We start from the raw sequence: 57,671 nt of genomic DNA on the forward strand, positions 1-57,671 counted from the left end.
TAACAGTGTCACCGGGCACAATCAATGCCATATAAGCTGCAGCATTGGCCTGACTGCCGGAATGCGGCTGAACATTGGCAAATTTAGCACCAAAAAGTTTTTTAGCACGTTCGATAGCCAGACTTTCAACCATATCAACGCATTCTGTACCTCCGTAATAACGGCGGCCTGGGTAACCTTCAGCATATTTATTGGTTAAAATGGATCCTTGGGCTTTCATGACAGCCTGAGAAACCACATTTTCAGAAGCGATTAGTTCAATGTTATTTTGCTGTCGTTTTTCTTCTGCATGAATGGCTTCCCATACCTCTGCATCATACGTTTCATAATTATCTTTATCAAAAATCATTTTTTCTCCTTAAAATTTTATATCTTTCACACGCGCCTGAATAGCAGCTTGTGCAATCGTTCCTTGTCTCAAAATTTTTGCTTTCGGGCCTGAAATATCCAAAATAGTAGAGTCTTTTCCCTTGATAGCTTTATCATCTTGAACACCCAGTAATTGGTGGGAAAAAGCTGATTGAATTTCCTCATAAACTAAACCGCTGGCCTGACCGGAAAGATTGGCAGACGGACCAATCAAAGGCCCAGTTTTCTTAATATAGGCTAATGTTAGTGGGTGTCTGGGAACTCTAAAACCAACAGTCGGCAGACCAGAATTTACCCAGACCGGCACTCTTTCGTTAGCTTTTAGAATAATGGTCAGAGGTCCCGGCAAAAAGGCCTTGTAGAGCGCTTCCAGATAGGCAGGGGGCTCTTTAGAAAAAGCCAGAATCTCCTCTAAAGATGAGACATTTAAATTCATGGCCTTTTCCGGCGGACGTTTTTTGAGAGCATAGACATTTGAAACAGCCCTAGCATCCATAGCTCTGGCAAAAAGACCATAGACCGTTTCTGTGGGCAGAATAACAGCCTGTCCAGCCAGCAAAGCCTCTTCAATCTTATCCATCATCAATCACAACCATTCTATCCTTGCCAAAGCTATCCTGCAAAAGACGGATACGTTTATCAGAAAAATAATTTCGGAAAATCTCAGAAACAGAAGCCCCTTGTTTATAACCAATCTCCAAATAAATCCTGCCTCCAGCTGTCAAGTGTTCAGCAGCACCCTCAGCTATCTTTTGATAAACAGACAAGCCCTCATTATCAGCAAACAGTGCTAGGTGCGGCTCGTGCAGCAGCACATTTTGACCGACTTCATTTCTGTCCTCAAAGGCTATATAAGGAGGATTGGAAACAATAATATCATATTTATCTGAAATCTGGCTAAAAACATCTGAATGCAGAAAATTTACTGCTGTCTGATTAGCCCTAGCATTATCCTGAGCTAGCAGTAAGGCTTTCTTAGAAATATCGCTGGCGCTGATTTGCCAGTTTTTCCTAGTCTTAGCCAGTGCAATGGCAATGGCGCCACTTCCTGTCCCAATATCCAAAACGGTCAATGATTCGTCTGGATTTTCCTCTAAAATCAGATTCACCAACTCCTCAGTCTCAGGACGCGGGATAAGGACGCGCTCATCAACAGTCAAAGTCAAATCTGCAAAATAAGCCTTTTTAGTAATGTACTGAGCAGGTATATGCTGCTTTAACAGCTTCGTGATTCTGTCTAGTTGTCTAAGATCAGCTTCTGGTATTTCGTGGGACTGATGAAGGATAAAATCAAGCCTGCTCCAATCCTTCCAATCATTAAAGACATAGGTCAAGGCCGCTTTTTCCACACCATTGGCAGCCAAGACCGCTTCATACTGAGCAAAAGCTTGAGCGTAATTCATTATTTACCCAGCTTTTCTAGCTTTTGTGTTTGGTCATAAAGAACCAAAGCATCAATAACCTCATCTAATTTCCCCGCTAAAATAGTATCTAACTTTTGCAGAGTCAGTCCGATGCGATGGTCGGTTACACGATTTTGTGGGAAATTATAAGTCCTTATGCGCTCAGAGCGATCTCCTGTTCCAACCGTGGACTTACGTTCAGCATCCTGTTCATCCTGAGCAATTTGAGCAAAATGGTCTGCCACGCGAGCGCGGATAATTTTCATAGCCTTATCGCGGTTTTTTTGCTGCGTCCGTTCTTCCTGCATTTCTACCTTAATATTGGTTGGCAGGTGGATAATCCGAACAGCAGTTGCAACCTTATTGACATTTTGACCGCCGGCACCAGAAGCGTGGTAAATGTCCACACGCAAATCCTTGGGATCAATTTCGTATTCCACTTCTTCAACTTCAGGCATAACAAGCACTGTTGCTGTTGAGGTATGGACACGCCCTTGGCTTTCCGTAACAGGAACCCGCTGAACCCGGTGAGCACCAGATTCGTATTTAAGTTTAGAATAGACAGACTGGCCAGAAACCATGGCTACAACTTCTTTGATGCCGCCGACACCGTTCATTGAAGCCTCCATTATTTCAAATTTCCAGCCCTGGCTTTCTGCATATTTTTGATACATATTGAGCAGATCCCCCGCAAAAAGAGCAGCCTCATCACCGCCGGCAGCACCGCGTATTTCCAGAATAATGTTCTTGTCATCATTAGGATCTTTAGGCAAAAGGAGGATTTTAAGTTTTTCTTCATAGTCTTCTTTAGCGGCCTTAGACTCTTTCAGCTCCTCCTTAGCCATTTCTTCAAGTTCAGGATCGCCGCCAGCTTCTTTAATCATCTCTTCTGCATCAGCAATGTTTTGGATGATTTGCTTGTACTCGCGGTAGGCTGTTACCATTTCACGAGTAGATGCTTCTTCTCGCGAAAGCTCCATGAAGCGCTTGGTATCAGAAACCACATCTGGATCTGACAAAAGCTCTCCTAATTCTTCATAACGGTCTTCAACCGTTTGAAGTTGATCATAAATATTCATTTTACCATTTAACCTTTCTTTGAACTTATACATCAGCAAAGCATCCTTTAATCAAAAACGTTAGTCTTTGATTAAAGGATGAAAGTAATGCTTGCGGCAGACAGGGATATAAGTTTCATTGCCACCGATTTGAATCTGTTCACCCTCGTAAACAGGCTTCCCGTCCTGAGTTCTCAGCACCATAGTCGCCTTTTTGGAACAAAATTGACAGATTGTCTTAATTTCTTCGATCTTATCTGCCATAAGCAGCAGTTCGCGCGAACCTTCAAAGAGATGATTTTGGAAATCGTTTTTCAGGCCGAAAGCCATTACCGGAACACCCAACTCATCAACAATTCTAGCTAAATCATAGACGTTTTTCTTGCTCAGAAACTGGCACTCATCAATCAAGACACAGTAAGGCTTATCCTTAAAACTGTTAATATAAGCAAAAATATCCATATCATCTGTTATGGGAATTGCTTTGCGCCGCATACCGATTCTGCTTGAAATGACACCGAATTCATCCCGCGTATCAAGACTGCTAGTCATTATAACAACGGGTTTGCCCTGCTCCTCATAATTATGGGCAACTTTTAAAATTTCAATCGTTTTTCCTGAATTCATGGTCCCGTATTTATAATACAACTGCGCCAAGACTTTTAACCTCATCTCATACTAGTATCTCATCTATTTTATCATAAAAGCTAAAAAGTCGCACTGAGTTTTTACAATAAAAAGATAGTTTAAAAGGGGCATGTCCTTTGAAAATATGATAAAATAAAGATATTAACTGTAAATTGAACACGGCTACGACCCTGTGCAAAGATAGCTTCTCCTAGAGTCCTGAGCCTCTTGGTTTTAAATTCGTCGTAGACGTCTGAACTCTCTGCGCCTTGCAGGCATTGAGAGTTCTAGTCGTCCTGACGAGGGTGCGTCAACGAAATCTCAGATTTCTGACTTACCGCTTATTTTGCTTTGTGTCGCTTACGCCTTTGTATCTTAATAATTGAACACGGGCTAAAAGCGTCGAGAAAAAGATAGCCTGCCTTATGCGCCAGCGCACAACGTCAGTCTCCTATTTTCTTCTCGCTTTCTTCACGCCCTTTGTATCTTAAATAATTGAACACGGGCTAAAAGCGTCGAGAAAAAGATAGCCTGCCTTATGCGCCAGCGCACAGCGTCAGGCTCCTATTTTCTTCTCGCTTTCTTCACGCCCTTTGTATCTTAAATAAAGGAGAAAACTTATGCCATTTGTTAAAATTGATTTATTTGAAGGCCGGACGAAGGAACAAAAAATTGAACTTGCCCGCGAAGTAACTGAGGTCGTTTCCCGTGTTGCAAAAGCTCCCAAAGAAGCTATTCACGTCTTTATAAATGATATGCCAGAGGGAACCTATTACCCACACGGTGAGATGAAGAAAAAAGGTTAAGCCGATGCTTAACTCTTTCATTTTGACTTGATTTTATTTTCAGAAAGCGCTATCATATAGATGAGAAATTCTTCAAGGAGGTGAACAAATTGCAAGCACAGCAAACTTTGCACCTGATGGGAACAACAATTGATATTGCGGTTGAAGCCAGCTATGCCAAAGAACTTACTGAGAGTGCTTGCCAACTTTTAAATATCTATGAACATCGCTTCAGCGCTAACAGTGATGATTCAGAATTAATGGCTGTCAATCATCAGGCCGGACGAAGAGCTGTTGCTGTTCATCCTGATTTGTTTGAATTGATTCAGATTGGAAAAGAACACAGTATAGCGAATCCCAGCAACCTTAACATTGCAATCGGACCTCTGGTACAGACTTGGCGCATCGGCTTTGAGGATGCCCAACTGCCAAATCAGGCACAGATAGATGACAAATTAAAGCTCATCGATCCGCACAATATCATTTTGAATGCTCAAAAGCAGACGGTCTTCTTATCCCAAAAAGGAATGAAAATAGATCTTGGTGCTCTGGCTAAGGGTTATATTGCTGATAAAATTATTGCTTACTTAAAAAAGCAGGGTGCTACTTCTGCTATGATTAATCTGGGCGGCAATCTTTTGGCCTTTGGACCCAATCCAAAGCGGCCCGGCGGATTCTGGAACATTGGTATTCAAGACCCTAAAAGACCGAGAAATCAAAATGTCGGAATCGTTAAAATCTACAATCAGTCTGTTGTCACGTCTGGTATTTACGAACGCCATCTGCAAATCAACGGAAAAGACTATCACCATATTTTTGATAAAAATACAGGCTATCCGATTGAAACACAGATGGCAAGTCTCAGTATTATCTCAAATCTCTCGCTTGACGGCGAGATTTGGACAACACGTCTGTTTGGACTGCCGATTCCACTGGCTATGAAGACAATCAATCAGATGGAACATATCGAAGGTATTATCATTACCAGAGATAATCGCCTAGCCGTCTCAGACGGCTTAAAAAATACTTTTATTCCCCTTTACTAAATCTAAAGAAAGAGGTATTAACATGATGAAACTTATTGGATTAGTTGGTACAAATTCAAAAAAATCGACCAACCGCCAATTGCTGCAATACATGCAAAAACACTTTGCTGACAAGGCCGATATTGAATTAGTCGAGATTAAAGATCTTCCTATGTTCAATAAACCAGCTGACAAAAAACTTCCCGAACAAGTAACTGAAATTGCTGCTAAAATTGAAGCTGCCGACGGTGTTATCATCGGAACACCGGAATATGACCATTCTGTCCCTGCTGCTTTGATGAGTGCCTTAGCTTGGCTATCTTACGGTATTTATCCGCTTCTCAATAAGCCAGTCATGATTACAGGAGCTTCTTACGGAACACTGGGCTCATCGCGTGCTCAGCTGCAGTTGCGGCAAATCCTCAACGCTCCCGAAATCAAGGCCAATGTCCTGCCGGATGAATTTTTACTCTCTCACTCTCTGCAGGCATTTGACAATGAAGGCAATCTCGCTGATTTAGAGACTTGCCAAAAACTTGACGCTATTTTTGATGATTTCCGTATTTTCGTTAAAATCACTGAAAAACTATCAAGCGCTCAAGAACTTTTGCATAAAGAGGCTGAAAACTTTGACTGGGAAAGTTTATAAGACAAGAAGGAGAAATATAAGATGAAATTTGTAGGACTTGTAGGTTCTAATGCGGAGCAATCGTACAATCGCAAATTATTAGAATACATCAGAAAACAATTTAAATTAAAATTTGAATTGGAAGTATTAGAAATTGATGACGTTCCAATGTTCAATCAGGATCAAGACTGGAAAGAAAGCTTTCAGTTAAGACTTCTGTACAATAAAATCACACGTGCAGACGGTGTCATTATCGCAACTCCTGAACACAATCACACGATCACTGCTGCCTTAAAAAGCGTTTTAGAATGGCTGTCCTGTGAGGTTCATCCTTTCGAAAACAAGCCGGTTATGATTGTTGGAGCTTCCTATTACGATCAAGGAACCTCACGCGCCCAGGTTCATCTGAGAAAAATTCTGGATGCACCAGGGGTCAATGCCTATACTCTTCCGGGAAATGAGTTCCTGCTCGGCAAGGCCAAAGAAGCTTTTGACGATGATGGTAATATTATTAACAAAGGGACCGTTGAATTCTTGGGAACCTGTTTAGATAATTTTGTAAGTTATGTAGGAGTGGTATCAAAATTGCAAAAACCAAAACCAATTGAACCAGAAGATTTAGACTGCAATCATCCTATTGCAACATCTGTTAGAGAAGTTGACCCTGACGATCCCGAATGGGTTGAAAAAGTTGCTGAGGTTACAGGAGCTGTCTCAGGTGATACCTATGTTAAACTGGACCATGGCATTTTGACAGTCGATCAAATCAATATGTTCTTAAAAGCTATGCCGTTTGAACTAACCTATTCTGATGACAACAATCAGTTCTTATACTATAATAATGCTCATCAGGATCCGGATACTATGTTTGCTAAACGGGTGCCGTCCCAATCCGGCAGCCGTTTGTCAACGGTTCACAACAGTCTTCCGCCTGAACGGATGAAAAATGTTGAATGGGTAATCGGAACTTTGCGTAATGGCAATCAAGAGTATGTTCGCACACTGATTCCAAACCCAAATCCTGCTGTTCTCAACACACATAATTATCAAGCAATGTACTATGATGATGGCTCTTTTGCAGGTATTAACGAAATTGTCTTTAACTTCAAACCATGGTTAGACTGGTATCTGCAAACAACCGGTCAAAGATTGGTCGGCGGTGTCGGCAGCGACACAACCTCCGGAGCTTCTGACAGCAGCGCCGATGCCACTTCGGGTGCCTCTGACAGCGCTAGCGGTCACAGCGCAGGAGCTGCTGATGCTACTTCTGGCGCTTCTGAACACTGATTATGACTCTGAATAATCCCAGCCGGCTCTTTTTTCAAAGAGCTGGCTTTTTCCTTTAGTCCTAGACTGCATAAAATACAGATTAGGAAGCTCTTTAAGCTTCCTTTTAGCTTTCTTTCAGGCTTAATTAAGTAAGACATCATAAACTCATCTTATCACGATTGCGGAGGTAGTTTAATGAATTTTATAAAACGTGCTTGGTTGCTAACCAAGGCTAAAAAAGGCCGAACAGCTCTCTTAACTCTCGTTATCAGCAGTATTCTCATTTTTGTGTTGGCTGGTCTTACTATAAAATCAGCAGCAGATAAGGCTGTTGAGAATGCCAAGAAGGAAACTGGGGCAACAGTCAATCTTCAAATCAATCGGGATTACATAATGAAAAAAGCCCAGCAGGCATCATCTAGTAATACAAGCAGCAATCAGCCGCCAAAGTTTGAGATGACTCCGATTTCTCTATCAGTTGCCCAAACCATAGCTAAGATGACTGGAGTAAAATCATATCTCTATACGACAACAACAACCGCCACAGCTGGCAATATTACTCCTATATCAACTCAATCAAATTCATCAGATTCTTCTAGTTCTGACAATGCATTTGGTAGGGGAGAATCCAACGGACAAAATAATAAAATGACCTCTGGAGATTTTACTATTACTGGGGTTAATAGAACTGACAGTGTTTCAGAATTCTCTAGCAGCACAAATAAGATCATCAAAGGTAAAGGCATAACAAGTCAGACATCCAATAATGAAGCAGTTATTGAATCCGATTTAGCAAAAGCGAATAACCTATCGGTTGGTGATAATTTTACAGTAAAAGTAACCAACGACAGTGGCAGTGAAAAGACTTATACGCTTAAGGTGATTGGTATTTATAAATCAAAAACTAGTGTTACTTCTTCTCAGCTTCAAAACAATGCGTCCAATCCATCCAATAACCTTTATGTTAATTTACAAACGGCAAATACGATGAAAGGACAGACAAATACAGTGGACGCAGCTACCTATACCTTGTCAGATCCTGCCAGCGTGAAATCCTTTGTTAAGAAAGCTAAAAGTAAGATTGATACCGACAAATTTACGGTTGAAAGCAACGACAAACTTTATCAACAGATGCTGACACCTCTTAACAATGTTTCTAGTTTCTCCAAAAATATTGTTATCCTAGTTGCTGTAGCTGGTGCTGTTATCCTGACCCTTATTATCATTCTTAGCATTCGCGAGCGTCGATATGAAATCGGAGTTCTGATGAGCCTAGGAGAAAATCGCCTAAAAATAATCGGTCAGTTTTTCACAGAGCTTTTCTTAGTTACCTTAGTTTCTTTAGCCCTCGCAGCTATTGCTGGCAATTTCGTTGGCAATGCTGTCGGCAACCAGCTTCTTTCACAACAGACTTCTTCCAGTCAGCAAAATAGACAGATGGGAGCCGGCGGGCCAGAGAGAGATAGTTCCAGCACTGATTCTAAAAAAACTGGACAAAATCAAGCTCCTTTCGCTGGCGGTCCCGGTGCTGCGATGAACAGGACAACTATTAATCAAATTAATAAATTAAATGTCAAACAAACTCCCCAAAGTATCGCTAAGCTCGGTCTGATTGCTCTTCTTATCACTTTTATCTCAACTATTCTGGCAAGTATTGGACTTATTAGAATGAAGCCTAAAGACATCTTGTCTTCAAATTAGAAAGCAGGTTTTCAATGACATTAAAAACAAACAATCTTAGCTACTGGTACAGCAACAATCCAGATGACTATCTTTTCAGAAAAGTGAACCTTGAATTTGAAAAAGGTAAGGTTTATGCTATCCTCGGGCAATCAGGAAGCGGAAAGACCACCTTTCTATCTCTTTTAGCAGGACTTGATAGTCCTAAAGAAGGTGAAATTCTTCTTGATAACCAAAATATTAATCAATCTGGTTTAAATGATTATCGAAGAAATGCTGTCTCTACCATTTTTCAATCTTACAATTTATTGCCTTACATGACAGCCCGTCAAAATGTCGAAACAGCTCTTGATATTTCAGGTATTAAGCTGTCAGATGATGAAGTCACAAATCTTTTTAATAGCGTCGGAATCTCTGAAACTTTGATAGATAAGCCTGTCCTGCAACTTTCCGGCGGTCAGCAGCAAAGAGTGGCTATTGTCAGAGCACTTGCTGTTAAGCACGATATTATTATTGCTGATGAACCTACCGGTAATCTGGATGAGGAAACAACCAAGGATATTGTTGCTATCTTCAAAAATATTGCGCATGAACAAAATAAAATTGTTATTATCGTCACTCATGAACGTGAGGTTGCTACTAGTTCAGATATCATCTTTGAGTTAGCTCGAAAACAGTTTACTTTGAAGCAATAAAAAAAGCGATGGGAATTGGGTACTGCACCCTCACAAAAGTTAGATTTTTTCTGTCTAATTTCTGGGATGCAGTCCAATTGTCTCATCGCTTTTTTATTTCAATAAACCTGCTTTTTTCAGATAATTATGGGCCACTGTTTTTGCCGATTTTCCCTTTACTTTGACCTGATAATTCATATCACTCATTTGACTTTCGCTGATCTTTCCAGCCAGACGGTTTAAAATCCTTTTTAGCTCTGGATGTTTTTGCAATAATTTCTTTTTAAGCAAAGGTGCTCCCTGATAAGGCGGGAAAAGAGCCTTATCATCTTTGAGAGTAACGAGGTCATATTCTTTTATTTCTGAATCTGTGGAATAAGCATCTGTAATATCAATATCACCGCTCTTGATAGCTTGATAACGTAAGGCTGGTTCCATGGTGCTTACCTGTAAGTTCAGACCGTAAAGACTTTTCAAGCCTTTATTCCCGTCTTCTCGGTCATTAAATTCCAGAGTAAAGCCTGCCTTTGCTGTATTTTCGACCTTTTTCAAATCAGAAATAGTTTTTAAGCCATTTTCCTTGGCAAATGATTTCTTAGCGGCTACAGCATAGGTGTTTTGATATTTCATCGGTTTTAAATAGACGAGTTCGTCCTGCTTCAAAATACCGTCACGCGCTTCCTTGTAAACCTTTTGAGGGTTATTGGATGCTTTGGGCGGATTTTTTAATAAGCTGGCTGTAACTGTCCCAGTAAATTCGGGATAAATATCAATATCTCCTTTTTTAAGGGCTTCGTAAAGAAAAGTCGTTTTCCCAAAATTAGGTTTGACCTTCACCGACAGACTGCTGTCTCGCTCAATCAATTCTTTATACATATTAATCAGGATTTCAGGTTCGGGTCCCATTTTCCCAGCAATGACAATTTCCTCCTGATTCTGACTAGCTTTAATGATATTGGGAAGGTAGGAAACACCCAAACCTGCTAACATTGCCAAAAAAGCAAACATAATTTTTTTGAGCGAAGCTTTTTCCAAAAATTTAATAGCAAGATTAAAGACAATAGCCAAAAGAGCTGACGAAATGGCACCTATTAAAATCAAGGAACTGTTATTGCGGTCAATCCCAAGAAGAATGAAAGAACCAAGGCCGCCGGCACCTATCAGCGCAGCCAAAGTCGCAGTTCCGATAATCATTACGGCTGCTGTTCTGACGCCGGAAATCATAACCGGCATAGCCAAGGGCAGCTCAAATTTTTTCAGCCGCTCCCACTTGGTCATGCCAAAGGCCTGACCGGCCTCAACCAAACTGGGATCGATAGTTGTTAAGCCTGTGATCGTATTCTGCAAAATCGGGAAAAGCGCGTAAATGACCAGAGCAGCAACAGCCGGCACTGTTCCAATTCCCATAAAAGGAATGAATAAGCCTAAAAGAGCTAGAGAAGGAATGGTTTGAAAAATTCCTGAAATCTGCAAGATGATCTCTGATAGGCGTTTACGATGGCTAATGACAATGGCCAAAGGAAGCGCAAGGATAATGGCAAGTAAGAGCGACAACAGAGAAATTTGCAAATGTTCCAGCAAGGACTGCGTCCAATCTCCAAAGCGGTCTTGGAAGGTCGTGATTAAATCTGTCATTGTCTGTCACCTCCAAATAAATCTGCCACAAATGCATTGGCAGGAGACTCTTCAACTTCCTTGGGACTGGCCAGCTGCACAATTTTTCCCTTTTGAAAAACAGCTACCCGATCCGCTAACTTTTTAGCTTCATCAATGTCGTGGGTCACAAAAACGACCGTTATCCCCAGTTCTTTTTGAAGAGAAAGCGTCAGGTCCTGCAGCTGTTTCCGAGAAATAGGATCCAAAGCTGAAAAAGGCTCGTCCATCAAAAGAATGGATGGGTCAGCGATGATAGCCCGTAAAATCCCGACTCGCTGCTGCTCGCCGCCTGACAAGTCTCTAGGATAGCGCTCGAGATACTTATCCGCATCAAGCCCAACCTTGCCGAGCAAATCCTTGGTTTTTTTCAAACGCTTCGCCTTTGACCAACCTTTCATTTCAGGAATCAGTTCAATATTTTCCCTGACGGTTAGATTTGGAAAAAGTGCAATCTGCTGTAAAACATAGCCCGTTGACAAGCGCAGCTCCCGTAAGGAAAGATCTGTAATGGCCTGCTGATTCAAAAAGATTTTCCCTTGGCTAGGCTCAATTAAACGGTTAATCATCTTTAGTGTTGTTGTTTTACCGCTGCCGCTGGGGCCAATAAGAACAAAGAATTCCCCTTTAGCAACTTCAAAATCAAGGGCATCCAGCACCTTTTCCTGCCCATAAGACTTGCTGACATTTTTAAAACGAATCATAGTTTCTCCTTCCACCTAGGGCTAGCGGCTTCCAAATTTTGCATAACCTTAGTCAGCATTTTTTCAAACTGCTGAATTTCTTTTTGCGAAAAATCTTTATAAAAAATTTCTCCTAAAGCCTGGCTGACTTTCTCGCCGACAGCCTCCTGTGATTTTCCCAGCTCTGTTAAATAATAGCAGCGCTTGCGTTTGTCTTTAGGATGAGAGCTTGAAACAATTAATCCTTGAGTTTCCAGACGCTGCAACATTTTAGTCAGCGTATTATTAGCCAGTCCAGTCTTTATAGCTATATCTGTTGCTGTCAGGGGCTCTGCAATCCAAAGACAGCTCAGAATTTTACCCTGCTCTCCTGAATAGACAGCTCCTTCTTCCTCAGCCAGTAGCTTGTTGAACAGGCGCCCATTCAGGAGATTGATGTGACTAATTAAATAACCACCTCTTGCTAATTTAGTCATTTGATCTCCTTTTGTAATTATTTCTAAATAGAACTATTTTAATTATACAAGCCCAATGTTAAAAAGTCAATTATTTCTATATAGCAATAAGACAGAACCGAATTCATAAAGATTTTCCACTAAATTCATTGTTCCGTCTTCACTGTAATTTCTATAAGGATATAAACTATTCTAGCTAGTGTAAACCACTGCCATTACTCTTTGATTACTGCTTTCTTTCAATTGTCTTAAGAAACTCTATACTTTTTAATGGGCAAGCAGTCCTAATTTTTCAAAGGCATTAAAAAGCCCGTCCTCTTCAACATCGTCTGTTACCATATCAGCCATGGCTAAAATTTCAGGTCCGCCATTGCCCATGGAGACCCCTATTTCACAATATTCCAGCATCGGAATATCAACTTTGGCATCGCCAAAAGCAATAGTGTCTTTTCTATCGGCTTTTAAATGCTGTAAGAGAGCATCAATAGCATGAGCCTTGGTGATATTTTTGACTCCTAAATCACCAAATAAGGCTGCTTCGCCGCGGCCGCCCCAGGTTCCCACCTTTAAATCCGGAAAGGCCTTTTGCGCATCTAGGTAATCTTGATAAGAATCAAGCACGAAGCTGATTTTATTGAGATCATCGCGGTAAAGATTAGCACCGTAAACCAAACCGTGCATGACATCATCGACTTCCTGATCTTCAACTTCAGCTGAGGTTTTCCCTTTGCACATGGCATAAATCTTTAAAGTCTCACGCGCCCGCTCTCTGAAATGCTCACTAGCAAAGAGACCATTATTGCTTTCCAAATAGAATTCTAAGCCACGCTCATACAGCCAATCAACAGCCGCCTTTGCATCTTCTGGAGAAATCAGCTGATGCATAATTACTTGACCATCATGTTCGACATAAGAACCATTACCGCCAATCATACCATCTAGGCCGATGTCCCAAAGTTCCGGCTGCATTTCTGCCCGGCTGCGTCCCGTTGAAACAAATACCAGATGTCCATTTTGACGCGCTTTGCGGATAGCTCTTATTGCTGACTGCGGGATGCGGTTGTTATAATCCACCAGAGTCCCGTCCACATCTAAAAAAATAATTTTCTTGCTCATGTATCTGCTCCTAACGATGTTCTAGTTTTATTATAAATGATGCTGTTTGTAAAAGGATAGTGTCATTCTCTTAATATCTGATACTATCGTACTATCTTAAAAGAATGATAAAACGCCAAGGCTTTTAACTGCCCTGGCGTTGGTTTTGAGCTTGTTTTTTATAAACATGATCTTTAATAATTTGATAAAGGCTGGCTAAAATAGGTACTGCCATCAGCATACCAACAAGACCTGCCAAAGCACCGCCAATAGTGATAGCTAAGAGTACCCACATAGACGGCAGACCGATAGAGCCGCCGACAACCCTTGGGTAAATAACATTGCCTTCAAATTGCTGCAGCAAAACAAGAAAGACTACAAAGACAACTGCTTGTGAGAAGGATTGTGTTAAAATTAAAATAGTTCCAATAGTGACACCGATATAAGCACCAACAACAGGGATTAAAGCTGTAAAAGCAATTAAAACACCAATTGTTGCTGCATAAGGCAAGCCAAGAAGCATCATACCGATAGCTGACAGGGTTCCTAAAATCATGGCTTCTAGGGTCTGACCAACAAAGAAACCATGAAAACGACTGTGCAAAATCCCCACAAGGTAGTGAACCGTCCCAGCATATTTACCAAGATAAGTATCGATTAAAAGATTAAACTGGCGGCCTAATTTTTCTTTATTTGCTAAAACATACATTGAAAAAATGATGCTGACAAAAATTGAGATCAGAGTTGATGCTATCGAGGTGACTGAAGCTAATACATTCGTCAAAACACTCAAAAATTGATTTAAAATTTGCCGACTGTAATTAGAGATAAGCTTGCTAAGCTGCGCATCACCTCCTGAAACTTCTAAAATTTTAGAAACCCACTTATTATGCTGAACTTCATTAATAATGCTTTGGATATCTTTAGGATTGATGGACAGTAAAGACTTAAGGCTGGCAATTAAATCTGGCAAGACAATGGTAAAAATAAGAGTAACAACCAAAACAAAAGTTGCATAGGCTAAAATCATTGTTAGAGGACGCTTAGCCTTCAAAAGACGCTGCGATGTTATGAACTTATCATAAAGTTTTTCATAAGCACTCATAACAATATTAACAATATAGCCAATAGCTGCCCCTGTTAAAAAGGGAGACAGAGCAGCTACAAAAGTATTCAATAAATTAGCTCCCGCTGACCAGTTTGCCACAATAGCATAGCAAATAACAAAAACTAGGACAGGATAAGCAATATAGGATTTTTTAATTTTCATAAATGTTATTATACACTAAATTAGCCTTAAAAAGATAGGAAATGCCTAAAAAAACAGATTATGGCAAATCTGTTTTTTTTTAGGTTTAAATTACACTTCTGTCCCGTTTGAAGCAATAACTTGCTTATACCAGTCAAAGGATTTCTTCTTGGAACGCTTGAGACTACCATTCCCATCGTTATCACGGTCAACATAGATGAAGCCATAACGTTTTTTCATTTCACCAGTACCCGCTGAGACAAGGTCTATACAGCCCCAAGTCGTGTAGCCCCAAAGTTCAACACCATCTTCATTAATCGCCGCGTTCATAGCCTTGATGTGCTCGCGCAGATAATCAATCCGGTAATCGTCTTCAACATAGCCGTTTTCATCTGGCTTATCTACTGCACCAAGACCGTTTTCAACAATAAACATTGGCTTTTGATAGCGATCCCAGATGGTATTAAGCGTAATGCGAAGGCCGAGCGGATCAATTTGCCAGCCCCATTCAGATGATGCCAAGTAAGGATTTTTGATAGAAGCAAAGATATTTCCCTGCGTCTTATCATTAGCTTTTGGATCAGCAGAGGCTACTCGGCTGGAATAATAAGAGAAGGAAACAAAATCAACTGTATTTTCACGAAGCAGCTGTAAATCTTCATCGGTCATGACAATATTGAGTCCATCGCGTTCAAACTGCTTTTTGGCATAGTTAGGATATTCTCCGCGTGCCTGCACATCAATAAAGAAATAATTGGAACGGTCTTCCTGCATAGCCTTCCAATAGTCCTTGGGATTGCAGGTGTTGGGATAATACTGGCCGGCAGCCAGCATACAGCCCACTTTGTTTTCTGGATCTATTTCATGAGCTAACTTGGTCGCAATAGCTGACGCAACTAGTTCATGGTGAGCAGACTGGTACTTCACTTCTTCTTCATTTTCGCCTTCTTCAAAATAGAGACCTGCTCCCATAAATGGTGCATGAAGAATCATATTGATTTCATTGAAGGTCAGCCAATATTTTACCAGTCCTTTATAACGAGTAAAGAGGGTACGGCAGAGACGCTCATAAAATTCTAACATCTTGCGATTGCGCCAACCGCCATATTCTTTAATCAAATGCATGGGACAGTCAAAATGGGTAATGGTTACCAGCGGTTCAATACCATACTTATGGCATTCTTTAAATAAATCTTCATAGAATTGCAAGCCGGCTTCATTAGGTTCCAATTCATCTCCTTGCGGGAAAATACGCGTCCAGGCAATAGAGAGACGGTAAGTTTTGAAGCCCATTTCACCGAAAAGAGCAATGTCTTCCTTGAAATGATGGTACATATCAATGGATTCTTTAGCAGGATAAAAATAGCCTTCTTCAAAGTCGAACATCTTCTTTTTACCAGCAATAATCGGAAAGCGGTCTTGGCCAATCGGCACCACATCAACATTGGCTAATCCGCGGCCGTCAGCATCGTAGGCACCTTCGCATTGGTTGGCAGCTGTTGCGCCGCCCCATAAAAATCCTTTTGGAAATGGTTTTAAACTTATCATTTACTTCTCCTTTTATGAGTTATTTTGGATTCTAATTATCCATCAGTGCGCTTCTTCCTTGATATATACTTTTTTATCTTGAACCGGATCGGTAACAGACAAAAGGTCAAAGCGATTTTTTTCATAGGTAAATTTCAAAATAGCACAGTTGGTCATGCGAATACGCGGATAATCAGCGATGACTTGACGGTAAAATTGAGCAATGGCAGCTCCATGACTGACTATAAGAAGAGTTGAGGGTTCTTTTTCAGCCTCCAATAACTGCCGAATCGTTTTTTCCATGCGGCACCGAACATCTAGATACGATTCACCGCCATAAGTTACAAAATAATCACCATAGCCAATATCACCCTGCAAAGGAGGATTAAGATACTCCTGCTGGCCTTCAAAGGCGCCAAAATCTTGTTCTTTCAAACCTTTCAGCCGTACATAATCAGTTCGTCCGCTGGCTAGTTCAGCCGTGTCACAGGCTCGTTCCTGCGTGGAAGTATAAATACTATCAAAGACAACACCCTTTTGATCAAAATAATGTTTTGCAGCTTTGGCTTGTTCAATTCCCAGCTCAGTCAGCGGCGAATCACTGGCGCCTTGAATACGTTGCTGCACATTGAAGCGTGTTTGCCCATGCCGCATTAAATAAAATGTTCGCACTGAAATAGAATCTCCTTTATAAATCAATTTTTTGATTGGTCAGCGGATCGATGAGGCTGACTAAGTTCAGCTCGCCGTCGGAATAATCAAATTGACAGATAGCACAATTCCCCAAACGAAAGCCCTGCGGAAGCTCCTGCCCAAGCTTTAAAACGAGACCGTAAAGAGCCGCTCCGTGGCTAACCATCAGATTTGTCTGTACTTGCTCCTTGGCAAGTATTTCTATAATGGTGTCATAAACACGTTTGCCAACTTGATAAATATCCTCGCCGCCATAGGGCACCAGTAAATCCTCAAATGAGTTGCTGCCCGGTCTGAATTTAGGCAGCAGCAGTTCAGGCTGGGCTTCAAAGATACCAAAATTCATTTCTTTTAGCCCCTTTAACTGCTGATAGGGAAGGTCGGTAATGACTTTCAAAGTATCCGTTGCTCGTTCTTGTGTTGAAGAATAGGCTCTGTCAAATAAAATTCCCTGCCTTTGAAAATAATCTCTTGCTTGCTGTGCCTGTTCAATTCCTGTTTCAGTCAGGGGAGAATCACACCACCCCTGAACGCGTTTTTGTTTGTTAAATAAAGTTTCTCCATGGCGCATGAGATAAAGCGTCTGAGCCATTCTTACACTCCTTTTAATCCTGTTTGTTCAATAAATTGGCACCGTTGCTTGCAACCAATTCCTTATAATAAAAGAAAGAATCCTTGCGCGAACGATTAAGGGTCCCCTTATCCTTTATCATCTGCGTCTACATAAATAAAACCACAGCGTTTGGACATTTCTGATATTGATGCGGAGATATGGTCGGTACAGAGCCCCACAAAAATCCTTTCGGAAACTGTTTGGTCAATAGCAAGTACCTCCTGTTATCATAATCATTGTTATTATAACAGTTAGAAAACTGCATTTCCTCTATAATCCTTAGATATACTGATACTATCCTATGATTAGAGACTTACACAGTGATTTCGATCTGACAGTCTTCAATTCCCAAAACACAGGATTCATAATAACCGTCACCTGTTGTCCGCGGTCCGCTTAAAACGGGATAACCATCGCTTTGAAGCCGTCTCGTCAGCTCATCAACTTTTTCTTTACTGCCTGTACTGACTGCAAAATGAATCAATCCCAAACGTTCCTGCGGCAGTTTTTTCTTAACAATAGCTTCCTTGCTCATAATTTCTAAGCGCGCCCCGTCATCAAAAGATAAAAAGTAAGATTTAAAACCTTTCTTTTTATTGTGGTAAAGTTCATTTGACCGAGCCTGGAAATATTTCTCAAAAAAATGACGCACCGCTTCTAAATCATCGACATAGATCGCTACATGCTCTATCTTCATCCTAACCCTCCTAAGTCTTTATTCAATGCTAACGGCGGCTTTTAACTATCCAAATCATTTCTAAAATCAAAACAAGCATGGCAAGAACCAGCAAAAAGACTGACAAAGACTGCATTTCTGTATTGAGGCTAAATAAGCCCGCAGAAAGCATTAAAGCTAAGAAAATCAGACTAAATATTAGACGATTGGCAATGCTGTTGACTGTTTTGACACGGTTAGCGTAGTCATAAAAGTCGTGATTGATTAAAATACGGCCGTTTAGCACCTGTTCCAGCAGCTGATTTATCCGCCTTGGAACATTTTTGCCATTTTTTAAAAGATAAAACAATTCAATCAGCAAGGCCTCTTTGTTGAGAGCCTGTTTCAGCAGATCAGGCCCCATATTTTCGAGGAAATAATTCTTTGCTAAAGTCATCAAATCAATATTAGGTGCCAAATTTCGGAAAATCCCTTCAATCTGCAGCGAAGCCTTTTCCAAAATAACGATTTGTGATGGCGCTTTTAGGTGATTTTTAAGGAAAATATCAACTAAATCCTGCAAGAAATCGGTAATGGATAAATCTCCCAAATCAAGACTGGAATATTTGGCCAGCATGCGCTCAACATCCTGACTCAGCTCCATCTTATTGATAGAGGTATCAAAACTGGTAATGTCAAGAACAGCTCTGGTCATACCATCCACGTCTTGAGCTGTAAAACTATAGAGAATATCATTTAGAGAAGACCGCATGGTATCTTCTAACCGTCCGGTAATCCCGAAATCAATAAAGTAAATCTGCCCTTCATGAATCAAAAGATTTCCCGGATGGGGATCTCCATGAAAACACCCGTCCTTGAAGACTTGTTTGATAAAAGAGAGCATCAGTTTTCGGCCGATATCCTCTAAATCATAGCCGGCCTTGAGCAAATCTTCATAATGGTTGATAGGAATTCCGGAGACATATTCTTCAACAATCATATGCCGGGTCGTGTAATCTGAAAAAACTGCAGGCACAGCAACACACTTAATCCCTTGATTGAGTTCAGCAAAATCCAGCATGGCCTGCGCTTCATTGCGAAAATCAATTTCAAGAATCAGACTGTCCTTTAACTGGTATAAGACATCTGTCACATTAACCATGGGAATAAAGGCAGACGGAATTCTGCTAGACAAGCGAATCAAGAGACTGATATCTTCTTCTATAACATCCGCCAAATGCGGTCTTTGGATTTTTATCACAACTTCCTGACCGGAATAAAGCTTGGCCAGATGCGTCTGAGCAACGGAACCGCTGGCCAAAGGCTCATCTGAAACCCACTGAAAGACCCTATCAATCGGTTCTTTAAGCTCTGCTTGAATAGCAGACATAACAACATCTTTAGACAGGGGCTGCACATCGCTTTGCAGCTTACTCAATTCTTTAATATAAGCTTCCGGCAACAAATCACTTCTAGTGGACAAAATCTGACCAATTTTGACAAAACTCGAGCCCAGTTTTTCAAAGGCCTGACGCAGTTTTTGCGGTGCTGTTAGGTCATCAAGCGGCTTTCTTTTATCCTTAAGTGCTGTTAGGCCGACAGAACTAAACACAGCAACTATTTCTCTTAAACGCTTAGTTGACATAAAATTTCCCTTGCCTGAAACTACTTGTCAGATGACTGCTGCAAAAGAGCATCCAGTTTTGCCTCCAAACGAGAAACATCTTCCTTGGTTGCGTACTGCACACTTTGTGTTTTGGCATTGACCTTATCCATAACTTCCTGAGCTTCTGCCTGACTCTTGCGCTTTAATTCAGACTGCAATTCCTTGCCCTCATCCACAGTGATGCGGCCTTTTTCAACCAATTCCTTAATGAAACTGTTTGCCTTTTCATAAGTCATCGAAGTCAAACCGATACCAGCCAATAAAATTTTTTTCAATTCATCCATCGTAAGTCCTCCTTAATAATAGAGCTTGCCGCAAGATGCGGCTTATTTAGTTATACCTTTATCTTACTACTTTTTGTGAAAAATATGGGAATTTTTCCAAATTTTTCAGGATATTTTAGAAATTTAATTGTTAAAGATAAACAATAAAAAACTGCAGAACGACTAAATTTCTGCAGTTTTAATATTGTCTTTTGAGCGGTTATTTTTACAGCTCTCTCCTTAAAGCAGCTGCTATTTTAGCATAGCCATCCTGACTTAAATGCAGCCCATCAATGGTATTATGCTCTGCCAAATTTCCGCTATCATCTAAAAGTAAAGGATACAAATCAATATATTCAGCACCTGCCAAAACCTGCAGGTCTTGATTTAACTGCTGTACAGCAGCGTTGTTTCTGATCTTCACCTTTGCAGCATACTGTTCTCCTTCATTGACCGGCAAAACAGACAAGAGGTAAATCTTAGTAAAAATATTATGACTGCGAATCTGCGCTATCATATCGGCAATTCTGCTGGCAATAGCTGATAAGGCATAGCCTCTGCCGATATCATTGATGCCAATCATTAAAAAGACCTTGGCCGGATTTAAGTCCAGCACCTGCTCTTGCAGATGCTCCAAAAGCCAGACAGAATCAGTGCCGGCAATCCCTCTGTTAATCAGCGGCTTCTCACGGCCCAGATATTTTTTCAAAGGGAAAAATTCGGTGATTGAATCACCAGTAAAAACAATCCCCTCTGCAGATTCCTGCGGATTAGATTTTTGGAAAGAACGCAGCCGCTCCATCTGATAGCTATCTAATTTAGCACTGCCCTTTTCCTTGGAACGCTGAGCAGAAGTTTCCAGCCCATCTAACATGTTTAGCCCCCTTAGTCTCATTGTAGACAACAAACAGCAAGATTAAGTCTAAAACCTATCGCTGTGCTTTGTCTTAAACCTTCTCCAAATAATGTTCAATCGTTTCCAGTACACCAGAAGCATCATTTGATCCTGCCTGATAGCGAGCAGCCGCTTTGGCCTCTTTTGAAGCGTCATCCATGGCATAAGAATACTTAGCCAATTTTAGCATTTCAACATCATTGCCGCTGTCTCCAAAGACCATCAGATTATCTCTCGTATAATTCCAGCGCTTTAGCAATTGCTCAAGAGCCCAGCCTTTATGCAGACCTTTTGTGATGACATCAATGCAGCCAAAACCGCTGCTGGTGCTTACCAGACAATCATTGGTTTTAAATGTATCAATAGCCTGCATCACCTGCGTCACAGCTTCTTCTTCAACCTTCAGAGTTAATTTGAAGAAGCGCTCGTGAGGAAGCGGAAGCAATTCCTCAACAAGTTCTAAGTTAGGCAGAAAAGGCAAAAGCCATTCGATGATATCATGGGGAACATCTCTGCGCAAATAAGCTTTCTCCTCACCTGCCAAAGAAATGACAGCTTCAGGGTATTTTTTCTCAACAAAATGTATCAAATGAGCAATGTCTTCTCTTTTTTGAAAAACTTCAATCAAGGGCTCATCTTTATGAACGATATTAGCACCATTTTCACCGACAAAGGTCAGCTGCTTATGGCAATCGGGAAATTGATCTCTCAGCTGCCGATACTGATTTCCGCTCGCTACAACAAAGCGAATATCCTTTTCCTGCAGCTGCTTTAACAGCTTTTGGAAGCGCTCATGGTCATATTGACCCTGCGAATTTAAAAAAGTACCATCCATATCAGTCGCAATTACTTTTACTGTCATTTTAACTCCTTAATCATTCATTTCATAAAACAGCGGATCAGAAACCTGCTATTCCAAACCAAATAGTATTTTCAGCTCCGTCACATTGGCAGGCAGAACATTCTCCTTCTCCAGAAAATCCGCTAAGTCTTCCGGAGCCACCCACACATGACCGTCTGTCTCCCCTTTTTGATAACTGACGCTGTTCTTGTCAGCATCGGTCCTAGCCAAATAATGGTCAAAGTGGGAATGGTACTGAGGATCGCTGTATTGAAAAAGAAGCTGCAGGCGCCCAGTCTCCAGACCTGTCTCCTCTTTTAATTCCCGTCGGACAGCCGTTTCTGAATCCTCACCCTGTAAAACCGAGCCACCGGCAGTCGCCTCATAATAGCCCGGAAAAATTTCCTTTTCAGAAGAGCGATGCATAAAAAGCACCGCATTGTCCTCATGTAAAAGCAAAACCTCAACTACCAAGTGAAAGTCATCTGCTGTTGAGAACGTCTCACGTACAATAGACTTTCCCGGAATCCGCTGCCGATTTTCATCATAGGCATCCCAAAGTTCTGTCATAAGCGCATCTTCCTCACTTGCAGTTTCTTTTATTATATCCCTAAAGATGATGAAAATTCAAGTTTTTTCTTAGCTGTCCCTCGTCTGTAAATATAGTATGCGACCCCTCAACTGCGGCCATAAATACTCTCGGCTCAAAAGCCTAAATTTTTTTCGCCAGTTTGTTGACTGTTCCTCAGTGTTTTACACTATATATTTTCCCCTTATTTATAACACCGATTCTAAAGCTGTCAAAAGAATTTTCAGAAAAGCTCGACGACTGTTATTTTATTTTATAAAAAACACCCCAATTGTTAGATTTTTTATCTAACTTTTTAGGGTGCAGTACAATCTGCCTCGGTTTTCCAGTGTATCTATATCTGCCATTATGAAAAGAGACCAACAAGCCATTGCCAAATTCTGGCAAAGAATCCTTTGCCGGACTCAATCGCCTTACTAGCATCAAAATTTACATTGAGTCCTTTAAAAGTAGATTTAGCTTTAGAAACGATACTGTCTTTCAAAGAATTAAGTGTTGATTTAAAACCGTCATTGTGAATCACCTTACTTTTTGACAGATTGAAGGCAAAATTAACTATCAAGGTAATTTGATTTTCTGTCATTGAGGATTTCAGACTATAATTTTCCAATGTATCCTCTACAATTTTTTGAACCTGATCTTTAGTCAGATTATCACCTGCATCTGCTACTGCCGATTTAATATCTGTCAAAGCAACATTGAGTTTGTCTGCATCGTAGCCTTTCTTGCCTTGATTTTGTTCATTGATGTCAGAAAGGGCACTCAGCTCTTCTTGTGCTAAGTTCTTGCTTTCTTCAGAAACACTTGCTCCGTTTTCCTCAAGCGAGTAGTAAATGCCTGCCAAAGCCGATTCCCCTGTGACTGCAATCGGTGCTGCAACCGTAATCTTAGCATGCTCAATGCCAAGTGTCACCGCAGCATTTCGATACATATCCTGAGTAACCTTGGTAATGTTTTCCGGCGTCACAATCTTCACCTCAAGTGTATCTTTCTCGCCTAATTTTTGAATTCTAACTGATGAATACAGTTGCAGGCTGGAATCAGCTGCCACATTCATGATCTTAGCATAATTTTGACTATCAAGCGTTTTAACATTAGTGTCTGTATCAGCCTTGTAACCCAGTAAATTCAATGTTTGATTGCGCTGCTCCTCACTCAACGAATAACCCATGACGTAATCCGGCTGAACGTAAGCTTCATCAATCACTGCTTGAACAGAATCAGAACTGCTGGCCTTGACAGTTGTCAGACCCAGCAAGGAAGCAATTAAAATCCCGCCGCATATCATTATTTTTCGTAACATCATAAAATATTCCTTTCTTATATCTAAATTTTTCCCTGATGATTCATTATAGCATTAGAAAGGTTATTCTCAAATTAAAAACCAGATGTCCCTATATTTTTATTCGTGCAGTTCCAAGGGAAGACCATCTGGATCAAAAAAGAAAGTCATTTTTTGACCGGTATAATCATCATAACGTAATTCTTCGACCTTTATCTCCAAATCTATCAGTTCCTTCCTGACTTTTTCAACATCTTTGACGCGAAAAGCCAAGTGCCGCAGTCCGCAAGCTTCCCTCGGCCAGCTAACACGTTCTGGCGGAGCGCTGTAATTAGTATTTGTTATTTTATTTCCAAAAATTTCCAACTCTACATCGCCGCATTTTAAATCAAGTTTGTAATCCTGCCTCTGCGGTCTGTAATTCTCACGGATTACTTCAAAACCTAGCTTATTAACATAAAAATCATAAGACTTTTCATAATCTGAAACAATAAAAGCCACATGATGAATTGCATTTAATTTCATTATCTTACTCTTTCTAAATGATTCGATAGTTTAAGTAAAAAAACTCGCTTTTGCGAGTTTCTAAACTACAGTGATATTTGATTATAAGACTGACGAAAGGCTTTTTTGACTTTCTTAGGTGCTTTTTTAAAATCAACTTCTCCTTCGTAGCTGCCATGAACAATTGTTCTGGCTGTCGCTCCGGCATCTGTACAGGTTACCAGAGTAATTTCTGTCTGCCCTGGTCTATCATCTATCACCTCAACATGCTCAGGACTAACTGTTTTGACCTCATTGATAACATAGGTGTAGATTTTGTTTTTATCCGTCAGATAAATTGCCATTCCCTTTTGTGCACGTTCTAACGGTGAAAACAGCATCTGAGAAGAGCCTGTCATCCCAAAAACATGGTGACTAGCTAGGGCATAATTATTTTGCCCCATGGCCTGATTCTCTTTCATTGTGCCGGCACCATAAGTCAGTCCGACATTATCTAAGCCTTTAAAAATCGGCAGATTAATCTTCAAATCTGGAATCGCAATACCGCCTATAACCGGCAGTTTCTGCGCTGCCATTTGCGCTGCTAAAACCGACTCGGTGCTGATTGATTTAACTTTTTTAAAATCAAAGGAAGAATCGGCGTTTTTATTTTTTTGGATATCTTCCTTGCTCACCTTGCTGACCTGATATTTATTCGTATTCCAAGCAATCAGGCTGTTTCTGATTGGGGTATTAAAGATTAATGCCAGACCAATCAAAAGCAAGAGAAGAAAGAAAAAGGTGCGAAGGAAATGTCGCCTTTTTCTCGGTTTTCTCTTATTATTCATTGACTTTCTACTCATTTTCATCACCATCAGAAGCTACCTCTTCCACTGCTTCTGGTTTTACAAGTGCAAAAGTGACAATTTTTGCCTGCTTGTCTAGACGCATGACCTTGACACCCATGGCTGAGCGGCCTGTCTGGGATATATTGGCAACACTTGTACGAATAATCACACCTGTATCCGTAATAACCATGATATCCTCATCGCCATTAACAGTCACTAAGCCCGCAAGAGGACCGTTTTTAGAAGTGATATTGGCAGTTTTTATCCCCTTACCGCCGCGGCCCTTGGTTGGATACTGATTTGCAGGGGTTTGCTTGCCATATCCTTTTTCAGTAATGGTTAAGACATCCTGATTGTCAACAATATGGGCAGCACCGATAACAAGATCTTGCTCACGCAGATTAACTCCCTTAACACCAGTTGCTGAACGTCCCATATTGCGAACAGCAGTCTCATTGAAACGAACGGAATAGCCTTGGCGTGTTCCGATAATAATATCGTTTGAACCATCTGTTAAAAGCACATTGATAAGTTCATCACCATCGCGAAGGTTCAGAGCCTTGAGTCCATTTTGGCGAATATTGCCAAAGGCAGAAACGCTGGTGCGTTTGACAAGTCCCTGTCTGGTTGTGAAAAAGAGGTACTTATCGTGGAAATCATCGGCATTGACATTGATAATCGTCTGAATCGTCTCTCCCTCATCCAGTTTCAATAAGTTCACAACCGGCAGCCCTTTAGCAGTCCGGCCGTATTCAGGAATTTCATAGCCTTTCAGGCGGTAAACTCTGCCTTGATTTGTGAAGAAAAGCATAGAATCGTGGGTGCTAGTTGAAACCAGTTCACGGACAAAATCATCATCATTAACTCCAGTTCCCTGAACACCGCGGCCTCCGCGTTTTTGAGCACGGAACTCATCTTGTCCCAGACGCTTGATGTAACCCTTATTAGACAAGGTAATCAAAACATCTTCTTCTTCGATTAAGTCTTCATCTTCAAGTGACAAGACTTCACCGACCATGAGTTCTGTCCGGCGTTCATCAGCAAATTTACGTTTGATTTCTTCAAGTTCATCTTTGATAATAGCGACGACGCGTTCAGGCTTAGCTAAGATATCTGCCAAATCAGCAATCAAAGCCAGCAATTCGTTGTATTCAGACTGGATTTTGTCTCTTTCCAAACCAGTCAGGCGGCGCAGACGCATATCAAGAATTGCCTGACTTTGCCGTTCTGATAAATCAAAGCGGCCCATCAATTCTGCCTGCGCGATGGTATCAGTCTCACTGCTACGGATAATCTGAATAACTTCATCCAGATGATCAAGGGCAATCAGTAAGCCTTCCAAAATATGCGCGCGGCTCTCAGCTTTGGCTTTGTCAAATTCAGTCCGTCTGACAATAACTTCTTTTTGGTGAGCAATATAGTTATCTAAAATCTGTCTCAAGGACAAAATCTTTGGCACACCATTTTCAATGGCCAGCATGTTAAAACTAAAGTTTGTCTGCAAGCTTGTCAGTTTAAACAGATTGTTTAAAATAACGCTGGCGCTGGCATCCCGGCGAACTTCAATAATGAAGCGGACACCTTCGCGGCTCGATTCATCACGAACAGCGGTAATGCCTTCAACACGCTTTTCCTGTGCCAGGCGGACGATATGTTCATGCACCTTAGTCTTATTGACCATATAAGGAAACTCAGTGACAACAATCCGCTCACGGCCCGATTTTGTTTGCTCAATCTCAGTACGAGCACGTAAAACAATAGAACCTTTTCCTGTGTCATAGGCCCGATGTATGCCTGATTTTCCCATAACAAGAGCTCCTGTTGGAAAATCAGGTCCAGGTAAAACTTCCATAAGATCGCGTGTTGTCACATCGGGATTATCCATAACTAATTTGACAGCATCAATAGTCTCTCCCAAATTATGCGGCGGAATATTGGTTGCCATACCAACAGCAATACCAGTCGCCCCATTGACCAAGAGATTTGGAAAACGCGACGGCAGAACCAAAGGTTCACGCTCACTGCCATCATAGTTATCTGCAAAATCGACCGTGTTTTTATTGATGTCACGCAGCATTTCCAGAGCAATTTTGCTCATACGCGCTTCTGTATAACGCTGAGCTGCTGCACCATCTCCATCCATAGAACCAAAGTTACCATGACCATCGACCAACATATGACGATAGGACCACCACTGTGCCATCCGAACCATGGCCTCATAGATAGATGAGTCCCCATGTGGATGGTATTTACCCATGACATCACCTGTAATACGTGCTGATTTTTTATGTGGCTTATCAGGGGTAACTCCCAATTCATTCATCCCGTATAAAATACGGCGATGAACTGGTTTAAGTCCATCACGAACATCTGGCAGGGCACGAGAAACAATAACACTCATAGCATAGTCAATAAAACTCGTTTTCATTTCACTCGTTAAATTAACATCTACTAAATTTCTATCTTGCATTAAAAAATGCTCCATTTCTAGTCTAAAACTCCTTTATATTATATCACAAAAAATGCTCTTTTTCAGCTATTCTACTATAGTTTTCCTTTAACAGAGGAAAATACTAGTGACTTTTTTAACAAAAAGTGTTAGAATAAATTCGTATAAAATATACACTTAATAAATTATAAGGAGATGTTTAGAACATGACTGCAACTAAACAACATAAAAAAGTCATCCTTGTCGGTGATGGTGCTGTAGGATCATCTTACGCCTTCGCCCTTGTTAACCAAGGAATCGCTCAAGAACTCGGAATTATTGAAATTCCTCAGCTGTTTGAAAAGGCTGTTGGAGACGCTCTTGACCTTAGCCATGCACTTGCCTTCACTTCACCAAAGAAAATTTACGCTGCTAAATATGAAGACTGTGCGGATGCTGACCTTGTTGTCATTACTGCAGGTGCACCTCAAAAACCAGGTGAAACTCGTCTTGACCTTGTCGGTAAAAACCTTGCAATCAACAAATCTATCGTTACACAAGTGGTTGAATCAGGCTTTAAGGGAATCTTCTTGGTTGCTGCCAACCCAGTTGACATCTTGACTTATTCAACATGGAAATTCTCAGGTTTCCCTAAAGAACGCGTCATTGGTTCTGGTACATCTCTTGATACTGCTCGTTTCCGTCAAGCTCTTGCTGAAAAAATCGGGGTTGATGCTCGGTCAGTCCACGCCTATATCATGGGTGAACACGGTGATTCAGAATTTGCCGTTTGGTCTCATGCCAATGTAGCTGGTGTTAAATTAGAACAATGGCTGCAAGACAACCGTGATGTTGATGCTGAAGGTCTCGTAAAACTGTTTGTATCTGTTCGTGATGCTGCTTATTCAATCATCAACAAAAAAGGTGCTACTTTCTATGGTATCGCTGTCGCCCTTGCCCGTATCACTAAAGCAATCTTGGATGACGAAAACGCCGTTCTTCCGCTTTCAGTTTTCCAATCAGGCCAATACGAAGGTGTTGAAGATGTCTTCATCGGACAGCCGGCCATCGTTGGTGCACACGGTATCGTTCGTCCAGTAAATATTCCGTTAAATGATGCTGAACTGCAAAAAATGCAGGCTTCTGCTAAACAGCTGAAAGCAATCATTGACGAAGCTTTCTCAAATGAAGAATTTGCAGCTGCAGCCCGCAACTAAACACTCTGTTATACCTATAAAAAAATGAAGCTGATATTCAGCTTCATTTTTTTATAGGCAAAAACGGGACAGGCATGGTTGCTCCGCTGTCACCTGCAAAATAACCATAAGATTATGTATAAAAATGCTAATATAATCAGCCTTGCTGTTCTTTCACATCTTAGCTAAAGAAAAACTTAGTGTTCCCAGTTCTGTCAGCAATATTTATTGATGCTGCGCCGTCGGCTGCAACAGTAATATGCCCTGAAAAGAAAACACTAAGCGTACAGTTCTTTTACTTTAAACAATATAAATGCTTTTCTCCAATATACTAATGACTGTAGTAAGTTTTGCTGACAACCGTCCAATCAATGCCGGCACCATCTGATGATTTTTCTAATTCGCCCTTTGCATTGATACGGTAGCGGGCAACAGCTGGACTGACATTAGGATCTGCTCCTGCTTTTTTCATGGCATCCGTATCATGGTTTTCTCTGACAACAGCATAAACTAAACCATCTGTCTCTGCTTTCCAGCTTTCAATGATATAATCATCTTTTGTGAAACGATTATCATTGAGGCTATCCAGATAATGAGCAATAACCCAATCTTCAACTTGCTGGGTTGTTAGGTTTTTAGTATCTACTTGAGGATCTTCATTCTTATTAGACTTAGAACTTTGCTGTGAGGAGGCACCCTTTGTCAGCCGATAATCAGAATCAGTTTTTAAAGGTTTAGAATAATCAAATTCTGCATTGCTGCGTGTCTGCCAAACGAGAGGTATAATATAATCCTCTCCAATATAAATGCCGTAAGCATATTTGACATCTACTCCTCCAAGCTGAGCACCTGGGACTAAAGCCGTTACTTCTGAGCCTTGAGCAAGATGGTAGAGATATGTGTTGTTTCCGACCTTCTCAAGACTGCTAACCTGACTGGTGTAACTGTTTGAATCTATTAATGTTTTAACAGTCCCATCCTCTGTAAAGGTCATTTTCACGTCACTTTGCATGTGGCTGATATAACCGGACCAAGTATCAAGCAAAGACTGAGGAAAAACAGCAGTATCCTTTTCATTACGGTCTTCTCTGCTGGATCTAGTTGTACTTGTTTTTGAACGTTTGCTTTCCTTAGCTTCTGTGCTTGCAGCAGAACGATGGCTTTCTTGTGAAGGGAGGGCAGTAGATGTTGAGCTATCCTTCAAAAACAAAAAGACTAAAACAATGATAATAACACCGATAGCAGCTGCTGCTGCCAAAAGATAGTTTAAAAAGCGTTTTTTCTGAAGCAAAGTTTTATAAGATCTTTCATATTCCTGCAGTAAAAGCAGAATTTCTTTCCTCAGTTTTGGATCGTTTTCCTGTTCTAAAGCAGTCTTAAGCCGATCAATTTTATTTTTGAGAACTTCTTCCTGCGTCTGTTTTTTTCTTGTTTGCAGTTTGTCATTTTTCAGTTGCTGTCCAGCCATATCAAAAATCTCCTTTACACCTTTTATTATATAATATTCGCTCTTAAGCAGCAATGGTCTGCAATAGAAAAAATTTCCGGCAAATAAAAAGGAGGTGCTTTTCTTTATCAAATCCAGCAAAAAAGAGCTTAGAACAAAAGTGTTCCAGCTCTAAAATTAGTATTGGACGATAATATGGCGCAGCAAGTGCAAGTAAGACTGACTGCCATAGCCCTTTTAATCTTACTCCTGCACAGATCATTAGATGTTTTTTGATACTTGCTGCGCAAGTTCTATGTTCTAAACCTCAAACTTTTCAGCCTATGAGCAATCAGCTGCTGCTGAGCGGACATCAACCCTAATCAACTGTGCAAAGGCAAAAGCACAAAATTAATTCCAGCCAAATACGGATGGGAGCTAGGCTCATTTAGCATTAAGCGCTGCCTTTGTGATGTAGTTATACGGCTGATTGAAATGAGGAAGGAAGAAGAAATCTAAGAGAGCCAATCGATCAATAGTAACCTTCTCCTGAATAGCCAGTGAAAACATGTGAATTCCCATTGACATATCCTCTTTGGATGCCATTTGTGCACCGAGAATAAGGCGGCTATCCTTATCATAGACAATCTTAAGAGTAACTGGATAGTTATCGTGCTCAATGAAGCTTGCTTTTTGAGAATCTGTCAATTCGGTTACTTCGGGATTGTAACCAAACCGTTTAGCCTTTTCAGCTGTCAATCCAGTTGATACCATGTTAAGTCCAAAAATCGAAATACCATTTGAACCTTGTACGCCGAGAGATTCCAATTCATGACCGGCTGCATTGTGACCAGCTACAATCCCCGAACGCAGAGCATTTGATGCCAAAGCGATATAGTTGGTATCGTTGATTGCATTATCATAAACAGTAGCACAATCACCAACAGCATAGACATCTGGAAGGCTTGTTTCCTGCTTTTTATTAACGAGGAAGGCACCGTTGCGGAAAGTTTCCAGCTTGCCAGCTCCAAGTGCAGTATTGGGGCGGAAACCTACAGCTAAGATAACCATATCGACATCGCGGCTCGCTTTATCCGTTACAATACGCTCAACCTTGCCATCGCCTTCAATCGCCTTAACTGTTTCTCCAAAAGCCAATTGAATGCCATGATCTTCTAGGTTCTGACTCATCATATCTGAAAGGTCACGGTCATAATAACCAGCCAAACAGGTATCAACAACATCAATTAAAGTCACTTCTTTACCAAGACGTTTGAAAGCTTCAGCTAGTTCTACACCAATATAGCCGGCACCTACAACAGCAACACGGTTGAGATTTTTACTCTTGTCCTGCAATTTATTAATGACATCTTCAGCATTTTGATAGAGTTTAACAAATTGCAGATTTTCAAGCGTAGCTTCAAATTCGCGGCTGCCTTCTTTTATTGATGCTCCTTCAATAGGCGGCAAAATTGGTGTTGAGCCAGTTGCTAAGATGAGTTTATCATAGTTTTCTACATGCTCCTGACCATTGACCAAGGCAGTAACGGTCTTAGCGTCGTAATCTATAGCTGTTACTGGTGATTCCATGTAGACTTTTGCACCTTTTGATTCCAGCAGTTCTTTGTCTGCATAGAAAAGCCCCTGAGGCCCTGAAATTTGCTTGCCAATCCAAAGAGCCATTCCGCATCCTAAGAAGGAAATGTTAGAATTTTGGTCGAAAACAACAACCTCATTTTCACTGCCGTAATTATCCAAAATGGTATTAACACTAGATGTACCTGCATGGTTTGCACCAACAACAACGATTTTACTCATAAGTAAATCCTCTTTTCACTATAATCTAATTTAATTACCCTACCAGTATAACATGATGTTGAAACGCTTACAAAGAATATGCTCACTTCTTCACTAAAAAACCACCCATCTGCATGAGTGGTTTAATCTTGTTATTTTGATTTAATGTAATTAACGCCATCTGCTTTAGGAGCAACTGCCTGTCCAAAGAAAACGGCTAATACCAAAATGGTTAATACATAAGGTGCAATTTGCAGATAGACCGTTGGAATCTTTGATAGGAAAGGCAATTGATTGCCTATAACTGCCAAACTTTGAGAAAGGCCGAAAAACAGACTTGACAGCATTGCCCCTATTGGATTCCACTTACCAAAAATCATGGCTGCCAGCGCAATGAAACCTGGCCCTAAAATAGTTGTTCCTGCAAAATTAACCGAAATAGATTGAGCATAAATCGCTCCTCCTATTCCTCCTAAAAATCCAGAAATCATAACGCCCCAATAGCGCATCAGGTAAACATTGATTCCCAAAGTATCAGCAGCCTGAGGATGCTCACCGACTGAACGCAGGCGCAGGCCAAATCTTGTCTTAGTCAGGATAAACCAGGCAAAAACTGAAAAGAGAATGGCGATGTAGGCAACTAGGCTGGTTCCTTCAAAGAAAATTGGTCCGATAAAAGGAATGTCAGACAAGATTGGAAAATCAAACTTTCCAAAAGACTGGTGAATATTATCTGTCTGCCCTTTATTATACATGGATTTAACAAAGAAAACTGCTAAAGAAGGTGCCAAAAGATTAAGAACTGTTCCAGAGACGATATGATCTGCCCGAAAATTGATAGTGGCCACAGCATGAATCAAGGAAAACACCAGACCGACCGCTCCACCGATCAGAGCTGCAATCCAGGGCGTTGCCCTGCCAAAAGACTCAGCAAACTCTAAATTAAAGACAATTCCAGCGAAGGCACCCATAACCATGATCCCTTCAAGTCCTACGTTAACAACACCGGATCTTTCAGAGAAGACACCGCCTATACTAGTAAAGATGAGAGGCGTCGCATAAACCAGCATTGATGATACTAAAAGAGCTAAAATACTTTCTAAACTCATTTTACTGACCGCCTTTCACTTGTTTTTTGGGTTTAATATAACGTTCAATAATATAGTGGGCACCGACAAAGAAAATAATCAGTGCAGTCACTACTTTTATCAATTCAGGTGGCGTTCCGACATGAGTTGCATCACTGATACTCATACCTGGTGCTCCAACACTGAGCGCCCCAAACAAGAAAGCTGACAGCAAGATACCTATCGGTGAATTAGAAGCTAGAAGACTGACCGCCATTCCGTCAAATCCGATTGCCAGAGAACTGGTTTGTACATAGACATTGCCAAAGGTTCCGAGCCCTTCAACAACACCGCCAAGACCCGCCAGAGCTCCTGAGATAACCATAGACAAAACAATGGTTCTTTTAGCTGACATACCTGCATATTCACTGGCATGCGGATTGAGACCGACTGAACGAATCTCAAAACCGAGCGTTGTCTTATTGAGCAGATACCAAACAACTAAGATAGCAATAAGGGCTAAGAAAAAACCAATATTCATCCGAGAATTATCCGTCAGTGCCCGCAGCCAGTCGGTTTGATAGCTGGCATTTTTGCCAACATAGATACTGGAGTCAGAATTACGCATAACACTCTTGGAAAAGCCATCCTGAATGATAGCATTGCCAATATAGAGCACAATGTAGTTCATCATAATGGTGACGATAACTTCGCTGGTCCCAAGATAGGCTCGTAAAAATCCTGGAATAGCCCCGACAACCCCGCCTGCTGCTGCTCCAATAAGAACAGTCATGACAAGCATAACAGGACGCGGTAAGCTAGGATTAGCTAAAGCAAACCAGCCGGCAGCTATCCAGCCAGCATAAGCTTGGCCTGACAAACCGATATTGAAGAAACCAGCACGGCTGGCAACTGCAAAACCAAGTGCAATTAAAATCAGCGGACTCATCGCACGAAAAATTTCGCCAACATCTTTTAAACTGCCGAAAGCCTTTTGGAAGAGGCCTTCATAAGCCCACACTGGATCGTAGCCAAAAATAAGCATGATAATGGCACCCAGTACAATTCCTAAGACAACCGAAATCAGAGGAACGACAAGTTGTTGTGTTTTTTTAGACATTTGCTTCCTCCTTTTCAATACTTCCGCCGGCCATCAAAATTCCCAGTTCTTGTTTATTAGTGGTTTCCGGCCTTACAATGCCTTGAATTTTACCATCGTGAATAACGGCAATACGATCAGATAAATTAAGAATTTCGTCCAATTCGAAACTAACCAGCAAAACAGCTTTCCCCTTATCGCGTTCTGCCATCAGGCGTTTATGAATATATTCAATAGCTCCTACGTCCAAACCGCGTGTTGGCTGACTGACAATCAGTAAATCCGGATCGCGGTCAACTTCACGGGCAATAATAGCCTTCTGCTGATTACCGCCTGACAGCCCCTTAGCCGGAACCAGTTCACTGGCACCGCGGACATCAAATTCTTCCATCAGCTGCCGTCCATGTTCATTAATTTTATTATAATTTAAAACGCCGTTTTTGCTCAGCGGCTGTTTGTAGTAAGTCTGCAGAGCCATATTTTCTGCCAGCGTCAGCTCGAGGATCAAGCCGTCACGGTGCCTGTCCTCAGGAACGTGCCCCACGCTTAATTCTGTAATCTTGCGGGCCGAAAGCTTGGTCACATCCTGCCCTTTAATGGTAATAGTTCCTGATTTAATCTTACGCAGGCCTGTAATGGCCTGAATTAATTCACTTTGACCATTGCCGTCAATTCCGGCAATACCGACAATCTCGCCGGCTCTAACATCCAAGGAAAGTCCCTTGACAGCAGGAATTCCGCGATTTTCATTAACTTCTAAATCCTTAATGGATAAAGTTATTTCCTTAGGATTAGCAGCAATTTTTTCAGTCGTAAAGGAAACCGAACGGCCAACCATCATTTCAGCTAAATCTTGAGATGTCGCTCCTGCTACATCAACAGTTTCAATACTTTTACCGCGTCTAATAACAGTTACACGATCAGCAACCAAACGAATTTCGTCCAATTTGTGCGTAATCAAAATAATTGATTTTCCTTCCTTGACAAGCCCCTTCATAATGCTCATCAACTCCTGGATTTCAGAAGGCGTTAAAACAGCAGTCGGTTCATCAAAGATAAGGATATCAGCACCACGGTAGAGGGTCTTTAAAATTTCAACCCGCTGCTGGGCTCCGACAGAGATATCAGCAATCTTAGCATCCGGATCAACAGCCAGGCCGTATTTTTCAGACAGTTCTTTAATTTCCTGACCAGCCTTTTTTAAATCTAAAATACCATTTTTAAGAATTTCATTTCCTAAAATAATGTTTTCAGTCACTGTAAATGCCTCAACCAGCATAAAATGCTGGTGTACCATCCCAATGCCTAATTGGGCTGATTTAGACGGAGAATCAATTGTAACAGTCTTACCATTGATCGCAATCTCACCGCTGGTCGGTTCAAGCAAACCGGCAAGCATGTTCATCAAGGTTGATTTCCCAGCTCCATTTTCACCAAGCAGGGCATGAATCTCACCTTTTCTGAGATTGAGGTTGATATGATCATTAGCCACAAAATCACCAAATTTTTTGGTAATTTCTCTCATTTCAATGACATGTTGTGTCATAATACTTTCCTTTCAGAAATTTTTATACTTCAGTAGAAAGCAGGATGTGATCATAGAGTGATTCTGTCCTGATCTCTACTGAGATACAAAGATCTCAGTGTTAAAAAGGCGACCGGCTGAGGTCGCCCTTAAACCCTTATTTTTCTGGAACTTTGATGTCGCCTGATACGATTTGTTTCTTAGCGTCATTTACAGCTTTTTTAGCATCATCAGATAAATTGGTTGGCGCAAGGTCAACACCCTTATCCTTAAGTCCGTAAGTTGTTACCTTACCGCCTGGGAATTTCTTATCTGCAGTGTTATTTGAAATCAGCTGAACAGCTTTACCAACTTCTTTTAATGAAGATGCAAGGACGAAGTTAGATTTCTTACCGTCTTTAGAAGTGTATTTTCCTTCAGCAGCCTGGTCGCGGTCAACTCCAATCACCCAAACTTTCTTAGATTCATTTTTCTTTTCATTCAAAGCTTTGGCTTCGCTGAAGACACCTGCACCTGTACCGCCTGCTGCTTGATAAACAACATCAGCACCGCCGGCATACTGAGCAGCAGCGATTGTTTTACCTTTAGCTGCATCGCCAAATGATCCTGCATAGTCAACTTGAATTTGGATAGATTTATCTACAGATTTAACACCGGCTTCAAAGCCTTTTTCAAAACGAGTGATGACTGCTGATTTAACACCGCCTACAAAACCAACTTTTTTCGTTTTTGTTGTTTTAGCAGCTGCAATTCCTGCAAGATAGGCAGCTTCATTATCAGCGAATGTAACGCTGGCAACATTGTCCTTGTTTTCAATGACATCATCAATGATAACATAGTTAACTTCTTCATTGTCAGCCGCTGTTTTTTCAATAGCATCATGCAGAGCATAACCGATACCAAAAATTAATTTATAGCCGCTCGATGAAGCAGTATCAAGGTTAGTAGCATAATCAGATTCATTAGCCGATTGGAAATAATCAAAACCATCTCCCTTGCTGAGGCCATTGTCCTTGCCCCAAGCCTGTAAACCTTCCCATGCTGATTGGTTAAATGACTTGTCATCAACACCACCAGTATCAGTTACAATAGCAACTTTTAAATCTGTTTTAGCCTTGCTATTGTTTTTAGCTGCGCGATTGCCGCAGGCTGCAAGTCCTAATACTGCTGCAGCAGTTAAACCTAAACCAACAATTTTCTTGTTCATAAAGATGAACCCTCCTAAGTTTTATATACAACAAGTGTTGCCGAAAAATTAACATTAAACCTAAAGGCTTAACAGACCAATAAAAACAGCTTTACCTCAACTCTGTAAACGAATAAGGCAATAGCTCATCGACCGTCATCACGACCGTCTTACCATCCTTAGCAACCAAGGTAACCCGAGCAGTTGGCTCAAAAAATTCAGCCATCACCTGCCGGCAGGCACCGCACGGAGAAATCGGATCCTCAGTTTCACCATAGACAGCTATCTCTTCGAAGTCACGATGGCCTTCAGAAATAGCCTTAAAAATAGCTGTCCGTTCACCGCAGTTGGTAAGTCCAAAACTGGCATTTTCAATATTACAGCCCAGATAAATATCACCGGACTTGGTTTTGACCGCGGCTCCAATAGGGAAATGAGAGTAGGGCACATAGGCATTTTGGCTGGCTTTTTGGGCAAGAGATATTAAATCAGTAGCCACCTTTTGCTTCTTTCCCTTCAACAATCGCAATTCCAGCAGACGTTCCGATTCGAGTTGCTCCCGCTTCGATGAAGGCTTGAGCATCTTTTAAGGTACGTGCTCCGCCAGCCGCCTTAACACCGAATTCGGGTCCCACTGTCTGACGCATGAGACGCACATCTTCCACTGTGGCTCCTCCCGTAGAAAAGCCAGTTGATGTTTTAACAAAATCTGCTCCTGCTGCCTTAGCTGCCTGACAGGCCTTAACTTTTTCCTCATCGGTCAAAAGACAGGCCTCAATAATAACCTTAACCAGCTTATCTCCGCTGGCTTCAACAACTGCCCGAATATCCTTTTCAACAAAATCGAAGTTGCCGGATTTTGCCTGCCCAATATTGATAACCATATCAACTTCATCAGCACCGTTTTTAATAGCATCTTTTGTTTCAAAAGCTTTGGCGGCGCTGGTCGTCGCTCCCAGAGGAAAACCGATAACGGTACAAACCTTGACATCACTTTCTTTGAGAGAAGCAGACGCATAAGAAACCCAGGTAGGATTGACACAGACGCTGGCAAAATGATAGTGCTTAGCTTCCTGAATGAGCTGGTCAATTTGAGCCTGAGTACTTTCTGGTTTTAATAAAGTATGGTCAATGTAATGATTGATTTCCATGTTATCCCTTCTTAACAATTAAGTAATGATTCTTAAAATCTCATTTACACTCAATTCTTCCTTATTTATTTTAACATTTTTTTTGAATTCTGTAAGCATGTTTTCAGATAATTTTTCATTGGAGTAAACCCTTGCAATCAGATCTCCTTTTTGGACGGAATCCCCCACTTTTTTCTCAAAAACAATGCCTGTTTCATAATCCAGTTTATCTGTTTTAACTGCTCGGCCAGCTCCCAGACGCATTGCAAAAAGTCCAAAAGCTAAAGCTGGCAGCTCTTTAATATAGCCTTCTTTATCTGCAGCTATTTCGGTGATAACAGGTGCTGCTGACGGACGGTACAAATCTGCTAAGTCGCCTCCCTGACAGACAACCATCTCTTCCAGCTTTTTAAGAGCCTGACCGTTCGTTAAATGCTCGCGAATATCTGCCAAGCTCTTTTGTTTTCCAGCCAATTCTAACATCAGCTGAGCCAGCTCGCAGATAAAATCGGTAAGGTCTTTACGTCCTTGTCCCTGCATAATCTGCAGAGCCTCTAGAACTTCCAAGCGATTCCCGATAGCCTGCCCCAGAGGCTGACTCATATCCGTTATAACAGCAATTGTTCGCCGTCCCATTTCCTTGCCAAGAGCAACCATAGTCTTAGATAAGGTCTCTGCTTCTTCCAATGTCTTCATAAAGGCGCCATCACCGACAGTCACGTCCAGTAAAATGCGGTCTGCCCCCGCAGCAATCTTTTTGCTCATGATGGAACTGGCAATCAGGGGAATAATATCAACAGTCGCTGTAACGTCGCGCAAAGCATAAAGCATCTTGTCTGCCTTAACCAGACTGTCGGACTGACCGATGACCGCTAAGCCAATCTTTTGAACTTGCTTGATAAAGTCTGCTTGTGAAAGTTCAATACGGTAACCTTTAATTGATTCCAGCTTATCAAGAGTTCCGCCAGTGTGACCCAGACCGCGACCGCTCATTTTAGCAACAGGCACTCCAAAGCTCGCAACCAGCGGTACTAATATCAATGTCACTTTATCACCTACACCGCCGGTTGAATGCTTATCCACTTTTATACCAGAAATAGCAGACAGATCAATTTGTTCACCCGAATTAACCATGGCCATAGTCAAATCATGTGTTTCTCTGGTTGTCATCCCTTTAAAATAAACGGCCATAGCAAAGGCTGACATCTGATAATCAGGCACTCGGCCGTCAGTGTAGGCTGCAATAAGCCAATTTATTTCCTGTGTCGTCAATTCATGACCGTCTCGTTTTTTCTGAATTAAATCAACTGCTCTTACCATCAAACTACCCAAAAACACTTAGCAAGCGGCTGAATTCCAGATATTCTTGGAAATTTGCTTTTCTAGAATAAGCCTGCTAAATTCATATACCGCTGGTCTCGTATTTATTGCCTTTCTTTCCTACTCCTAAGAACATAATAGCCCTTGTCTCTTTTTAAAACGGCAGCATTGCCAAAAACCTGCTCCATTTTTGCCTTAGCGCTGGGAGCTCCTTGCTTTTTCTGGATGACAATGGTCAGGCTGCCGCCTGTATTTAAATGATCAATACTATCTTCAATGACAGCATGAACAACATCTTTGCCGGCTCTAATAGGAGGATTACTGATGACAGCATCGAAACACCCCGAAACATTTTCGTAGATATTCGACTGAAAAATATTGGCATTGACCCCATTTTTTTCAGCATTCACTTTAGCTAAATCAAGAGCCCGCCTATTAATATCAACCATGGTCACTTCAAGACTGTATGCCTTGGCCAGAGAAATGCCCAAGGGACCGTAACCGCAGCCGACATCAAGCAAGGTCTTTTCCCTTTTAAAATCAAGACTGTTTAAGAGAACCTGACTGCCGTAATCAACCATTTTTTTGCTGAAGACACCTGAGTCAGTTAAAAAATGGAAGGTCTCCCCCAGCAAATTGACATCTATTTCTTTTAGCTCATGCTTGCTGTTAGGATTTTCTGTATAGTACATATTATTCATCGTATTTTCGACTCCTGTTTTACGCTAATCAATTTTAGCATACTTTGAAACGGTTTTCAATTCAATGTGGTATAATGTTCTTCAAAGGAGTATTTCATGGCCAACGAGTTTATTAATTTTGAAAAAATTTCCCGTCATACCTGGCAGCACCTGCATCAAAAATCACAGCCGCCTTTAAACGAGGCAGAATTAAATTCCATTAAGAGCCTCAATGACCAAATCAGCATTCAGGATGTCACTGATATTTACCTGCCCTTGGTCAGTCTGATTAAAATTTACAAGAAAGCACAGGAAAATCTCAGCTTTTCTAAAAGTATTTTTCTGCAAAAAGACCTCAACAACCGCCCCTTTATTATCGGCGTTTCTGGTTCTGTTGCCGTAGGCAAATCCACTACCAGCCGGCTTTTGCAGCTTTTGCTGGCAAGAACCTTTAAAAATTCCAGTGTTGAAATGGTTACTACCGATGGTTTTTTGTACCCCAATGCTGTTCTTTCTGCTAAAAATATGCTGAATCACAAGGGTTTTCCCGAGAGTTACGATATGGAACTTCTGCTCAACTTTCTCGACAGTATGAAAAGCGGGCAGACCGCAGAGATACCTGTCTACTCACATGAAATTTATGATATTGTGCCGGGTCAAAGCCAGACTCTTTCAGCACCTGACTTCTTGATTGTGGAAGGTATCAACGTCTTTCAAAATCCTGTAAATAACCGGCTTTATATGAGTGATTACTTTGATTTTTCAATCTATATTGATGCGGACAGCAAACATATTGAAAATTGGTACCTTGAACGCTTCTCAACCCTGCTGGATCTGGCTAAGAATGATGAAGAAAACTACTACCATCGTTTCTTAAAGATGGGAAAAAAAGGAGCTCTAGATTTTGCCAGAGATATTTGGAAGAACATCAACCTCATCAATCTGGAAAAATACATTGAGCCTACGCGAAATCGTGCTGAGCTTATTCTCCATAAGGCGGATGACCACAAAATAGATGAAATTTACCTGAAAAAGTGATAAAAGCTTGTCAAATGCTCAAAATTTCTATATAATAATATAGTTATCATAATTTGGAGGTAAAGACATTGGCAAATATCAAATCAGCGATCAAACGTGCTGAACTCAACGTTAAGCAAAATAACCGCAATTCAGCTCAAAAATCAGCTATGCGTTCTGCTATTAAAGCCTTTGAAGCAAACCCAACTGAAGAACTTTTCCGTGCTGCTTCTTCCAGCATCGATAAAGCTAAATCAAAGGGGCTGATTCATAAAAATAAAGCAAGCCGCGATAAAGCACGCCTTGCACGTCAATTAGCTAACTAAGAAAGCTGGAATATCTTCCAGCTCTTTTAATTTCCAAAAAAGCGGCTGATTATATATCACAGCATTACGAAAACACCTCTGAAGAATTCCAGTCTGCCGGAATTCTTCAGAGGCGTTTTTTATTCTGTTTATTGGGATGCAGTGAAAAACTCATTGCTTTTACTTACTGGCAGGCAAACGAACTTCAAAAATAGTTCCTTGCGGCTTCTTATCTTTAACGATAATACTGCCTTTTAAGCTATCGGTAATTTGTTTAGCCAGAGACAAACCGAGACCAAAACCGCCTTTTTGCCGGGTCCTGGCCTTATCAACGCGGTAAAAACGGTCGAAAATTCTCTTTTTATCTGTATCTGAAATTCCCTGACCGTTGTCAGCTACCGAGAAAATCAAATTGCGGTCGGTTGTTTTAACATCTATCCAAATTTCCCCTTCTTGACCCGTGTATTTGACAGCATTGTCAAAAAGAATGGTCATTAATTGTTTGAGTAGAGTTTTGTCAGTTTTAATCTGACGGCTGACCTTATTTGCAATGTGCAGCGTTTTACCGTTTTCCTGCGCAATCATGGCATAATTTTTAAAGGTCCCATCAAAAAAGCTGGGGTTAACCTCTGTTATTTCGGGTTCAATACCATCATCACGACGTGCCAGATTAAGGAGATTAGTTGTCAGCATCCTCATATTTCTGACTTCTTCCAAACTGGAAGCGATAGATTCTGAGGATTCTAAAATAGTAGCCTCAGGCTTTCTAAATAGGCTTTCCAAGCGATTTTGCAAAACGGCCAGCGGTGTGCGCAGTTCGTGACTGGCATTTTCCACAAAAGATTTCTGCTTTTCGTAATTCTCTAAAATAGGCTTGCGGCTCCACTTGGCTAAATAGACACTGGCGATAACTGAAATCAGCCAAAAAACAATCATAACGCTGATAATAATCGTCACATAGCGTTTGTTAGCTTCCTCCAGCTGAGTCGTGTTAATAACAATCGTTGCATATTTTACCTGAGGATAAAAATCATTATCCACTTTAACCGTTACAATCCTATATTTTTCCGTTTGGCCATAGATATTCTTGGCCTTTTGCTCGGCAATATCACCTAGATTATTCAGCTTAGGATGAATGCGGTATAAGGGTGAAAAAGCATTGATATTATTGACAACCTGCCGTTTTTTATTATAAAGAATCGTATCCGTATTGGCAGCCATTTGACCATTGGGTTTGATTTTAAAGGAAGGTTCTGAGTTATTTTCGCCAATGGTATCATCAATCATGGTATTTCTGACCATAGCCATATTGACATAATCATCAATATTTTTAGTTGCTTTTTTAAGACTGTCATCAACCGAAGAATAAATACCAAAGCGCATGACTTGTATGATGATCACCGTCATTACAAAGAATATGCCCGTAAATACACCAAAGAAATGGCTGAAAAAGGAGGCATTCTCTCCATGCCTGTTTTTTTGTCTCAGTTTAATTAGCATTCTTCAAAATATATCCTACACTGCGCAATGTCTGCAAGTTTTTTCCGAACTGAGTATCTTTTAGTTTTTTTCTGATTTTAGACACATAGACCTCAACGACAGAAATTGTCGTATCACTGTCAAATCCCCAAATTCGGTCAAAAATCTGTGATTTAGGCAAAATAACATTCTGATTCTGCAGGAAATAAACCAGCAAATCGAACTCCTTGCCAAGCAGCTCAACTTCCTTACCATTTACTTTGGTTGTATTGGTCGATGTATCCACCGTTAAGTCACCGTAAACAAGGCTTTTATCGGTATATTTCCCTGAGCGCTTAAGAAGAGCTTGAATACGCATTTTCAGCTCTTCTAAATAAAAAGGTTTTGTCAGATAATCATCAGCTCCCAGTTCAAAGCCGTGTCCCTTATCATCTAAGCCTTCTTTAGCGGTCATAATCAAGACAGGTGTTGTAATACCCTTCTCACGCAATTCCTTCAAAACCTGAAAACCGCTCTTTTCTGGCAACATCAAGTCCAATAAAATTAAATCATAAACGCCGCTTTCAGCCTCATAAAGCCCCTCTTCCCCATCAAAAACCTGCATAACGTCAGCAAAATCATCCAGAAAGTCAAAGATGGAATTTGACAGGCTTAAATCATCTTCTACTAATAATATCTTTATCATGTTCCGCTCCTTTTCTTACTTTCTATTATAGCATGACTTAGAAGTTTTCGACTAATTATTTATGAGGAGAGGAAATTCCTTTAAGTCAGCTGTTAGCGTTAGCAAGAGCTACAATCAAGATAGTTAAGGCAGATTTTGCTGCCAGTGAGAGAAAAATGGGGTTATTGAATACTTTTTTCATAGATAGACCTCTTCTTTCTTTCAGAATAGACCCAGTCTAACCTAACATTCTTAAAAGAGGCTTAATGAAAAAAATATTGCTTTAGCTAAGCAAAACATAGCAGCTGTTAAAAAAAAACTAAAACAGCCATTTACGAATAGTTATATTGAAGCGGTGACTATATTGTATAAAGCAAAAAAATATTTTAATAGAAAGATTAGCACTGAATATTGTCGGTCAAAAAAAGACTTGGTCCTGGCCAATACAGAAACTAAATCTTTTGACTCTATAATATCTGAATAAGAAGTTGAACCAATTTGTCAGCCATTAGCCTAAGTACCAACAATTTCTTTTATTTTTGTAGCTTGAGTCGAGTTGTAATGCTGACTAAGTTTTATAATTACATTTTTATTAACCGCCGCAGGCTAATCCTTTCTAAAATAAGAAATAAAAATCCCTAGACCTACTATTCCAGCAATTACTAATATAGTATTCTTATTTTTTAATCCCCAAATTAATAAAAATAGATCAATTAACAAAACAAATATAGATGTAAATAGCCTGCTTTTACTCATACCTACCTCCTATAGAAGAATAATTCCGCAGTAGTACAACTAAGATACAGCAAAGATTTTTATGAGCCTTTTATTTGTTAATTGTACCTGCCTTCCAACATGTTAATAATAGTTTTATGTTCAATATCACTGTTTATATTCCCGCTTTTGCCTTACTCTATCATAATTTCTATTTTTTCTCAACCATATCATTATTCCCCATAAGCTTTTTGAAAAGTTGGATTCTTTGATTTCACTGAAGACAGCCTTAAAGTCCTTCTAAGATATCGAAAGTAAATTAGCAACGATTCGGAACAGTCTTGTTTTAAAGCTAAACTAAAGGAAACCAACAAACTTATCAAAGATATCAAGCATCAAACCTTTAGCTTTCGTAATTTCAAGAACTTTAAAACTAAAATTCTCATCACTCTTGATATCAAAAAAGGAGAAAACCGACTTGGTCTTCTCCACGTGTCAAGATCAATCACTCACTACAGCTGACAAAAAGCTTTTACAGTTTAAACTCTTTTTTATCTGACCTTGCTTTTTAAGCTCCGCAGTCTTTAGGAATACCATTAAAAATGACCTGTAACCGCCTGCCAAACAGCTGCCTTCTCTCTTTCGATCAGAGCAGTTCTGGCTGCTATTTCTTTAATTCCCATAGTGATATTGCGGCTGAGAGCCAGATTATCCAGCTGCGGTTCAAAGAAAGCTTTGTATTCCTCTAGCCGCTGATCGGTTTTAAATATATTAGCCGGAATAACAACAAAGCTGTCAAAACTCATGTCACCGCCAAGCGTGTCTTTAATCCACTCCCAATTGTCACGTGCCCATTGCCAGAACGCTTCCTGGGTATAAGGCTCACTTAAGAAAAGCCTGTACCAGAGCGATAAATCCTGAGGCTTAATAAGGTCCTTGTTTTTCAGCTGACTCAAGATTCTTTCAAGCGTTGTTTGCGATTTGGTGTGCGCCAGAGCACTAGCCAGCTGCCTGCGGAAGTTTCCGTCATTGGTTAGCACATAAGCATCCAAGTAAAGTCTTACTAATTCATCCGTTTCAGCATGCTTGATTTGATTGGTCAAAACAGCAAGCCGAACAGCAGCTGGGATGGATTCGATATTTCCCCTGTGCGTTTCAAAAATTGCCTGTGCTTTTTCATTGGCATCAGGATCATCAGCGTAAATCATATTGGCCAGAACAATCTGACGAATCTTCTCATCCTCGTCGCTTTCCTGATCCGATTTTTCAAAACCAAGACGCTGATAATTTGCCTGATAAACATCGCGAACTAAGGATTTAAAATCTGATTCAATTTGGCTGCCTTCCTCTAAAAATCTCTCTATGCCGGCCACCAACTGATGACTTGCCGACATGACCAAATAAGACGTCTCAGCCGATAGGTTTGATAAAAGCAGCACTAATTCAGCATAAGAAATCTGACCACTTTCTGCCAACAAACGGCGCTCTTGAATGATTTGCAGTTTGGAAGTATTATCTAGACGATCAAAATCTGCTAAAACAGCCTCTAAAAGCTGTCCATCGTAATTGCTGATGTAGTGCGCAGTATTGCCGGTATTTAAGCGCAAAGCCCCCTTATCTTTATTGTCAGCCAGCAGCTGACTAAAGTTAGGAATTTTAATGGACTCTTCTTTCAAGATATCAGGCAGACCAGACCAATTGCTGTTAAGCGGAATTTGCCAGAGGCGGCCAGCCTCTTCATAATCGCCAATAAAGAATTGTTTTTGCGAAATATGAAGTGTGTCATCCTTAACAGCCAGCGTTACTAAAGGATAACCCGGCTGCTCAAGCCAAGCGTCCATAAAGCTGGCAACATCTTTGCCGGAAGCAGTAGACAAAGCATTCCAAAGGTCGCGTCCGACAGTATTGGCATATTGATATTTTTCAAAATAGGTCTTCAAGCCAGCGGCAAAAGCCTTATCTCCCAGCCAGCGGCGAAGCATGTGCATGAGACGGCTTCCCTTAGCATAAACAATAGCGGCATCAAAAATGGTATTAATCTCATCCGGATGATTAACAGTGACATGTACAGACTGAACACCGTCTGTTGCATCACGTTTAAGAGCATGAGGAACACCGCTTGTCTGGAAATCTTCAAAAATATTCCAGCTGGGCTCAATTGCATCAACAGCAACATATTCCATCATGTTGGCAAAACTTTCATTAAGCCAGAGGTCATCCCACCATTTCATGGTGACTAAGTTGCCAAACCATTGGTGAGCCAATTCATGAGCAATAACAAGCGCTACCTGCTGACGGCTGCTTACTGTTGAATTTTCATCAACTAAGAGATAAACCTCCCGATAGGTAATCAGTCCCCAGTTTTCCATGGCTCCGGCAGAAAAATCCGGAAGGGCTAGATGGTAGGACTGTGGAATTGGATACTTAACACCAAAATACCCTTCATAAAAATTAATAACACGAACAGCGATATCTAGGGCAAAAGCAACCGAGTCGCTGCTTTGAGCCTCAGTCGCAAAAACACCTACTTCTGTCCCATTATTTGTGTAGGCTTTCTGCCCATGAAGACTGCCAAAGGCAAAAGCCAACAGATACGAAGACATTCTAGGGGTCGTATCAAAGGTCCAGACACCAGTCTCCTCACGGCGGCTGATATTAATTTCGGGCATATTAGAGAGAGCGACATCGCCCTCTTCTTGGTCAAACTTCAGCGCTAAATCAAAGGTAGCCTTTGCTTCTGGTTCATCAATACTTGGAAATGCTTCGCGGGCAAAGTGACTTTCAAACTGCGTTGAAATGATCTCTTTTTTAACCCCGTTGACAGTGTAATAGGAAGGATAAATGCCCGTCATATTATCTGTAATTTCACCTGCAAATTCCAATACTAGAGTCATACTGCCGGTTTCAGGGAGTTCAATATGAATAGCCTCATGATCATTGTCCAGTTCGTAAACCAACTCAGTATTATCCAAAAGAACTGAGCTGATGGTCAAGTTTTTCTGATGCAGCGAAATCACATTGTCAAGCGCTTCTCCGTTGATAGCTACATTGCCGGAGAAAGTTCTTTGCTGACGGTTAATGTCTAGAAAAATATTATAATTTTCAGGCACAAACTTTTCAATAAAGTGTTCTACAGATTCCATGTATCTCCCTTATTATTTCAAAATTTCTAAATCATTATTATATCACAATTCAATGATTTTTCCAGTTTTAAGATAGACAATCCATTCACAGATATTTCGAGCATAGTCACCAATCCGTTCAAGATACATCAGTACCTGAAAGTATTCCTTACCTGCAAAAGCAGCATCTGGTGTTTTCTTGATTTCTTCAACCGCCAGACTTTGAATATCCTTGAAATAGTTATCAATTATTTCATCGCTGGCTGCAATTTCATAAGCCTTTTTATCATCACCATTAATGTAAGCATTCAAAGCATCCTCAACCATGCGCTTGACAGCTTTGCCCATCTCACTAATTTTTTCTTCAACAACTAAAAGGCGCTCTTCACCCTTCATGCGAATCGTCGCCTTAGCGATTGAGGAAGCATGATCACCCATTCGTTCAATATCGCTTGAAGCTTTGAGGACTGTAATGACTGTTCTCAAATCATTAGAGACGGGCTGCTGCAGAGCAATAATCTCGAGAGACTTTTTTTCAAGCTTAGTTTCATACTCGTTTACTACATCGTCATCAGCAATAACTTCTTTTGCCAAGTCGCGGTCGTGACTAACAAAAGCACGCACCGTTTTATTAATCTGTGCCAGTACTTCTGTACCCATCGCGTAAAATTGATTATGTAATTTATCTAATTCTTCTTCAAATTGCGATCTTAACATGTTCTCATCTCTTTTCTATTATTATTTTATCCAAACTTACCTGTAATATAATCTTCTGTTTCTTTTTTCTGCGGATTTAGGAACATTTCTTTAGTATTACCGTACTCAATCAAATCCCCAGCAAGGAAAAAGCCCGTCCTGTCGGAAATGCGCGAAGCCTGCTGCATAGAACGCGTAACGACAATCATCGTATACTTTTCTTTTAAAGCATAGAGCGTATCTTCGATTTTTCCTGCTGAAATAGGGTCCAAGGCCGAAGTCGGTTCATCCAGCAAAATAATCTGCGGGCTGGTGGCCAGAACTCTGGCTATGCAGACACGCTGCTGCTGGCCGCCAGATAGACCGATTGCCGAATCATGCAGACGGTCTTTCACTTCATTCCAAATGGAAGCACCATTTAAAGATTTTTCAACGGCCTCATCAAGAACCTTCTTATCCTTAATACCCTTTAAACGCAAGCCATAGACAACATTTTCATAGATGGTCATCGGAAAAGGATTGGGCTGCTGGAAGACCATGCCGATTTCTTTACGCAGATCTACTGTGTCTGTCCGTGGACTGTAGATATTATGCCCATTGTACATGATAGAACCCGTGACCGTTACTTCCGGATTAATATCACCCATTCGGTTGATAGCACGCAGCAAGGTTGATTTACCAGATCCTGACGGCCCAATCAAAGCGGTGATTTCATTAGGATAGAAATCAATGGACACATTATTAAGTGCTTTCTTTTTACCATAATAAACAGACAAATCATTTACTTTTAAAATAGGTTCTGTCATTGTTTTCCTTTCTATCCAAAGTGTCCAGACACATAATCACTGGTTGATTTCAATTTAGCATTTTGGAAAATATTATTGGTCATATCATACTCAATCAAATTTCCCAAATAGAAAAAGGCTGTGTAATCACTAGCGCGGGCCGCCTGCTGCATGTTGTGAGTAACGATGATAATCGTATAATTTTTCTTTAACTCAAACATGGTTTCTTCCAACTGCATTGTTGCCACAGGGTCAAGAGCTGATGCCGGTTCGTCCATTAAAAGAATATCAGGTTTCACCGCAATAGCCCGAGCAATGCACAAGCGCTGCTGCTGACCGCCAGAAAGAGTAAAGGCAGATTTATGCAAATCATCCTTGACTTGCTCCCAGAGCGCTGCCTGTTTAAGAGAGGTCTCAACAATTTCATCTAAGACTTTTTTGTCTTTAATGCCGGCACGCTCGTAAGCAAAAGTTATGTTCTTATAGATTGATTTAGCAAAGGGATTGGGCCTTTGGAAAACCATGCCAATGTGCTTACGCATTTCATAAACATTGATATTGGGAGCATTGACATCAATGCCCTCATACATGATTTCTCCGGTTACTCTAGCAATATCGATAGTGTCATTCATTCGATTTAAACTGCGGAGGAAAGTTGATTTACCGCAGCCTGACGGACCTATTAAAGCGGTAATTTTGTTCTTTTCAAACTGCATATCAATCCCATTGATAGCCTCGTTTTCACCGTAATAGACGTGTAAATCCTTGGTTGATAGAGCGAGATTTCCTTCCGGAAAAGTAATAATATGCCTTTCATTCCAATTATAATCTGCCATTTGTCCTCCTTTAGGCTGCTGATGTTAGCTTAGCATGCAGCTTCTTACCGATGTAGCGTGCTGACAAGTTAAAGATAAGGATAAAAATAAGTAAAACTGCTGCACTGCCTTCAGATACTTTGGTAGCATCCGGAATTGTTCCTTCACTGTTAACCTTCCAAATATGAACAGCCAAGGTTTCAGCCTGACGGAAAATGGAAATCGGACTCGTTGTACTAAGCGGATTCCAGTTTCCCCAATCCAGAGCCGGTGCAGATTGACCTGCTGTATAAATCAGTGCTGCTGCTTCCCCGAAAATACGGCCGGAAGCAAGCACAATACCGGTCACAATTCCCGGAAGTGCTTCCGGAATAACCACATGAATCACGGTTTCCCAGCGTGAAATACCCAAAGCAAGGCCAGCCTCGCGCTGCGTATGATGGACATTTCGCAAACTGTCTTCGATATTACGCGTCATCTGCGGTAAATTGAAAACAGTCAGCGCCAGAGCACCTGAAATAATGGAAAAGCCGTATTGAAATTGAACAACAAAGATGAGATAACCAAAAAGACCAACAACCACAGACGGCAGAGAAGACAAGATTTCAATACAGGTACGGATAAAATCTGTCAAGCGGCCCTTTCTAGCATACTCAGACAAATAAATACCAGCTCCCATAGACAAAGGGATAGAGATAATCAGTGTTACGACTAAAAGAAAGAAGGAATTATAAAGCTGAATGCCGATGCCCCCGCCAGCTTCATAGGAAGAGGAGCTGCCTGTCAGAAAGTGCCAATCAATGCTGGGAATTCCCCGGACAAGAATAAAAAGCAAGAGCAATGCCAAAATGGCAATAATAATACCAGCAATGGTATACAAAATACCAGTAACTAATTTATCCAGTTTTTTAGCGTGCATAATTTTTCTTACCTTCCCTTGTAATAAATTTCATCAGCATATTGAAAGCCAAACTCATAATCAGAAGGACTAAGGCCAGTGACCAAAGAACATTATTTTGGACGGTTCCCATAACTGTATTTCCAATTCCCATTGTCAAGACAGAAGTCAGGGTTGCTGCAGGTGTTGTCAGAGAAGTTGGAATGACTGCTGAATTTCCGACAACCATCTGAATTGCCAATGCTTCACCAAAAGCACGGGCCATCCCAAAAACAACCGCTGTAAAGATACCTGGTCTTGCCGCATTTAAAATAACACGCCAAATGGTTTGCCAGCGAGTTGCCCCCATAGCAAGACTGGCTTCCTTGTAGTGTCTTGGAACAGCTTTTAGACTGTCAACAGTCATAAAGGTTACAGTCGGCAAAATCATAACGAACAGGACAAAGACCCCAGATAAGATACCAAATCCTGTACCGCCAAATAAGGTTCTGACAAAAGGCACAACAATCTGCAGACCAATAAATCCATAAACAACCGATGGAATCCCAACAAGCAGCTCAACAACAGGCTGAAGAATTTTAGCACCGTATTTAGGTGAAATTTCAGTCATAAAAACTGCAGCTCCAATGGCAAAAGGGGTTGCAATCAAAGCTGATAAAATGGTAACAATGAAAGACCCTAATATCATCGGCAGAGCTCCTAGCAAGGGTTTGCCGTCCGGTCCTTTAACATTAGGCTGCCACTCTTTTCCAAAAAGAAATTTGAAAGGATTGATTTTATCTACAAAGAAGGTTGACAGTCCCTTTTGAGCAACAAAAATGAGAATCATTGCAACGATAAGCACAATTAAAGCCAAACAGCAAAAGGTAATTGTCTTACCAAATTTTTCTAAACGAGAATTTTTAGAAGGTGAGGTCAGCTTTTTAATCAGTTCTTGATTTTTCATGATTCCTCCATATATCAAGATAAGAACTTTGAAAAGCAATAAAAGCAGCTGAACCAGTCAGCTAAGTAGCTTTTATCCCTTTCACTTGTATATCATTATTTAGCCGTTACAGTGCCGTCTGCACTCTTAACAACTTTCATATCATTAACAGAAATATAACCCATTCGAGGAACGATGCTCTTTTGCACCTTGTCACCCATCATGAAGTCCAAAAATTCTTTGGTTAAACCTTTGGCTTTCCCTTTGGTATACATGTGCTCATAAGACCAAAGCGGCCAGTCGTTAGTTGTTACATTTTTTACGGTTGGCTTAAAACCATTTAATTTTAAAGATTTTACTGAGTTATCGACGTAGGCAAAGGCCAGATAAGAAATTGCACCCGGAGTCTGTGAAACAATCGACTTCACCATACCGTTGGAATCCTGCTCCTGGCTTTGCTTGGCGTCTTTTCCATCCATGATGACACTGTCAAAAGTCGCCCGAGAACCAGAGCTGGCAGCTCGGTTAATAATAGAAATTTCTAAATCCTGACCGCCTACCTGTTTCCAGTTGGTATACTCACCGGTAAAAATTTTTTGCAGCTGTTCAACAGTTAAATTAGAAACCTTAACTTTTTTGTTTACAATAACAGCAAGTCCGGCAACCGCAACCTGATGGTCAACCAGTTCTTTGGCATCGATGCCGTCTTTTTCTTCAGCAAAAAGATCACTGTTGCCAATCTGAACAGCGCCTGACTGTACTTGCGAAAGCCCTGTACCAGAACCGCCGCCTTGAACATTGATAGTTTTACCTAAATGAGACTGAGCAAACTCATCCGAGGAAGCCTCTACCAATGGCTGCAAGGCTGTTGAGCCAACACTGGTGATTGACTGTCCCTTATCAATCCAGCTGGAACAGGCCGCTAGAGCCAGACTGGCCGCAGCCAGTACCAAAGATAAAACTATTTTTTTCTTTCTCATTTACTTGCTTTCCTTTCCTAATCAATTATAACAATAAAATAAATGAAACGGTTTGCAATTGTAAAATTTTTTTAAAATGTATTCTATAACATTTACACTTGAAAACGAAGTCCCTTAGGAAAATAATTCTTTAACGTATTGCCTGTGACCTTGGCAAAACCTAGGCCATTCCCGTTTATGAGAATTTGATACCAGCCCTTTTCATAATCCTTAGAGAGAGGCAGGACATTTCCAGAAGCATAAACCTTAAACTGTTCTACATCAATTTCAATAGACTGTACTACTTCACTTTTTCTTAAAGCCAGTCCCAAGGCAAAAGACGGTTCAAACCGATCCTTCTTGAAGGTTCCTAAATGCAGGCCGTTTCTGGCGATCTTCAGCTTGGAGAGAGCTGGCAGTTCCTGCGGCAGCAAATAAAGCTGGCTGCCAAAGGTTTGATAGATTCCCTCTAATCTGACTTTAAGGTGTTTATTAGCAAAATCCTTCCAGAGCTTTTCCTGCTCTTTTTTTAAATGACTTTTAGCGGCTTTTGCCAGAACAGATGGCTGAGCCGGCCGTTTATCCTGAAGCTTGGCTACAAACTGTCCTTCCCCTTTAAAACGATGAGGATACATCCGTGCTGCTTCTGGCATATCAATACCTTCGGTCATACCGTTGACCTTGGGAACGTCTGCCAGCTCCAAATAATCATACTCTGACAGCAGCCAATTGACAATATCCTCGTTTTCTTCCGGAGCCCAAGTACAGGTTGAATAAACTAGGCTGCCGCCCTGAGCCAGCATTTTCACAGCTTCTTGCAGAATTTCCTTCTGAAGCTCAGCACATTCTGCCGGATAATCCTCATGCCAATATTGCATGGCAGCTGGATCTTTTCGGAACATTCCTTCGCCTGAACACGGAGCGTCTAAAACAATAAGATCAAAATAATGTTCAAAGGTTTGAGCTAGATTTTTTGGGCTCTCATTGGTAACAATGACATTTCTGGCACCAAAGCGCTCTACATTTTCCACAAGAACCTTGCTGCGTTTTTTAGAAATCTCATTGCTCACCAAAATTCCTGTATTGTCCAGATAAGAAAGCAGGTGAGTGGTTTTCCCTCCCGGAGCTGCCGCTAAATCAAGCACTTTCATTCCCTTTGCAGGAGCTGCAACCTGAGCAACCATCTGAGCAGCTGGCTCTTGAGAATAAACTAAACCTGAGACATGCTCTGCAGACCTGCCCGAAACCTTGCCATAATGCCCCCAGTCTGTGTTAGGAATCGGATTTCCAAATGAAAGCTGAGTGCCTTTTAAAGGGTTGACTCGAAAAGCAGCTATGGCTTCTTCTTTGAAACTGGCAAAAAAGTCTTCAGCCTCGCTTCCCAAAATAGTGCAATATTTTTCTACAAATTTTTCAGGTAATGACATATTAACGATTTATCTTGTTTATATTAAAAAGAAATAGTCTGTTCTACAGCATATTATTTAATATATTTTTGGATTTCTTTTAATTTAGCTTGTGGGACAAACATGATCATCTGCCGAGTTTTATAGTCGGGCTTGTGACCACACAGATCAAGAACAATATAGCCCAGCTTTTCTCCCATGATACTGCCTGCAGCATAGTCCCAAGGAGCAATGTTAGAAAAGTAAGCAATAAAACGTCCTTCCAAGACGCGGCAAATACTGAGCCCAGCACTGCCAATCCCGCGAATTCCCAAGGTGCGGCGTCCTAAATCAGCTATCCCCATAACATTTTGAGCACACATGGCACTGTTGCCGCCGATTAAAGAACGCCTCAAAGGTCTGTCATGAAAAGAAGGCAGGGATTTTCCGTTTGCGGTCACGTCAAATTGGCCGCCGCCGCTGTAAAGAATATCGTTCATGACATCGTAAATGAGACCAAACTGACCAACACTGTTTTCATAATAAGCGATCATAACAGCAAAATCGCAGCCTTGAACAATAAAATTGACCGTTCCATCAATCGGATCCAAAACCCAGACAGAGCCATCGTCGATATCTGATACAAGACCGTCCTCTTCTGCAAAGAAATGGTCTTCCGGATAAGCGCTGTGAATTCGTTTGACCATCAATTCCTGAACTGCCTTATCTAAATCAGTAACCAGATCATCAAAGCCTGACTTTTCTTCAATCACCAAATTATGTGTCATATTATCACGAATATAGCGCCCTGCTTCATAAATCAGTTCTTTTGCAAATTGAAATTTAGTTTCCAAGGGAGATAAATCCTTTCTCTTTAGCCTTTGCTGCCTGGACTGCACGGTAGACTGAATAGCCGCTGACCCTTTCAAACTCACGGTCAATTTGCTTTTCCTGTGATTTACTGACGACAACAGTCTTATATTTCCTGTAGCCTTCTAAAAGACGACTTACCTCAGCTTTGCTTTCGTAAGCCTTCTCGACTAGATTTAAAAAAGAAAGCACTGAGGCTATTTCTTCAGTGCTCCACGATAAATCTAAAGGATAAGAATAGTTTTTACTCATCTTCTTCCTCAGTTTCTGCTTTAATCGTTGCCTGACGCAGTTCTTGCTTGCGGTAATCTCGTGGTAAAAAAGCCCGAATTTCATCTTCATTAAAGCCAATCTGCATACGCTTATCATCCATAATAATCGGACGGCGAAGCAGGCTGGGATTTTTTGAAATAAGGTTGATTAGCTCAGAGACAGACAATTCATCCACATCAATATCTAATTTTTGAAAAACTTTTGAACGGGTTGAAATGATGTCTTCGGTTCCATTCTCGGTATAAGAGAGAATCTTCAGTAAATCATCGCGGTTCAGAGGACTCGTGATGATATTATGCTCTCGAAAGGCAACATCGTGTTTATTTAACCAAGCCCTTGCCTTACGGCAGCTTGTACAGCTAGGTGATAAAAATAAGGTAACCATATCCTACCCCTTTATTCATACTTGCCTTTTATTATACAGGATTTTAAGTAACTTGGCTATGCTTTTCCCCAATTTAAGGCAAATTCTTTATCCATTTTAAGCTGGTTAACTAAATCATCAATGCCATTAAACTTGACCATTTCGCGAATTTTATCCAGCCATAAAATTTCAATTGTTTCGCCGTAGATGTTTCCGTCAAAATCAAAAATATTGGCTTCTAAGCGCAGCTCTGTCCCGCCAAAGGTAATATTTTTGCCAACGCTGGTCATTGAACGATAGCGTTTCTCGCCCACCAAGACATCAGTCACATAAACACCGTCTGCCGGCAAATAGGTCCGATCAATAGGCGCTAGATTGGCCGTTGGAAATCCTATCGTCCGGCCTCTGGCATCACCGTGAACAACAATTCCTCTTGTTGAAAACTCGTAACCTAAAAGCTGGTTAACCTGAGCAACATCTCCCTGATCGATTAGCTGACAGACGCGGGTCGAGCTGATTTTTTCCTGCTTATGCTGGACCTCAGCTACTGTAACAACCTGTCCGGAAAAATTGCGCTTAAGGTAGTCAGAATCTGTTTTATTATGACCAAACTTATAGTCAAAGCCGACAACAATAGCTTTTGCTTTCAGAGCTTGAATATAGCCATCGATAAAATCATCAGAACTGGTTTTGGCAAAAGCTGAAGTGAAATCTATCAAATAAAGATCATCAACACCATACTCTGCAAATTTGGCGTAACGTTTTTCCGGATAATTGATATGATTAAGCAGCTCCGGACTGAAACGCGAGAAAGCTAGCTGGGGAGATTCAGGAAAAGTAAGCACAACAATTTTTAAATTTTCTTTATCCGCCAGTATTTTCGCCTCTTCAAAAAGTTTTCTGTGTCCCTTATGAAGAGCATCAAAATAACCTAGAACTAGGACTGACGGTTCTTTTCGGCAAATGTCCCGATGGCTGCGAATTCTAAATATATTCATCTTCTATTATCTTTCTAAAGCATCATTTTACAGAAAAACTTTTTTGGGCTGATACAAAGCTCCTCGTTTTTCTAAAACAGCAACAAGCTTCTTTTCATCAAAAGCGGCCAGCAGCGCATCTTTTTGGAATAAGGTAATTTGTCGGCCGAAGGAAATCTCATGGACCTGTTCTTTACTCAGTTCTGCCCGCGGCAGAGACAGTACTCCGTATTCAATCGGTAAGATAAAGGAAAAATCACCCGCTGCCGTCTTTTCTGCAACCTCATTTAAGCTTAAAGCATCCTCCAATTTTAAACCAGCTGCAGCGGTCCTTTCAAGGAAAGACATATGGCTGGCATAGCCGAGTCTGGCTCCTAAATCAACTGCTAAGGTTCTAACATAGGTTCCCTTGCTGCAAGAAACTCGAAAATCAAAACGACAGCAATCATCCTCAAACATTAAATGGCTGGTCCGTTTAAAATCATAAATCATGACTTGACGCTGAGGACGTTCTACTGCCTGCCCTGCACGCGCATATTCGTATAATTTTTTCCCATTGACCTTAACAGCCGAATACATGGGGGGAGTCTGATTGATCTGGCCGACAAAAGCTGACATAGCAGCATCGACATCTTCTGTTGTCAAATGCTTGTCAACTGGTGTTCTCTCAATAATATCGCCGCTAACATCTTCCGTCGCTGTCGAAAAGCCAAGGGTCACCTGTCCCTCATAAACCTTGCCAGCTTCTGTCATGTATTCTAGAACCCGTGTGGCCTTGCCAACTGCAATGGGAAGAACTCCAACAACATCAGGGTCAAGCGTACCGCCATGGCCTATTTTCTTTTCATGAAGAATCTTACGAAGCTTAAAGACTGCATCATGTGAGGTCATTCCTGCTTCTTTTTTTAAATTGATAATTCCTGAAATCATAACTTTTATTATAGCATAGATTAGCCAAGGATGGTTAATATAAAAGCTCTGTTTAGATATTAGCTAGCTGATCATAAAGATTTCTCTATTACAAATGCTTATATCTAAAATTTATCTGTTAAAGGTAAAACAACTGTCACTTTCAGACCTGGATGATTGTCCCAAAAGATAGTCTCACCCTTATGAAGTTTAATAATTTGCTTAGTGATAACTGTACCCATGCCATGTGTATCATAATTGCGGGATTTTTGATTGAGCTCTTGGACTTTTTTAGCACTAATAGAACCATTGTCTGTGATTATCAGCTGCGCGTGGTCTCCAACCTGTTGTAAGTTGAGTTTCAGTTGTGGCGAGGTATTGTGCGTTAGGCTGTTGAGAAGAATATTGTTGATGGCGCGTGTCAGCAGCGTTTTATTACCCAAAACAGGAGTTGCTTCTTCTGGCAGTTTAAAACTCAAATCAATCCCTTCATAGTTATTGTAGAGATCAGCTATGATTTGTCTGAGGAGACCATTAAGGTCAAAACTGGTCATTTCCTGCTCAATATCTTGATTCTCCAGCAGATAGCTCATATTAAGGTTGGAGATGATGTCCTCCATTTTATGAATATTAGCTTCGATTTGCTGAGTTT

The 57,671-nt window shown here is 40.9% G+C and carries 58 protein-coding genes and 2 pseudogenes (2 of these 60 only partly in view); 10 read left to right on the plus strand and 50 right to left on the minus strand.

From position 1 onward, the window contains the following. The 5 genes in view from glyA to SRA_RS05070 are tightly spaced (at most 60 nt apart) and all read right to left on the minus strand, a layout consistent with a single transcriptional unit that may run on beyond the window. Nucleotides 1-349, minus strand: the 5' portion of a protein-coding gene (glyA, locus tag SRA_RS05050; RefSeq protein WP_003088348.1) for a serine hydroxymethyltransferase. 914 nt of this gene lie to the left of the window's left edge; only the first 349 of its 1,263 coding nucleotides appear in the window; it begins with the start codon at nucleotides 347-349; the stop codon falls past the left edge of the window. Between the two features lie 9 nt (nucleotides 350-358). Then, nucleotides 359-949, minus strand: a complete 591-nt coding sequence (locus SRA_RS05055) for an L-threonylcarbamoyladenylate synthase (RefSeq protein WP_003090674.1) — start codon at nucleotides 947-949, stop codon at nucleotides 359-361. Then, nucleotides 942-1,772 (minus strand): peptide chain release factor N(5)-glutamine methyltransferase, encoded by an 831-nt coding sequence (gene prmC / locus SRA_RS05060; protein ID WP_003088353.1) that lies wholly within the window; start codon nucleotides 1,770-1,772, stop codon nucleotides 942-944. The genes SRA_RS05055 and prmC overlap by 8 nt, the downstream gene beginning before the upstream one ends. Further along, nucleotides 1,772-2,851 carry a peptide chain release factor 1 gene (gene prfA, locus SRA_RS05065; RefSeq protein WP_003088354.1) on the minus strand — a complete coding sequence of 360 codons (1,080 nt, stop codon included), beginning with the start codon at nucleotides 2,849-2,851 and terminating at the stop codon, nucleotides 1,772-1,774. Before prfA ends, prmC begins: the two co-directional genes overlap by 1 nt. 60 nt (nucleotides 2,852-2,911) lie before the next feature. Beyond that, nucleotides 2,912-3,487: a thymidine kinase gene (locus tag SRA_RS05070; protein ID WP_003088356.1), complete on the minus strand. Its 576-nt coding sequence runs from the start codon at nucleotides 3,485-3,487 to the stop codon at nucleotides 2,912-2,914. 590 nt (nucleotides 3,488-4,077) lie between these two features. Between SRA_RS05070 and SRA_RS05075 the strand changes: the two genes are divergently transcribed. The 6 genes from SRA_RS05075 to SRA_RS05100 all read left to right on the plus strand — a co-directional run bounded on the left by SRA_RS05075 (nucleotide 4,078) and on the right by SRA_RS05100 (nucleotide 9,539). Continuing rightward, nucleotides 4,078-4,263, plus strand: a complete 186-nt coding sequence (locus SRA_RS05075; protein ID WP_003088358.1) for a 4-oxalocrotonate tautomerase — start codon at nucleotides 4,078-4,080, stop codon at nucleotides 4,261-4,263. A gap of 89 nt (nucleotides 4,264-4,352) precedes the next feature. Continuing rightward, on the plus strand, nucleotides 4,353-5,288 hold the full coding sequence (locus SRA_RS05080; protein ID WP_003088360.1) for an FAD:protein FMN transferase: 936 nt from the start codon (nucleotides 4,353-4,355) through the stop codon (nucleotides 5,286-5,288). Nucleotides 5,289-5,313: 25 nt separating this feature from the next. Beyond that, nucleotides 5,314-5,916: an NADPH-dependent FMN reductase gene (locus tag SRA_RS05085; protein ID WP_037611389.1), complete on the plus strand. Its 603-nt coding sequence runs from the start codon at nucleotides 5,314-5,316 to the stop codon at nucleotides 5,914-5,916. 21 nt (nucleotides 5,917-5,937) lie between these two features. Next, on the plus strand, nucleotides 5,938-7,182 hold the full coding sequence (locus SRA_RS05090) for an NAD(P)H-dependent oxidoreductase (RefSeq protein ID WP_003088362.1): 1,245 nt from the start codon (nucleotides 5,938-5,940) through the stop codon (nucleotides 7,180-7,182). Nucleotides 7,183-7,359: 177 nt separating this feature from the next. Next, nucleotides 7,360-8,865, plus strand: a complete 1,506-nt coding sequence (locus tag SRA_RS05095) for an ABC transporter permease (RefSeq protein ID WP_003088364.1) — start codon at nucleotides 7,360-7,362, stop codon at nucleotides 8,863-8,865. Nucleotides 8,866-8,879: 14 nt separating this feature from the next. Next, nucleotides 8,880-9,539, plus strand: coding sequence for an ABC transporter ATP-binding protein (locus SRA_RS05100; RefSeq protein ID WP_003088365.1), 660 nt, complete (start codon nucleotides 8,880-8,882; stop codon nucleotides 9,537-9,539). 93 nt (nucleotides 9,540-9,632) lie between these two features. Here the strand turns inward: SRA_RS05100 and SRA_RS05105 are convergent, their stop codons facing one another. From SRA_RS05105 to gyrA, 19 genes and pseudogenes are all read right to left on the minus strand, one after another. Next, a complete protein-coding gene (locus tag SRA_RS05105; RefSeq protein WP_003088370.1) occupies nucleotides 9,633-11,153 on the minus strand; it encodes an ABC transporter permease/substrate-binding protein in 1,521 nt (506 codons plus the stop codon). Beyond that, a complete protein-coding gene (locus SRA_RS05110; RefSeq protein WP_003088372.1) occupies nucleotides 11,150-11,875 on the minus strand; it encodes an ABC transporter ATP-binding protein in 726 nt (241 codons plus the stop codon). Before SRA_RS05110 ends, SRA_RS05105 begins: the two co-directional genes overlap by 4 nt. Further along, nucleotides 11,872-12,330, minus strand: a complete 459-nt coding sequence (locus SRA_RS05115) for a MarR family winged helix-turn-helix transcriptional regulator (protein ID WP_003088374.1) — start codon at nucleotides 12,328-12,330, stop codon at nucleotides 11,872-11,874. Before SRA_RS05115 ends, SRA_RS05110 begins: the two co-directional genes overlap by 4 nt. A 246-nt stretch (nucleotides 12,331-12,576) precedes the next feature. Beyond that, nucleotides 12,577-13,425, minus strand: a complete 849-nt coding sequence (locus tag SRA_RS05120; protein ID WP_003088376.1) for a Cof-type HAD-IIB family hydrolase — start codon at nucleotides 13,423-13,425, stop codon at nucleotides 12,577-12,579. Between the two features lie 124 nt (nucleotides 13,426-13,549). Then, nucleotides 13,550-14,674, minus strand: coding sequence for an AI-2E family transporter (locus SRA_RS05125; RefSeq protein WP_003088378.1), 1,125 nt, complete (start codon nucleotides 14,672-14,674; stop codon nucleotides 13,550-13,552). Between the two features lie 90 nt (nucleotides 14,675-14,764). Further along, nucleotides 14,765-16,201, minus strand: a complete 1,437-nt coding sequence (locus SRA_RS05130) for a 6-phospho-beta-glucosidase (RefSeq protein ID WP_003088380.1) — start codon at nucleotides 16,199-16,201, stop codon at nucleotides 14,765-14,767. A gap of 42 nt (nucleotides 16,202-16,243) precedes the next feature. Beyond that, on the minus strand, nucleotides 16,244-16,834 hold the full coding sequence (locus SRA_RS05135) for a histidine phosphatase family protein (protein ID WP_174267038.1): 591 nt from the start codon (nucleotides 16,832-16,834) through the stop codon (nucleotides 16,244-16,246). Nucleotides 16,835-16,868: 34 nt separating this feature from the next. Further along, nucleotides 16,869-17,465: a histidine phosphatase family protein gene (locus SRA_RS05140; RefSeq protein ID WP_003088384.1), complete on the minus strand. Its 597-nt coding sequence runs from the start codon at nucleotides 17,463-17,465 to the stop codon at nucleotides 16,869-16,871. Nucleotides 17,466-17,478: 13 nt separating this feature from the next. Beyond that, nucleotides 17,479-17,656: pseudogene (locus tag SRA_RS09955) on the minus strand (family 1 glycosylhydrolase); the annotation flags it as partial. A gap of 143 nt (nucleotides 17,657-17,799) precedes the next feature. Then, nucleotides 17,800-18,183: a VOC family protein gene (locus SRA_RS05145; RefSeq protein ID WP_003088386.1), complete on the minus strand. Its 384-nt coding sequence runs from the start codon at nucleotides 18,181-18,183 to the stop codon at nucleotides 17,800-17,802. A 28-nt stretch (nucleotides 18,184-18,211) separates the two neighbouring features. Then, on the minus strand, nucleotides 18,212-19,786 hold the full coding sequence (locus SRA_RS05150) for an ABC1 kinase family protein (protein WP_003088388.1): 1,575 nt from the start codon (nucleotides 19,784-19,786) through the stop codon (nucleotides 18,212-18,214). A gap of 20 nt (nucleotides 19,787-19,806) precedes the next feature. Then, nucleotides 19,807-20,091, minus strand: a complete 285-nt coding sequence (locus SRA_RS05155; RefSeq protein ID WP_003088393.1) for a phasin family protein — start codon at nucleotides 20,089-20,091, stop codon at nucleotides 19,807-19,809. A 205-nt stretch (nucleotides 20,092-20,296) separates the two neighbouring features. Next, nucleotides 20,297-20,944, minus strand: a complete 648-nt coding sequence (locus SRA_RS05160) for an SGNH/GDSL hydrolase family protein (protein ID WP_003088394.1) — start codon at nucleotides 20,942-20,944, stop codon at nucleotides 20,297-20,299. A 73-nt stretch (nucleotides 20,945-21,017) separates the two neighbouring features. After that, entirely contained in the window at nucleotides 21,018-21,827 is an 810-nt protein-coding gene (locus SRA_RS05165; protein ID WP_003088395.1) for a Cof-type HAD-IIB family hydrolase, read from the minus strand. A 48-nt stretch (nucleotides 21,828-21,875) separates the two neighbouring features. Then, entirely contained in the window at nucleotides 21,876-22,376 is a 501-nt protein-coding gene (locus SRA_RS05170) for an NUDIX hydrolase (protein ID WP_003088396.1), read from the minus strand. A gap of 365 nt (nucleotides 22,377-22,741) precedes the next feature. Further along, nucleotides 22,742-23,701: a DUF1002 domain-containing protein gene (locus tag SRA_RS05175; protein ID WP_037611385.1), complete on the minus strand. Its 960-nt coding sequence runs from the start codon at nucleotides 23,699-23,701 to the stop codon at nucleotides 22,742-22,744. Between the two features lie 96 nt (nucleotides 23,702-23,797). After that, nucleotides 23,798-24,202 (minus strand): SMU1112c/YaeR family gloxylase I-like metalloprotein, encoded by a 405-nt coding sequence (gene gloA2, locus SRA_RS05180; RefSeq protein ID WP_003088398.1) that lies wholly within the window; start codon nucleotides 24,200-24,202, stop codon nucleotides 23,798-23,800. 65 nt (nucleotides 24,203-24,267) lie between these two features. Then, the gene (locus SRA_RS05185; RefSeq protein ID WP_003091299.1) at nucleotides 24,268-25,008 is read right to left on the minus strand and encodes a class A sortase; all 741 of its coding nucleotides are present in this window, start codon (nucleotides 25,006-25,008) and stop codon (nucleotides 24,268-24,270) included. A 7-nt stretch (nucleotides 25,009-25,015) separates the two neighbouring features. Continuing rightward, nucleotides 25,016-27,478: a DNA gyrase subunit A gene (gene gyrA, locus SRA_RS05190; protein ID WP_201763887.1), complete on the minus strand. Its 2,463-nt coding sequence runs from the start codon at nucleotides 27,476-27,478 to the stop codon at nucleotides 25,016-25,018. Nucleotides 27,479-27,663: 185 nt separating this feature from the next. Here gyrA and SRA_RS05195 point away from each other — a divergent pair, with 185 nt between their 5' ends. Beyond that, entirely contained in the window at nucleotides 27,664-28,653 is a 990-nt protein-coding gene (locus SRA_RS05195; RefSeq protein WP_003088401.1) for an L-lactate dehydrogenase, read from the plus strand. A 310-nt stretch (nucleotides 28,654-28,963) separates the two neighbouring features. Here SRA_RS05195 and SRA_RS05200 read toward each other — a convergent pair whose 3' ends face one another. The 10 genes from SRA_RS05200 to SRA_RS05245 form a co-directional block, all read right to left on the minus strand. Beyond that, nucleotides 28,964-30,100, minus strand: a complete 1,137-nt coding sequence (locus tag SRA_RS05200) for a hypothetical protein (protein ID WP_003088403.1) — start codon at nucleotides 30,098-30,100, stop codon at nucleotides 28,964-28,966. Nucleotides 30,101-30,502: 402 nt separating this feature from the next. Then, nucleotides 30,503-31,876 (minus strand): H2O-forming NADH oxidase, encoded by a 1,374-nt coding sequence (nox, locus tag SRA_RS05205; protein WP_003088405.1) that lies wholly within the window; start codon nucleotides 31,874-31,876, stop codon nucleotides 30,503-30,505. Between the two features lie 131 nt (nucleotides 31,877-32,007). Further along, nucleotides 32,008-32,964: an ABC transporter permease gene (locus tag SRA_RS05210; protein WP_003088407.1), complete on the minus strand. Its 957-nt coding sequence runs from the start codon at nucleotides 32,962-32,964 to the stop codon at nucleotides 32,008-32,010. 1 nt (nucleotide 32,965) lies between these two features. Further along, on the minus strand, nucleotides 32,966-34,042 hold the full coding sequence (locus SRA_RS05215) for an ABC transporter permease (RefSeq protein ID WP_003088409.1): 1,077 nt from the start codon (nucleotides 34,040-34,042) through the stop codon (nucleotides 32,966-32,968). After that, nucleotides 34,035-35,567 carry an ABC transporter ATP-binding protein gene (locus tag SRA_RS05220; RefSeq protein ID WP_003088411.1) on the minus strand — a complete coding sequence of 511 codons (1,533 nt, stop codon included), beginning with the start codon at nucleotides 35,565-35,567 and terminating at the stop codon, nucleotides 34,035-34,037. The genes SRA_RS05215 and SRA_RS05220 overlap by 8 nt, the downstream gene beginning before the upstream one ends. 136 nt (nucleotides 35,568-35,703) lie before the next feature. Continuing rightward, on the minus strand, nucleotides 35,704-36,753 hold the full coding sequence (locus SRA_RS05225) for a BMP family lipoprotein (RefSeq protein ID WP_003088415.1): 1,050 nt from the start codon (nucleotides 36,751-36,753) through the stop codon (nucleotides 35,704-35,706). 91 nt (nucleotides 36,754-36,844) lie between these two features. Then, on the minus strand, nucleotides 36,845-37,231 hold the full coding sequence (locus SRA_RS05230; protein WP_003088417.1) for a cytidine deaminase: 387 nt from the start codon (nucleotides 37,229-37,231) through the stop codon (nucleotides 36,845-36,847). After that, nucleotides 37,221-37,883, minus strand: coding sequence for a deoxyribose-phosphate aldolase (gene deoC, locus SRA_RS05235; protein WP_003088419.1), 663 nt, complete (start codon nucleotides 37,881-37,883; stop codon nucleotides 37,221-37,223). The genes SRA_RS05230 and deoC overlap by 11 nt, the downstream gene beginning before the upstream one ends. Before the next feature lie 18 nt (nucleotides 37,884-37,901). Next, entirely contained in the window at nucleotides 37,902-39,182 is a 1,281-nt protein-coding gene (locus SRA_RS05240; RefSeq protein ID WP_003088421.1) for a pyrimidine-nucleoside phosphorylase, read from the minus strand. 104 nt (nucleotides 39,183-39,286) lie between these two features. Further along, nucleotides 39,287-39,883: a class I SAM-dependent methyltransferase gene (locus tag SRA_RS05245; RefSeq protein ID WP_003088423.1), complete on the minus strand. Its 597-nt coding sequence runs from the start codon at nucleotides 39,881-39,883 to the stop codon at nucleotides 39,287-39,289. A gap of 96 nt (nucleotides 39,884-39,979) precedes the next feature. Between SRA_RS05245 and coaA the strand changes: the two genes are divergently transcribed. Next, nucleotides 39,980-40,900, plus strand: coding sequence for a type I pantothenate kinase (gene coaA, locus SRA_RS05250; RefSeq protein ID WP_003088425.1), 921 nt, complete (start codon nucleotides 39,980-39,982; stop codon nucleotides 40,898-40,900). A 53-nt stretch (nucleotides 40,901-40,953) separates the two neighbouring features. After that, complete coding sequence (gene rpsT / locus SRA_RS05255) at nucleotides 40,954-41,205, plus strand: 30S ribosomal protein S20 (protein ID WP_075347106.1); 252 nt, start codon at nucleotides 40,954-40,956, stop codon at nucleotides 41,203-41,205. 159 nt (nucleotides 41,206-41,364) lie between these two features. Here the strand turns inward: rpsT and SRA_RS05260 are convergent, their stop codons facing one another. Further along, the gene (locus SRA_RS05260; RefSeq protein WP_003088429.1) at nucleotides 41,365-42,684 is read right to left on the minus strand and encodes a sensor histidine kinase; all 1,320 of its coding nucleotides are present in this window, start codon (nucleotides 42,682-42,684) and stop codon (nucleotides 41,365-41,367) included. Continuing rightward, nucleotides 42,674-43,348 (minus strand): three-component system response regulator CiaR, encoded by a 675-nt coding sequence (gene ciaR / locus SRA_RS05265; protein ID WP_003088430.1) that lies wholly within the window; start codon nucleotides 43,346-43,348, stop codon nucleotides 42,674-42,676. The genes SRA_RS05260 and ciaR overlap by 11 nt, the downstream gene beginning before the upstream one ends. 1,011 nt (nucleotides 43,349-44,359) lie before the next feature. On the opposite strand from ciaR, the pseudogene SRA_RS10390 reads away from it, so the two are divergent. Then, nucleotides 44,360-44,537: pseudogene (locus SRA_RS10390) on the plus strand (ISL3 family transposase); the annotation flags it as partial. Between the two features lie 100 nt (nucleotides 44,538-44,637). On the opposite strand, the gene SRA_RS05270 reads toward SRA_RS10390, so the two are convergent. The 14 genes from SRA_RS05270 to SRA_RS05335 form a co-directional block, all read right to left on the minus strand. Further along, entirely contained in the window at nucleotides 44,638-47,184 is a 2,547-nt protein-coding gene (locus tag SRA_RS05270) for a M1 family metallopeptidase (RefSeq protein WP_003088438.1), read from the minus strand. A 42-nt stretch (nucleotides 47,185-47,226) separates the two neighbouring features. Further along, nucleotides 47,227-47,880: a phosphate signaling complex protein PhoU gene (gene phoU, locus SRA_RS05275; RefSeq protein WP_003088439.1), complete on the minus strand. Its 654-nt coding sequence runs from the start codon at nucleotides 47,878-47,880 to the stop codon at nucleotides 47,227-47,229. A gap of 26 nt (nucleotides 47,881-47,906) precedes the next feature. Beyond that, nucleotides 47,907-48,665 carry a phosphate ABC transporter ATP-binding protein PstB gene (pstB, locus tag SRA_RS05280; RefSeq protein WP_003088441.1) on the minus strand — a complete coding sequence of 253 codons (759 nt, stop codon included), beginning with the start codon at nucleotides 48,663-48,665 and terminating at the stop codon, nucleotides 47,907-47,909. Nucleotides 48,666-48,676: 11 nt separating this feature from the next. After that, nucleotides 48,677-49,480 carry a phosphate ABC transporter ATP-binding protein PstB gene (gene pstB, locus SRA_RS05285; protein ID WP_003088443.1) on the minus strand — a complete coding sequence of 268 codons (804 nt, stop codon included), beginning with the start codon at nucleotides 49,478-49,480 and terminating at the stop codon, nucleotides 48,677-48,679. Between the two features lie 10 nt (nucleotides 49,481-49,490). Beyond that, nucleotides 49,491-50,378 carry a phosphate ABC transporter permease PstA gene (gene pstA, locus SRA_RS05290; RefSeq protein ID WP_003088444.1) on the minus strand — a complete coding sequence of 296 codons (888 nt, stop codon included), beginning with the start codon at nucleotides 50,376-50,378 and terminating at the stop codon, nucleotides 49,491-49,493. After that, nucleotides 50,368-51,303, minus strand: a complete 936-nt coding sequence (gene pstC / locus SRA_RS05295) for a phosphate ABC transporter permease subunit PstC (protein ID WP_003088446.1) — start codon at nucleotides 51,301-51,303, stop codon at nucleotides 50,368-50,370. Before pstC ends, pstA begins: the two co-directional genes overlap by 11 nt. A gap of 95 nt (nucleotides 51,304-51,398) precedes the next feature. Next, on the minus strand, nucleotides 51,399-52,262 hold the full coding sequence (locus SRA_RS05300) for a phosphate ABC transporter substrate-binding protein PstS family protein (protein ID WP_003088448.1): 864 nt from the start codon (nucleotides 52,260-52,262) through the stop codon (nucleotides 51,399-51,401). A gap of 92 nt (nucleotides 52,263-52,354) precedes the next feature. Continuing rightward, nucleotides 52,355-53,668, minus strand: a complete 1,314-nt coding sequence (locus SRA_RS05305) for an RsmF rRNA methyltransferase first C-terminal domain-containing protein (RefSeq protein ID WP_003088449.1) — start codon at nucleotides 53,666-53,668, stop codon at nucleotides 52,355-52,357. 53 nt (nucleotides 53,669-53,721) lie between these two features. Beyond that, entirely contained in the window at nucleotides 53,722-54,480 is a 759-nt protein-coding gene (locus tag SRA_RS05310) for an inositol monophosphatase family protein (RefSeq protein WP_003088451.1), read from the minus strand. Continuing rightward, on the minus strand, nucleotides 54,470-54,748 hold the full coding sequence (locus SRA_RS05315; RefSeq protein WP_003088453.1) for a UPF0223 family protein: 279 nt from the start codon (nucleotides 54,746-54,748) through the stop codon (nucleotides 54,470-54,472). The genes SRA_RS05310 and SRA_RS05315 overlap by 11 nt, the downstream gene beginning before the upstream one ends. Continuing rightward, complete coding sequence (locus SRA_RS05320; protein WP_003088455.1) at nucleotides 54,741-55,154, minus strand: Spx/MgsR family RNA polymerase-binding regulatory protein; 414 nt, start codon at nucleotides 55,152-55,154, stop codon at nucleotides 54,741-54,743. Before SRA_RS05320 ends, SRA_RS05315 begins: the two co-directional genes overlap by 8 nt. A gap of 56 nt (nucleotides 55,155-55,210) precedes the next feature. Next, nucleotides 55,211-56,131 (minus strand): bifunctional riboflavin kinase/FAD synthetase, encoded by a 921-nt coding sequence (locus tag SRA_RS05325; RefSeq protein ID WP_003088457.1) that lies wholly within the window; start codon nucleotides 56,129-56,131, stop codon nucleotides 55,211-55,213. 27 nt (nucleotides 56,132-56,158) lie between these two features. Then, nucleotides 56,159-57,040: a tRNA pseudouridine(55) synthase TruB gene (gene truB, locus SRA_RS05330; RefSeq protein WP_003088460.1), complete on the minus strand. Its 882-nt coding sequence runs from the start codon at nucleotides 57,038-57,040 to the stop codon at nucleotides 56,159-56,161. A gap of 104 nt (nucleotides 57,041-57,144) precedes the next feature. Continuing rightward, nucleotides 57,145-57,671, minus strand: partial view of a sensor histidine kinase gene (locus tag SRA_RS05335; protein ID WP_003088462.1) — the 3' end only. Its footprint extends 784 nt past the window's final position; 527 of the gene's 1,311 nt are visible here — the last part of the coding sequence; its start codon lies off the right edge, out of view; its stop codon occupies nucleotides 57,145-57,147.

Source organism: Streptococcus ratti FA-1 = DSM 20564, assembly GCF_000286075.1.
Classification (GTDB): Bacteria; Bacillota; Bacilli; order Lactobacillales; family Streptococcaceae; genus Streptococcus; species Streptococcus ratti.

Coding starts and splice junctions, on each gene's coding strand:
- SRA_RS05055 (WP_003090674.1), bottom strand. CDS start 949: ATGGATAAGATTGAAGAGGCTTTGCTGGCTGGACAGGCTGTTATTCTG.
- prmC (WP_003088353.1), bottom strand. CDS start 1,772: ATGAATTACGCTCAAGCTTTTGCTCAGTATGAAGCGGTCTTGGCTGCC.
- prfA (WP_003088354.1), bottom strand. CDS start 2,851: ATGAATATTTATGATCAACTTCAAACGGTTGAAGACCGTTATGAAGAA.
- SRA_RS05075 (WP_003088358.1), top strand. CDS start 4,078: ATGCCATTTGTTAAAATTGATTTATTTGAAGGCCGGACGAAGGAACAA.
- SRA_RS05085 (WP_037611389.1), top strand. CDS start 5,314: ATGAAACTTATTGGATTAGTTGGTACAAATTCAAAAAAATCGACCAAC.
- SRA_RS05090 (WP_003088362.1), top strand. CDS start 5,938: ATGAAATTTGTAGGACTTGTAGGTTCTAATGCGGAGCAATCGTACAAT.
- SRA_RS05095 (WP_003088364.1), top strand. CDS start 7,360: ATGAATTTTATAAAACGTGCTTGGTTGCTAACCAAGGCTAAAAAAGGC.
- SRA_RS05100 (WP_003088365.1), top strand. CDS start 8,880: ATGACATTAAAAACAAACAATCTTAGCTACTGGTACAGCAACAATCCA.
- SRA_RS05105 (WP_003088370.1), bottom strand. CDS start 11,153: ATGACAGATTTAATCACGACCTTCCAAGACCGCTTTGGAGATTGGACG.
- SRA_RS05110 (WP_003088372.1), bottom strand. CDS start 11,875: ATGATTCGTTTTAAAAATGTCAGCAAGTCTTATGGGCAGGAAAAGGTG.
- SRA_RS05115 (WP_003088374.1), bottom strand. CDS start 12,330: ATGACTAAATTAGCAAGAGGTGGTTATTTAATTAGTCACATCAATCTC.
- SRA_RS05120 (WP_003088376.1), bottom strand. CDS start 13,425: ATGAGCAAGAAAATTATTTTTTTAGATGTGGACGGGACTCTGGTGGAT.
- SRA_RS05125 (WP_003088378.1), bottom strand. CDS start 14,674: ATGAAAATTAAAAAATCCTATATTGCTTATCCTGTCCTAGTTTTTGTT.
- SRA_RS05130 (WP_003088380.1), bottom strand. CDS start 16,201: ATGATAAGTTTAAAACCATTTCCAAAAGGATTTTTATGGGGCGGCGCA.
- SRA_RS05135 (WP_174267038.1), bottom strand. CDS start 16,834: ATGCGGCATGGGCAAACACGCTTCAATGTGCAGCAACGTATTCAAGGC.
- SRA_RS05140 (WP_003088384.1), bottom strand. CDS start 17,465: ATGGCTCAGACGCTTTATCTCATGCGCCATGGAGAAACTTTATTTAAC.
- SRA_RS05145 (WP_003088386.1), bottom strand. CDS start 18,183: ATGAAGATAGAGCATGTAGCGATCTATGTCGATGATTTAGAAGCGGTG.
- SRA_RS05150 (WP_003088388.1), bottom strand. CDS start 19,786: ATGTCAACTAAGCGTTTAAGAGAAATAGTTGCTGTGTTTAGTTCTGTC.
- SRA_RS05155 (WP_003088393.1), bottom strand. CDS start 20,091: ATGGATGAATTGAAAAAAATTTTATTGGCTGGTATCGGTTTGACTTCG.
- SRA_RS05160 (WP_003088394.1), bottom strand. CDS start 20,944: ATGTTAGATGGGCTGGAAACTTCTGCTCAGCGTTCCAAGGAAAAGGGC.
- SRA_RS05165 (WP_003088395.1), bottom strand. CDS start 21,827: ATGACAGTAAAAGTAATTGCGACTGATATGGATGGTACTTTTTTAAAT.
- SRA_RS05170 (WP_003088396.1), bottom strand. CDS start 22,376: ATGACAGAACTTTGGGATGCCTATGATGAAAATCGGCAGCGGATTCCG.
- SRA_RS05175 (WP_037611385.1), bottom strand. CDS start 23,701: ATGATGTTACGAAAAATAATGATATGCGGCGGGATTTTAATTGCTTCC.
- gloA2 (WP_003088398.1), bottom strand. CDS start 24,202: ATGAAATTAAATGCAATTCATCATGTGGCTTTTATTGTTTCAGATTAT.
- SRA_RS05185 (WP_003091299.1), bottom strand. CDS start 25,008: ATGAATAATAAGAGAAAACCGAGAAAAAGGCGACATTTCCTTCGCACC.
- gyrA (WP_201763887.1), bottom strand. CDS start 27,478: ATGCAAGATAGAAATTTAGTAGATGTTAATTTAACGAGTGAAATGAAA.
- SRA_RS05195 (WP_003088401.1), top strand. CDS start 27,664: ATGACTGCAACTAAACAACATAAAAAAGTCATCCTTGTCGGTGATGGT.
- SRA_RS05200 (WP_003088403.1), bottom strand. CDS start 30,100: ATGGCTGGACAGCAACTGAAAAATGACAAACTGCAAACAAGAAAAAAA.
- nox (WP_003088405.1), bottom strand. CDS start 31,876: ATGAGTAAAATCGTTGTTGTTGGTGCAAACCATGCAGGTACATCTAGT.
- SRA_RS05210 (WP_003088407.1), bottom strand. CDS start 32,964: ATGAGTTTAGAAAGTATTTTAGCTCTTTTAGTATCATCAATGCTGGTT.
- SRA_RS05215 (WP_003088409.1), bottom strand. CDS start 34,042: ATGTCTAAAAAAACACAACAACTTGTCGTTCCTCTGATTTCGGTTGTC.
- SRA_RS05220 (WP_003088411.1), bottom strand. CDS start 35,567: ATGACACAACATGTCATTGAAATGAGAGAAATTACCAAAAAATTTGGT.
- SRA_RS05225 (WP_003088415.1), bottom strand. CDS start 36,753: ATGAACAAGAAAATTGTTGGTTTAGGTTTAACTGCTGCAGCAGTATTA.
- deoC (WP_003088419.1), bottom strand. CDS start 37,883: ATGGAAATCAATCATTACATTGACCATACTTTATTAAAACCAGAAAGT.
- SRA_RS05240 (WP_003088421.1), bottom strand. CDS start 39,182: ATGGTAAGAGCAGTTGATTTAATTCAGAAAAAACGAGACGGTCATGAA.
- SRA_RS05245 (WP_003088423.1), bottom strand. CDS start 39,883: ATGAATAATATGTACTATACAGAAAATCCTAACAGCAAGCATGAGCTA.
- coaA (WP_003088425.1), top strand. CDS start 39,980: ATGGCCAACGAGTTTATTAATTTTGAAAAAATTTCCCGTCATACCTGG.
- SRA_RS05260 (WP_003088429.1), bottom strand. CDS start 42,684: ATGCTAATTAAACTGAGACAAAAAAACAGGCATGGAGAGAATGCCTCC.
- ciaR (WP_003088430.1), bottom strand. CDS start 43,348: ATGATAAAGATATTATTAGTAGAAGATGATTTAAGCCTGTCAAATTCC.
- SRA_RS05270 (WP_003088438.1), bottom strand. CDS start 47,184: ATGGAATCTGTAGAACACTTTATTGAAAAGTTTGTGCCTGAAAATTAT.
- phoU (WP_003088439.1), bottom strand. CDS start 47,880: ATGTTAAGATCGCAATTTGAAGAAGAATTAGATAAATTACATAATCAA.
- pstB (WP_003088441.1), bottom strand. CDS start 48,665: ATGACAGAACCTATTTTAAAAGTAAATGATTTGTCTGTTTATTATGGT.
- pstB (WP_003088443.1), bottom strand. CDS start 49,480: ATGGCAGATTATAATTGGAATGAAAGGCATATTATTACTTTTCCGGAA.
- pstA (WP_003088444.1), bottom strand. CDS start 50,378: ATGCACGCTAAAAAACTGGATAAATTAGTTACTGGTATTTTGTATACC.
- pstC (WP_003088446.1), bottom strand. CDS start 51,303: ATGAAAAATCAAGAACTGATTAAAAAGCTGACCTCACCTTCTAAAAAT.
- SRA_RS05300 (WP_003088448.1), bottom strand. CDS start 52,262: ATGAGAAAGAAAAAAATAGTTTTATCTTTGGTACTGGCTGCGGCCAGT.
- SRA_RS05305 (WP_003088449.1), bottom strand. CDS start 53,668: ATGTCATTACCTGAAAAATTTGTAGAAAAATATTGCACTATTTTGGGA.
- SRA_RS05315 (WP_003088453.1), bottom strand. CDS start 54,748: ATGAGTAAAAACTATTCTTATCCTTTAGATTTATCGTGGAGCACTGAA.
- SRA_RS05320 (WP_003088455.1), bottom strand. CDS start 55,154: ATGGTTACCTTATTTTTATCACCTAGCTGTACAAGCTGCCGTAAGGCA.
- SRA_RS05325 (WP_003088457.1), bottom strand. CDS start 56,131: ATGAATATATTTAGAATTCGCAGCCATCGGGACATTTGCCGAAAAGAA.
- truB (WP_003088460.1), bottom strand. CDS start 57,040: ATGATTTCAGGAATTATCAATTTAAAAAAAGAAGCAGGAATGACCTCA.